We start from the raw sequence: 57,671 nt of genomic DNA on the forward strand, positions 1-57,671 counted from the left end.
TCCCCGGTCGGCGGCCGGCACCGCCCGGACGGTGACCGACCTCGGTCCGGTGCTCCCCACCCCGGCCGCCCTGCCCACGGGGCCTGCCACGCCACCTGTCGCGCCCGGCACACCCGAACCGCCCGCTGCCGCGCCTGCCACGACAGGTGCCGCGCCTGCCGTGACCGCCGCCCGTCCGGCCGGGCCGGCCGCCGCGCCGTCGGACGGCTCCGGTGTGGCAGGCGACACCCCGGGCGTGCTCCTGGTCGGCGTGTCCGCGTCGGCCGTCGACCCGGCGGTCGTGCCGGCGGACGGTGCGCACCGGTGGCAGCGGCTCGCCGTGCCCCGGCTCGACCTGCTGCGGGTGGCGTCGCCGGCGGTGACCGGGGACGGCGCTCCGCCGGCCTCGGAGCCGACGGCCGCGCCCCCGCCCGTCCCGCAGGACGCCCGGCCCGGCCCGACCGCGCCGCCCGCCGCAGCCGACGACCCGGTGACCGTGCCCCCCGGGCGGACGGACACCCCTGCCGGGTCGCCCGGGCCGCCGGCCGGCCGGCCGGAACCGGTTCCCGGCCCGGTGGCCGGCGACCCCGGCGTGCCGCCGGTCGTCGTTCCCGGGCCGCGTCCGGCCCCGCCGGGCCCGACGCGGGTTCCGGTGACGGTCCGGCTGGACGCAGGCACGCCCACCGCCGGGGACCGTACGGCCCTGCGGCGGATCCTCGCCGGGCGCTACGACTCGTACACGCAGGTGGTGACGCGGACCCTGGCGGAGGAACCCGGCCTGCGGGTGGCTGCGGTGAGCGCGCCGGACCTGCCGGCGGGCCTGGTCGCCGTTCGTGCCTACTGCACCGGCGAACGGGAGGCGGTGAACGCGGTCCTGCGTGGCGACGCCGCGTCGGCCGACGATCCGACGGCGCTGGCCCGCTGGGTGGGCTACGGACTGCGTCGCCTGCCCGTGGTCTTCGGCCCGGTCTTCCGCGCCGCGACCGGCCCGCCGCCGGGCGGCTACCCGCCCGGCACGCTGCTGGTGGAGCCGGCCTTCCTCGACGTCGACGCCACGCCCACGCCGGTGCCGGACGCCGGGGTGCAGTTCGTGATCTGGTCCGTCGGCGCCCGCCGGCTGGGCGGTCTCGGCGCGGCCGGCACCGGGGCCCGCGCCGCGCCGGCCGGCGTCCACACCGGACCCCGGGCCGACGGTACGGCGGTCTTTCCCGCCGGGACCTGTTTCCAGGTGCTCGCGGACGAGCCGGTGGGCGACGGTGGGCCGCGGCAGGTCTTCCTGCGGGAGTTGCCGGGCGGCCGGCCGGCCCCGGGCGGGGAACAGACGCTGCGGCGGTTGCGGGCGGTCGCCGGGGTGGGCGATGCGGCAGACGGCGGCACCCCGCCGTTGCCGGTGGGGATCGGCGTCGACGGGGCGGGGCGGTTGTTCGCCCTGCCGTCGGGGTGACCGCGGTGGCGGCGGGCGGCACGACGCGACCCGCCCGCCGCCGGCCGGACGGCGGCGGACGGTTCCGGTGGGCGGACGGGACGCGGGGCGCGGGATCAATCAGACGAAAGTGTGGTGAGGGGTGAGCAGCACCGTGATGGCGGTTTCCCAGACGGAGCCGGGCTGTCAACCGACGATTGCCGGCGCGTTGGCGGTCGCCCCGGTGGGCGCCACCGTCGTCGTACAGCCGGGGGTGTACCGGGAGCAGGTCCAGCTCGGTGGCGACGTCACGTTGATCGCCGAGGAGGGGCCGGGCACGGTCACCATCGACGGCGGTGAGGGGGTGGCGCTCTTCGTCGGTGCGGGCGAGGTGACGTTGCACGGGATCGAGCTGGTAGGTGGCGGTGGGCAGCTCCCGACGGTCCAGGTCGGCGGCGGTCGGCTGGAACTCACCAGGTGCGGCGTACGGGCCGCGGGCGTCGTCGCGGTGCACGTCCCCCGTGGGGAGCTGTCCATGCGGGACTGCCGGGTGGGCAACCCCGCCGGAGCGGGTCTGCTGTTCGAACGCGCCGGCACCGGCGAGGTCGTCCGCACCACGGTCGCCGGGATCGGCACCGTGGCGGTGGCCGTCGCCGGGGGCGACCCGGTGCTGCGCGGGTGCACGGTCACCGACGTACGCGGCACGGCGGTGCTGTGCACCCGGGGCGGCCGGGGGCTGGTGGAACAGTGCGTGGTCACCGCCGTCGACGGCCCCGGCCTGCTGGTCGAGGACGGCACGATCCGGCTGGTCGACACCCGGATCGTGGACACCGCCGGCCCCGCGGTGCTGGTGACCGGGGGCAGCCCCGAGCTGACCGGCTGCGAGCTGCGTACGGCGACCGGCCCGGCGGTGCTGGTCGACGGGACGGCCGACCCGACGCTGCGCGACTGCGTCGTCGGGGCCGGCAGCGGGCACGGGCTCAGCGTGCAGGCCGCCGCCACCGGCAGCTACCTGGGGTTACGGGTCGAGGTGGACACCGGTGCGGCGGTGGTGGCCAGTGGCACGGCGGCACCCCGGATCGAGGGCGGCACGCTGACCGCCACCGACGGGGTCGGCCTGCTCTTCGCCGACGCGGCGACCGGCAGCGCCCGGGAGGTGACGATCGTCCGGACCCGGTCCGGACTGCTGGCCCGGGGCACCTCCCGGCCCGAGGTCGACGACCTGACCGTCACCGCGCCGACCCAGGAGGGGCTGCGGGTCGCGGAGGCGGCCCGGCTCCGGGCGCGACGGGGAGCGGTGACCGACGCCGGCTCGGCCGGGGTGTCGGTGAGCGACGGGGAACTGACGGTGGAGGGGATGACCCTGCGCGACTGCGCCACCGGTCTCGTCGTGTCGGCCGGGCGGCTGCGGGCCACCAGCGTGGACGTGCTCGGCAGCCGGGGTGCCGGGCTGACCGCGCAGCGCGGGGCGACGGTGCAGCTGCGGCGCAGCCGGGTGCGGGGTAGCGACGGCCCGGGGGTGTGGTTGGCCGGCGAGTCGCAGGGTGAGGTGACCGGGTGCGAGGTGTTCGGCAACACCGGACCGGGGGTGCTGGTGCAGACCCGTCGGCCGGTCCGGCTGGTCGACACCGCGCTGCGGGGCAACGGGGGCGGTCGGCTGCGTACCACGGTGGACGACGCCGCGGTGGAACTCGTCGGCACCGACGCCGGTCCCGAGCCCACCGGCCGGGCCGGTGACCCGCTGCCCGCCGGCCCGGCGGACGGGCCGCACCGACCGCCGGAGCCGGCCGGGCGACCCGACCCGGCGGTCCCGGCGCGCGCCGCCGAGCCCGCCGTGCCGGCGACGCCGTCGGCCGGTGCTCCGCCCGCCGACGACCCGGCCGCGCCGCTGCTGGCCGAACTGGACACGCTGGTCGGCCTGGCCGGGGTGAAGCGGGAGGTGGCGACCCTGGTCGGGTTGCACCGGATCAGCCGGCGACGGGCCGCCGCCGGGCTGCCCGCCCCACCCATGTCCCGGCACATGATCTTCGCGGGTGCGCCGGGCACCGGGAAGACCACGGTGGCCCGGCTCTACGGCCGCATCCTGGCCGCCCTCGGCGTGCTGCCCGGCGGGCAGCTGGTCGAGGTGGCCCGCGCCGACCTGGTCGCCGAACACATCGGCGGTACGGCGGTGAAGACCACCGAACGGTTCAGGGAAGCCATCGGCGGGGTGCTGTTCATCGACGAGGCGTACACCCTGGCCCCGGTCGACGGCGGCGGCTCGGGGCACGACTTCGGTCGGGAGGCGGTCGACACGCTGGTCAAGCTGATGGAGGACCACCGCGACGAGGTGGTGGTGATCGTCGCCGGTTACTCGGCGCAGATGCGTACGTTCCTGGCGGCGAACCCGGGGTTGGCCTCCCGGTTCTCCAAGACCGTCGAGTTCGAGAGCTACACCTCCCCGGAGCTGGTGCAGATCGTCGAGCGGCTGTGCAGCAGCCACCACTACGCCCTGGAGTACGACACCCGGATCGCCCTGGAGTCGTGGTTCGAGTCGATGCCGCGTACCGGGTCGTTCGGCAACGCCCGGGTGGCCCGGCAGACCTTCGAGGAGATGGTCAGCCGGCAGGCGTTCCGGCTGTCCGGCAGCGGCGCCGCCTCCGGGGTGGAGCTGGCCCAGCTGCTGCCGCAGGACCTCGACGAGTCGGCGGCCGGCCCGCCCGACGACGAGCCGCCCGCGGGTGCGGTGGACGCGCTGCTGGCCCGGCTGCACGCCATGATCGGGTTGGACGCGGTGAAGCAGGAGGTGGCCGACCTGATCGACCTGCTGGCCGCTGCCCGGACCCGGGTACGGGCCGGCCTGCCCGCGCCGTCGGTCTCCCGGCACCTGGTCTTCTCCGGGCCACCGGGAACTGGCAAGACCACTGTCGCCCGGCTCTACGGGCAGCTGTTGACCGCGCTGGGGGTGTTGCGGGGCGGCCAACTGGTCGAGGTGGCCCGCGCCGACCTGGTGGGCGAGTACGTCGGGCACACCGCGCACCGCACCCGGGAGGCGTTCGAACGGGCCCGGGGCGGGGTGCTGTTCATCGACGAGGCGTACACGCTGGCACCGCCGGACGCCCGCAACGACTTCGGTCGGGAGGCGATCGACACGCTGGTGAAGCTGATGGAGGACCACCGCGACGAGGTGGTGGTGATCGTCGCCGGTTACGAGGCGGAGATCGCCCAGTTCCTCGCCGCGAACGCCGGGCTGGCCTCCCGGTTCTCCCGCCGGGTCCACTTCGCCCCGTACACCGCCGACGAGCTGGTCGCCATCTTCGAGGGGCTGGCCCGCGCCGGCGGGTACGACTGCCCCGGGGACACGCTGACCGCGCTGCGCCAGCACTTCGAGCAGGCCCCGCACGGTCCGGCCTTCGGCAACGGCCGGTACGCCCGCCAGGTGCTCGACGAGGCGGTGACCCGGCAGGCGGGTCGGCTGCGTGGGCTGACCGGGCCGACCGTCGCGGACCTGCGTACCCTGCGGGCCGAGGACGTCACCCCGGTGGCGGCGTCGCATGGCTGACCGGCCCGGTGGCACGGTGTGGCGGCTGCGGCCGGTGGACCGTCCGCATCGGAGCCGGCCGCGCCGCCGGGCCACGGGCGGCATCAGCGGCAGCGGGTCCGACGGTGCCCCGTATGCTCTCCTGGATCGACGTGGGACCGGAGCTGCGGGCGCGCCCGCGCGGCCGGTCACGCGGACGGTGAGCGTGCTGGGGAGGCACCGGTTGGCAGGTCTTTCTCGCGGGCCGGACGCGGACGCGCCGGGCGGGGCGGGCATCGGGGTGGCGGCAGCAGTCGACCCGGACGCGTCGGCCGTCGACGCCGGGCCCCCGCCACCCGCCCCCGACCTCGCCCCCGACGCGCGCCTGCGGGAGCTGCACGCGGTGCACGCCGAGCCCCTGTTCCGGTTCCTGCTCCGGCTGGCCTCAGGTGAACGGCAGCTCGCCGAGGATCTGCTCCAGGAGACGATGATGCGGGCCTGGCGCAGCATCGACAGCCTCGCCGCCGACCTGGAGACCCAACGGCGCTGGCTGTTCACCGTGGCCCGCCGGGTCGCCATCGACGTGGCGCGGGCCCGGCAGGCCCGCCCGACCGAGGTCGGCGCGCTGGACCTCAACCGGATTCCGGCGACCGCCGACGTGGCGGAGCGGGTGGTGACGGCGCGGACCATCCGCGACGCGCTGCCGAAGATCAGCGTCGAGCACCGTCGGGTGGTGGAGGCGGTCTACTTCCGGGGGCTCTCCACCGCTGAGATCGCCGCGGAGTTCGGCATCGCCGAGGGCACCGTCAAGTCCCGCGCCCACTACGCCCTGCGCGCGTTGCGCGCCGTCATCGGGGAGGTCGACGGTGCGTGAGGCGTCCACCACGACCGCGATGGCATACGATGACGGCGGCGGGGCCGCGAGGCGCTGCCTCCCCGAGCAGAGCTGACAGGCCATGACCGACCTCCGAAGCGACAGCGACGCCCCCGGTCCGGTGGCCCACGCCCCCCTGGAGCAGTGCGCTCCCTACCTGTGGGGTGACCTCGATCCGCAGGACGAGTGGGAGTTCGAACGCCACCTCGGCACCTGCACGATCTGCCTCGACGAGTGTGACCGGCTGGCCCCCCTGGTGGGGGCGTTCGCGGGGCTGACCCCGGGCGAGATCGCCGACCTGCGTACCGATCCGGTCGACGTCACCGCACCGGCCCTCCCGACCGCCACCCCGACCCCTGACGCCGTCCCGACCTCCACCGCCGTCCCGGCCCTCGGTGAGGCTCCGGCCCCCGCGCCCGCCCCCGACCTGCCGACCCCCGAGCCCACGTCGGTCTCCGAGACGCTGCCGGCCCCCGGACTCCCGCCGGCCGCCGCGTCGCGCCCGGGACCGGCGGACCGGCCGCCCTCCCGGGACGCGGGCGGGCGGGGTCCGGCCGGCCGCGCGTCCGACCGGTCCCGGCGGGGTCGACGGCGGTGGCTCGTCGCCGGCACGCTCGCCATGGTCGCGGCGGTGTCCCTGGGGGTGACCCTCGGGCAGCGGCAGCAGGGCGGCGCGCCCGACGCCCGGCAGTCCACCGTCAACCCGGTCGCCGCCGGGGTGACGGTGGAGGGGGTCGGTGCGGCCACCCGGTTGTCCGTCACCGTCTCGGCCCGCCCCGACGGCCCCGGGTCGGCTTCCGACGTACGGGCCACCGTGCTCGGCCTGACGGCGGGGGTGGAGTACCGGCTCTATGCGGTCGCCGCCGACACCCGCACCTACCAGGTGGCACAGTGGACGGCGACCGCCGGGCCGCAGGAGGTCACCGGGGAGATCCCCGCCGCCGTCGACACGCTGGCGTTCTTCGCCGTCGCGGAGACCGACGGGACGGCACTGGTGTCGGCCCGGATCGGCCGCCCCGCCGGCCCCCGCTAGACCTTCACCCGCGTCCACTTCTGGTTGGCCTCACCGGTGCACGTCCACAGTTGCAGGCCGGTGCCGTTGGCGGTGGACCAGTCCCGGATGTCGACGCACCTGCCGATCGCCGAGTTGACCAGGTCACCGGAGCCGTTGATCCAGAATTTCTGCGCCCAGCCGCCGTTGCAGGTCGCCAGCTGGATGCGGGTGCCGTCGGCGCTGGAGGCGTCCGCCAGGTCCATGCAGAGCGACCCCATCCGGATCGTGCCGTCGCCGCCGAACGTCCACTTCTGCCGGGCCGAGCCGTTGCAGTCCCAGATCACCAACTGCTGGCCGTCCACGGCCGACGGGGCGTACAGGCAGGTGCTGCCGTACCCGCGGATGCGGTAGCCGGTGGAGGCCGCCGGCGCCGGCGCGGGGGTGGTCGGACGGGCCGCCGCCTGCGTGGACGGGGCGCCTGCCGCCGGGGCGGGTCTGGTCGGGTTGACGCCGGCTCTGGTCGGGTTGCCGGCCGGGCCGGGGCCCGCGCCGGCGGGCGTGGGCGGCAGGGCCAGCACCGGGCCCCGGGTGCCGGCCGGCAGTGGCGGACGCGGGGACGGACGCCCACCGAGCCGGGGGTCCTGGGCGTAGAAGGCGGCGTAGGCGAGGACCCGGCCGGCGTTCTCGTCCACCGTGCCCAGGTCGGGTGCGCCGCCGGCCTGTACCCCCGGCCCCCACTGGAAGGCGGCCAGCGCGAGCGGATACGGGTCGGCGGTGAGCCCACCCAGGTCGGTGGTGAGGGCGCACATCGTCTTGCCGAGCGTGGCGATCGCCGTCGCGGCGTCCCACGGTGACTGGCCGGCGGTCGCGTAGCGGCTCCACACGGTGGGCAGGAACTGGGCGATGCCCTGCGCGCCGTTGGGGCCGAGCAGGTTCGGGTTGAACCCGGACGCCGCCATGAGCTGACCGGCGATCTTCGCCGGGGTCACCGCCGGGCAGGTCCGGCCGGCGGCGAGGATCGCCGCCAGGTGCTCGTCGGGGATGGGGCGTGGCGCGCTGCCGGCGGGCGGCGCAGGTGGGGCGGGCGTCGGTGAGGCGTCCGCCGCGTCCGGGTCGAAGTCGGGCTGCCGGGAGTACCACTCGGCGTAGCCGACGACGGTCCGCACGTACCCGGCCGCCGCGTCGGGGACGCCCCGGTCGGCCTGGACGGCGGGCATCCCGGAACGGTGCGCGGCGAGCGCGAGTTGCCAGGTGTCTCCGTCGATGTCGCCGTGCGACACCTGCCCGACGAGGTCGCACATGTGGTGGGCCAGCGCGACGATGTTCGCGGCGACGTCCAGCCGGGGCGCGTCGGGCCAGGGCAGCCACCGCTGCCAGAGTTCGTCGGTGAGCCCGGCCACCCCGGAGCCGCCGTCGTCGGTGCGGGCGTCGGCCACGAACCCGGAGGCGGCCATGAGCTGACCGGCCAGCCGGGGCGCGGTGAGGGTCGGGCAGGAGAGCGCGGCCTGGGCGATCAGGGGCACCTGCTCGGCGGGGACCGGTTTGCCCTCCACGGTCTGGGCGGTGGCCGTGCCGAACCCGGTGCTGGCGGCGAAGCCGGCGAGGACGGCGAGCGCCAGCGCCATCAGCCCGGCGACGATCCGCGCCACGATCGGCGGGCCGGGCAGGCGGGACATTGCCCGTCGGACGACGCCGGCCAGTGGTGACAGCCGTTGCCGCACCCCACCGACGAGTCGTTCTAGCCGCCGGCGGTGGGACGTGGAGGTCAGTGGCACCGGTGCGCTCCTCGACAGGCTGTGGCTTCGACCTCTCAACGCACTGAGCCAGCCGAAGGTTCAGTCGGATCAGTGTGGAGTTTGCCGGGTGCCGGTGATCGTGGCGCTGCCGGGGTGGATGGTCCGGGCCGCCGGGCTCTGCGGGCAGCGCCGACGCCGCCGGTCGCGCGGAAACGGTGGCCGCCGCTCAGGAACCGACGCCCACGCCCAAGGCGCGCTTGTCGGGTTTGCCGCTCGGCCCCACCGGCACCCCGGTGATCACCTCGACGGTCGTCGGGACGGCGGCCGCACCGAGGGCCGCCGCGACCCGGGCGCGCAACCGGCCGACGTCCAACGGGTGGCCGGCCGCCGGCACCACGTACGCGTGCACCGCCTCGCCGGTGACGTCGTCGGGACGGCTGACCACGTACGCCTCGGCGACGGCGGGGTCGGCGGCGAGCACCCGTTCGATCGGGCCGGCGTACACCAGGTTCGCGTTGACGATGATCACGTCCCGGGCCCGGCCGGACAGGTGCAGGTAGCCGTCGGCGTCCAACCGGGCCAGGTCGCGGGTGCGTACCCAGCCGTCGGTGAACACCTCGGCGCTCTCGGCCGGGTCGCCCCAGTAGGCGTCGGCCTGTGCCGGGGTCCGGACGAAGAGTTCGCCCTCGGTGGCCGGCCGGCCGTCGGCGTCGCGGATGGACAGGTCGACCACCTCGGGCGCGCGTCCGACCGAGGCGAGCCGGCCCGGGTCGGCCAGCAGCTCGGCCGGGGTGACCATCGCGATCATGCCGGTCTCGGTCTGCCCGTAGCCGTGGAAGACGACCGGGCCGAGCACGTCGAGCGCTTCGGCGAGCCGGGACGCGGTGAGCGGTGATCCGGAGACCAGGAGCGCCCGCAGGCTGCCCAGGTCGACCGGGTCGGCGCGCTGGTCGCGGACGAGCTGGTGCAGCTTGCCGACGGTGATCACGCTCGCGGTGGCCCGGTGCCTGGTGATCATGCCGGGGAAGCCGGGCGGGCGGGCGGCGACCAGGGTGCCCCCGGCGGCCAGGGTGAGGATGCCGTACTCCAGCATCACCTGGCTGCTCAGCGAGCCGAAGACCAGGTAGCGCCCCAGCCGGGGGGCGAGCTCGGCGATCGCCGGCGGCCACCGGTCGGGGTGGGCCGCCCAGGCCGCGCTCATCGCCGCGTACGTCTGGGCGCAGCCCTTGGGGTGGCCGGTGCTGCCGCTGGTCCAGGTGATCCGGGCGACGTCACCGGGCCGGCCGGCGGCGACCAGGGGGCTGCCGTCGTCGCGGGTCCGGGCCAGGATGGCGAGTCGGGCGTCGTCGACGAGCAGCGCGTCATCGCTGGCCAGCAGCCGGTCGAGTTGCGCCGGGGTCAGCTCGGGCCGGATGCCGGAGACCCGGGCGCCGACGGTGAACGCGGCGAGGACACCGGCGAGCGCCTCCGGGGTGACCCCGATCCGCAGCGCCACCGCGCGACCCGGCCCGATACCGGCGGCGCGCAGGCCACTGGCGGTCCGCCGGACCAGGTCCGCCAGTTCGGCCGCGCCGACGGTCCGGTCGCCGTCCTCGAAGACCGGCCGGTCACCGCCGGTGGTGAGCAGCCGCAGCACGGGCTGCGGCCACAGCTCACCACCGGCGGTGGCCCCGGCCCGGTCGCGGTCCGCCGACCCGCGACCGGTCCGGTCGTGCCCGCCGTGGTGGCCGGGCCCCGTCGCGCGGCGGTCGGCGTGCTGGTGCTCCGCCGCGCGACGGCCGTCGTTGTCGTGCTCAGCCGGCATCGGACAGGACGCCCTTGAGGAACAGCGCCAGGGGTTGCTGGTGCACGCCGGGCAGGTCCCAGTTGTTCTCCAGGTTCTCGGCGAGGTGGTGGGTGGCGACGAGCCGCCCGCCCCGGTGCACCCGGACGACGGGGTGCAGGTAGCTGGCGTCGTGGGCGCGTTCGGCGTCGTTCTCGGCGATCCGGGGGACGGTGATGTCGAACGGGTCGACCTGGTCGTGGTCCGGGCCGTACTCCAGGGTGGTCACCACCGCGAACGGCTCGGGTCCCAGGCCGCCGTCGTGCAGGTAGGCCACCGGCACCTCCTCGTGGTAGCGCGCGACACCGTCGGCGATCACGACGACATCGCCGAGGACGGTGAACTGCTGCCACAGCGCGGAGGTGCGGTTGATCCGGGCGATGATCGCATCCGTGATCGCCTCGGGGGTGGCGTCCAGGGTGGTCGACGGCCACGGCGTGCCGTGGTGCCTGGCGTTCAGCATCCGGTGCAGGGCGCGTACGCCGTACCGGAAGCCGTGGATGAAGCCGTTGGTGGAGCGTTTGAAGTCGCGCTGCTGGGTGAGGGTGCCGGCGAAGTACAGGCCGGGCACGTTCACCGACTCGAAGCCGGAGGTCTGCTCGGGGAAGCGGTCGTTGATGACCAGCCGGGGCCGCGCCGACGGGTCGAAGATGTCCGCGTCGAACCGGAAGCCGGTGCACAGGATGATCCGGTCGTAGTCGAGCTGCCGCAGCGACTCGCGGGTGCGGGCGTACCGGAAGTCGATCCGGTAGCCGCCGTCGTCGCGGCGGGCGATCCGCTCGACGGTGCCGTCGAGGACGGCGTTCTGCGACTTGAGCTGGTAGGTGTCGAGGAAGTTGTTGTTCACCGCGCGCAGGTGCCCGACGTAGTGCGTCTGCCACGCCAGCCGGATCGAGTGCGGGCCGGCGACGTGGATGACGGCGGCGGTCTCGACCAGGGCGTCGGCGGTCTCGAAGGCCGAGTTGCCCTTGCCGATGATCAGGACCCGCTGGTTGGTGAAGTCGTCCGGGTCGACGCTGACGGTGTCGTAGCGTTCGGCGAGGTCGACGCCCTCGATCGGCGGCACGTACAGCTGGGAGACGCCGGTGGCCACGACGACCCGGCGGGCGGTCAGCGTGTCGCCGCCGGCCTCGACGGTGAACAGGTCGCCGTCGTGGGCGATCCGGGTGACCCGGGTGTCGTAGCGGACCCGCAGCCCGTCGGCGAAGGCGGCGAGGTAGCGCACCATGTCGTCGGCGTCGGGGAAGTAGCGCCGGCTGAAGTTGCGGAACAGCAGCGCCGGATCGTCGGTGAGCAGCGAGTTCCAGTCGGAGCGCAGGTTGAACTCCGGATCGTCGGAACCGGTCCAGACCTTGTTGATGGAGATCAACTGGCGGTGCCGCGGGTAGCGGCCGAAGAACGTGCCCGGCGTCGGTCCGGCCTCCAGCACCAGATGGTCGCGGCCGTCGCGCTCCAGCAGGGCGGCGAGTTGGAGCCCGGCCGGCCCGGCTCCGATGATCAGGTAGTCGAGCGTCATGCGGCGCACCGTATCGGCCCGATTTCAGAGCGTTCTGAGAATCGCTCTCTAGGGTCCGGTCGCATGACGACAGAGGTTGATCTCGCGGCGCCGCTGCGGATCGCCGACCTGAGCGCCGCCCGCGACCCGGTCCGGGTCGTGGTCGGCGCTCAGGTCCGCGACCGGGTCACCCGCACCCGCACCTTCCTGTCCGAGGTGCTCGGCGAGGACCGCGCGGTGTACGGCAGCACCACCGGTTTCGGCGCCCTCGTCGGGTACGCCGGCCGGGCCGACCTGCGCGACCAGGCCGACAACACCCTCGCCCACCTCGGCGCGGGCCACGGCCCGGATCTCGCCCCCGAGATCGTCCGGGCCACCGTGCTGGTCCGGGCCTGGTCGCTGGCCCGGGGCGCGTCCGGGGTGTCCCCGCACGTCGTCGACGCGTTGGCGGCGATGCTCGGGACCACCTTCGTGCCCGCCGTGCCGCGGTGGGGTTCGGTCGGCGCGAGCGGTGACCTGATCCCGCTGGGCGCGGCGGCCCAGGCGCTACGCGGTCGCGGCCACGCCTACCTCGACGGGGTACGCCTGCCGGCCGCGCAGGCGCTGGAGAAGGCCGGCCTGACCCCGCTGCCGCTGGACGGCCGCGACGCCCTGGCCCTGGTCAACGGCACCTCGCTGACCACCGCGGCGACGGCGCTTGCGTTGTCCGCGGTCCGCGCCGCGCACCGGTCGGCGCAGGTGCTCACCTGCCTGCTGGCCGACCTGCTCGGCTGCGACCCGCAGTTCCTCGACGCCCGGCTGCTGCGCGCGTACGGGCACCCGGGGGCGATCGCCGTGGGCGCGCGGATGCGGCAGGTCAGCGAGGGGCTCGTCCCGTCGGGCAAGCGCGCGTTGCAGGAGCCGTACAGCATCCGGTGCGCCCCGCAGCTGCTCGGCGCGGCCGAGGACGCGCTGCGCCATGTCGATTCCGTGGTCACCACCGACCTGGGCAGCGTCAGCGACAATCCGCTGTTCTTCCCCGACGACGACCTGGTGGTGCACGGCGGCAACTTCTTCGGCCAGCCCGCCGCGTTCGCCGCCGACCTGCTGTCGATGGTGGTGGCGCAGGTCGGCAACCTCGTCGAGCGGCAACTCGACCTGCTCGTCGACCCGCACCGCAACGGTGGCCTGCCGCCGATGCTGGCCGCCGGCCCGGGGCAGCAGCACGGGCTCCAGGGGGTGCAGTTGGCCTCCACCGCGCTGATCGCCGAGATCCGCCGCGACGCCATGCCGGCGAGCATGCAGAGCCTGCCGACCAACCTGCACAACCAGGACGTCATCCCGCTCGGCACCCAGGCCGCCCTGCGGGTCTTCGACCAGGCCGGGCTGCTGCGCCTGATCGTCGGCTCGCTGGCGCTGGGGTTGCGTCAGGCCGCGTACGTGGGTGCCCGTACGCCCACCGCGCCGGGCTGCGGCGCGGCGCTGGCGGCGCTGGTCGCGGCGATCCCCCCGGTCGACCCGGACCGGCCGCTCGACGGCGACGTCCGGCGGGCCGCCGACGTGATGGACGCATTGGAACTTCCGTTGACCCCTCTCACCCTGGATGGCCGTCATGACGCTTGACTGTCTGATCATCGGAGCCGGCCCCGCCGGCCTGCAACTGGCCGCCCTGCTGGAAGCCGACGGCCGGCGCGACTACCTGGTGCTGGAGGGCGCGGACGTCCCGGGCGCGTTCTTCGCCACCTACCCCCGGCACCGGCAACTGATCTCCATCAACAAGCCGCACACCGGCTCCGACGATCCGGAGCTCAACCTGCGGCTGGACTGGAACTCGCTGCTCACCGACGATCCGGCGCTGCGGTTCACCACGTACACGCAGCGGTACTTCCCGGACGCCGACGTGATGGTCCGCTACCTGGCCGACTTTGCCGCGAAGACCGGGGTGAAGGTGCGTTACGGCGCGCGGGTGACCTCGGTGTCCAAGGTGGACGGGATCTTCGAGGTGCACGCCGGGGAGACGTTCCGGGCCCGGCGGGTGGTCGTCGCCACCGGCGTGTCCCGGCCGTACCTGCCGGACATTCCCGGGCTGGAGCTGGCCGAGCAGTACGCGGACATGCCCGTCGACCCGCGCGACTACCTCGACCAGAAGGTGCTGATCATCGGCAAGGGCAACTCCGCGTTCGAGACGGCGGACAACCTGATGGAGACCACCACCCTGATCCACCTGGCCGGGCCCAGCTCGGTGCGGATGGCCTGGCGCACCCACTACGTCGGGCACCTGCGGGCGGTGAACAACAACTTCCTCGACACCTACCAGCTCAAGTCGGCCAACGCGATCCTGGACGGCACCGTCCGGCGGATCACCCGCGACGCCGACGGCTACACGGTGACGTTCGCGTTCTCCCGCGCCGACGAGGTGACCAAGGAGCTGCGCTACGACCGGGTGCTGGTCTGCACCGGGTTCGCCTTCGACGCGTCGATCTTCGACGGGTCGTGCCGGCCGGAATTGGCGATCCGGGACCGCTTCCCGGCCCAGACCGCACAGTGGGAGTCGGTGAACGTGCCCGACCTGTTCTTCGCCGGCACCATCACCCAGCAGCGGGACTTCAAGCGCTCGACCAACGGGTTCATCCACGGTTTCCGGTACGCCGTGCGGGCCCTGCACCGCATCCTCGAACGCCGGTACGGGGACACGCCGTGGCCGACGGAGAAGCTGGACGCGAACGGGGCGTCGATCGCCGACGCGATCATCGCCCGGGTCAACCGCACCTCCGCGCTGTGGCAGCAGTTCGACGTCCTCGCCGACGTGGTGACCGTCGCCGACGCCGACGCGCGCTACCACGAGGAGGTGCCGGTGGACTACTTCACCGAGACCGGCCTGCGCACCGCCGACCACGACTACTCCGACGCGTTCGTGGTCACCCTGGAGTACGGCCCGGAGCACGACCAGGTGGACCCGTTCGACGTCACGGTGAGACGGGTCGCCCAGGACGTCGTCGGCCAGGCCCACGACGCGGCGTACCTGCATCCGGTGGTGCGTCACCACCGGGCGGGGCAGGTCGTCGCGACCCACCACCTGGCGGAGAACCTGGAGAACCGGTGGGACCGGCCGCAGGTGCACGTGACACCGTTGGCCGCCTTCGTCGACAGGTGCCTGCGCGGGGCCGGGGACTGACGTGCCGGCCCTCGACGAGGTGGCGCTGAACCTGGCCGACGTGGCCACCGTCGCCCGGCGTCGCCTCGACCCGGTGCACTGGGACTTCTTCGCCGGCGGCGCGGGCGACGAGCGGACCCTGCGGGCCAACGAGGCGGCCTTCGCCCGGCGCTTCCTGGTGCCCCGGGTGCTGCGCGGCACCGGCGACCGGGACCTGCGGATCTCGTTGCTCGGCAGCGAGGTCTCGATGCCGGTGCTGGTCGCGCCGACCGCGTTCCACCGGCTGGCCCACCCCGACGGCGAGCTGGCCACCGCCCGGGCCGCCGCCGACGCCGGCACGGTCATGGTGGTGAGCATGGCGGCCACCCGGCCGGTCGAGCAGATCGCGGCGGCCGGCGGGCCGCTGTGGTTCCAGCTCTACCCGCACACCGACCTGGAGTTCACCACCACCGTGGTCCGGCGGGCGGTGGCCGCCGGCTGCCGGGCCCTGGTCGTGACGGTCGACTCGCCCGTGTTCGGTCGGCGCGAGCGCGACCTGCGGCACGGATTCGTCGACCTGCCATCCGGCCTGGTCTGCGAGAACATGCGTGACGCGGACGGCCGGGTCCGGGATATCGAGATGACCGCCCGGGTGGGTTGGGAGCTGGTCGCCCGGCTGCGCCGGCTCACCACCGTGCCGATCCTGCTCAAGGGGGTGCTGCATCCCGAGGACGCCCGGCTGGCCGTCGAGCACGGGGTGGACGGGGTGGTGGTCTCCAACCACGGCGGCCGGCAACTCGACGGGGTGACGGCCACCCTGGACGCGTTGCCGGCCGTCGTGGCGGCCGTCGGCGGGCGGCTGCCGGTGCTGGTCGACGGTGGCCTGCGGCGCGGCGTCGACGTGCTGGTCGCGTTGGCGCTCGGGGCGACGGCCGTGCTGGTCGGCCGTCCGGTGCTGTGGGGGCTGGCGGTGGGCGGCGCGGCCGGGGTGCGGCACGTGCTCGACCTGCTGCGCGCCGACCTCGACCGGGCGTTGGCGCTGGTGGGTGCCGCACGGCCGGGGGACCTGAGCGCCGATCTGGTCACCACGGGAGCCCCGGCGTGAGCGCGCCGGTGCTGTGCGGCGCGCTGGTCGTGCTCGGGGTGGCCTGGACCCTGCCCGGGTGGCTGCCGGCGGCGGTGGTGCGGCTGCGGCAGTGGGTGTTCGCCCGGGTCAACGGCGGGGAGGGCATCCCGGTGCCCGGCCCGCTCGTCGACGTCGAGGACTTCGAGCGGCTGTACGCCGATCCGGCGGCTGACGGGCGCAGCCGGGGCGCCGGCCTGTCCGACCTGTTCTGGTACTGGCTGTCGCCCGGCCCGCACATGCACCAGGAGCACCTGGAGCCGGGGGAGCGGTACCGGACGGTGGCCGGGGTGACCCGGCAGGTGCTCGCGGTGCGACCCCAGCGCGCCGACGCGCTGGCCACCGCCGCCACCCGGCGGGTGCTCGACGAGTTGCCGGCCGGGCGGGTCCACGTCCGGCTGCGGGACCTGATGATGCCGGTGTGGGCGGAGGTCTACCACGAGCTGATCTTCGGTGAGGTGTGCCCGCCGGAGGTCCGGGCGCTGTTCGTCGCCAACGCCGCCGACGTGGCCGCCGCGCTGAAGTGCACCGGGCTGCGGCACATGGACCGGCGGGACCCGTTGACCCGCTACCTGCGTGGGCGGGTCGAGGCGGGCACCTGCCCGGTGACGTTGCCGGCCCCGTTCACCACCGAGGAGACGGCCTGGTACCTGCACGGCGCGTTCGGCACCACGGCGGTGGTGCAGATGTCCGAGGCGATGGCGCACGTGCTGCTGGCCCTGGCCAACCGGCCGGACCTGCAACGGGGTCTGGACGACGACGACGCGTTGGACCGGGTGATCGACGAGACGCTGCGGCTGCACCCGCTGTTCGGCGTCGCGCACCGGATCACCTCCGCGCCGATCGGGTTGCCCTCCGGGGTGACCCTGCCCGCCGGGTCGGTGCTGCTCTTCAACTACCTGGCCTTCCAGCGCAGCGGACCGGCCGGCGACGAACGGTTCGACCCGGACCGGTGGCGCACGCTGCGCCGCCGCGACGCCCGGTTCATCCCGTACGGCGTCACCGCGAACCGGGCCTGCCCGGCGCGCGGGGTCGCGCCGGTGATGCTGCGCGCCGCGACCCGCGAGGTGTTGCGCCGGTACGCCCTGGCGTCCTCGGCCGCGCACAGCCGGTCGCTGCCCAGCCGGGGTCCGGCGTACCTGACCCCGGCCGGGGTGGCCGGTCCGGGGTGGCTGCGGTTGGCCGCGATGCGGGGCCGGGACCGGTGGGCCGACGTGGGGCGCGGTGTCCGGCAACTGGTGTTCGGCGCCTGGATGGTCGTCGACGCCCGGCGACAACGGTTGTGCACCAACTACTTCGAGGAGGCGGTCCGGTGACCCCCACCCAGTTGGCTCCACGGTTCTTCATCGCGGTCGCGGTGATCCTGATCTTCTGCAAGGCGGTGGCCTGGCTGCTCGGCCGGGTGGGGCAGCCCGCCGTGGTCAGCGAGATGCTCGCCGGTGTGCTGTTGGGCCCGTCGCTGCTCGGGTTCGTGCTGCCGGAGGTGAAGGACGCCCTGTTCCCGGCCGCGCTGCTGCCGGTCCTGTACGTGGTGGGCCAGGTCGGCCTGGTGCTGTTCATGTTCCAGGCCGGGTACGCCTTCAGCGCCCACCGGGTCACCGGCCTGGTCGGCACCGCCGGCCTGGTGTCGCTGGCCGGGGTGACCGCGCCGCTGGTCCTCGGGGTGGGGCTGGTCGTGGTCACCGCGGACGCCGTGCCGATGCGGGCCGACGGGACGTCGATCGGGGTGTCGGCCGCGTTCGTGGGGGTGGCGTTGGCCATCACCGCCTTCCCGATGCTGGCCCGGATCATCACCGAACGCGGACAGGCCGGCACCCGGCACGGCACGTTGTCGTTGGCCAGTGGCGCGCTCGACGACATGGTCGCCTGGATCATGCTGGCCGTGGTGCTGGCGTTCGCCTCCGGCCGGGCCGGGCCGGCGGTGGTCACCGCCGGTGGGGCGGTGCTGTTCGCGCTGGTGCTGTGGCTGTGCGGGCCGCGGGTGACCACGGCGTTGATGACCAGTTCCCGCCTCAACGACTCCGCCCGGGTGCTCGGCACGGTGGCCCTGCTCTTCCTGGTCGCCTGGTACACCGACGAGATCGGCCTGTACGCGGTGTTCGGCGCGTTCGCGGTCGGCGTGGTGATGCCGCACACCGCCAACACCGACCGGGTGGTGGACACCCTCACCCCGGTCGCCGCGACGGTCTTCCTGCCGCTGTTCTTCACCTATTCGGGGCTGCGTACGGAGTTCGGGTTGCTGGGCAGCGCGCCGGTGCTGCTGTTCGCGGTGGCCTGCGTGACGGCGGCGATCGTCGGCAAGTTCGGTGCCTGCTGGGCGGCGGCCCGGCTCCGGGGCGAGTCGCAGGGCGTCGCGTTGCGGGTGGGCGCGTTGATGAACGCCAGGGGTCTGATGCAGCTCATCGCGCTCAACGTCGGTCTGGAGGCGGGCATCGTGAACGCCTCGCTGTTCACCGTGCTGGTGCTGGTGGCGCTGATCACCACGATGATGACGACTCCGCTGCTGAGTTGGATCGAGGGCCGGGAGGCCCGTCGGGGCGACGCCGTCCGGACACCGGCACTCGCCACGGTGAAATGACAAAAAGATAGTTATCACTTTTTGGGCCTGCCCTGTGGGATTGTGGAGGCATGCACGGGGGAGGACCTAACCGGTTGCTGTTGGTCGAGGACGACGAGGAACTGGCCGACCTGCTCACCGAGACACTGAGCTGTGAGGGGTTCCTCGTCGACCGGGCCGCCGACGGCCAGCGTGGCCTGCACCTGGGGCTCACCCGCAGCTACGACGTGCTGGTCGTGGACCGGATGCTGCCGGTGCTGGACGGTCTCGACCTGGTCGCCCGGCTGCGGTCCCGGGCCGTCCCGACCCGGGCGCTGATGCTCACCGCGCTCGGTGGGGTAGGTGACCGGATCGCCGGGCTGGACGCCGGCGCCGACGACTACCTGGGCAAGCCGTTCGACCTGGACGAGCTGAGCGCCCGGGTCCGGGCGTTGTGCCGGCGCGGCGCGGAGTCCACCACCGTGCTGCGCATCGGCACCGGGCGGCTCGACCTGACCTCGCACGACGTGGTGCTGGCCGACGGCACCCGGGTGGCGCTGTCCGCCCGGGAGTTCGAGCTGCTGCGGGTGCTGGCGGCCCGGCCGAGCACCGTGCACTCCCGGGGTGAGTTGCGCCGCCGGGTCTTCGACGAGGCCGCCGCGACGTCGCTGGTCGACACCTACGTCTACTACCTGCGCCGCAAACTCGGCCGGTCGGTGATCCGTACCGTGCACGGGCTCGGCTACCGACTCGGAGCGCTGTGATGGAGCTGGTGGAGCAGTCGATGGTACGCCGGGCCCGACTGCGGATCGGGCTGCTGGTGGGGCTGGCCATCAGCGCCCTGCTGCTGCTGGCCGGCGGCATCTCGTACGCCGTCCTGGTCCGCAGCCAGGAGGCGCAGATCCACCGGGAGCTGGCCTGGGGCACCCGGCACGCGACCATCCCCGGTCCGCCGGCGTGCAGCTGGGTGTTCCGGTACAACGGGCTGACCACCGACACCGGTCTCAACCCGCCGCCTGCGGGTTTCCCGTTGACCGGGGCGCTGCGGTCGGTGGCCGCCACCGGGATCACCGAGGTCACCGCCGTCACCCGCAACGGCACCACCTACCACGTGCGCACCGAGTCAGGCAGCGACGGGGTGGTCGTGCAGGCGGTGTTCGACGCGCGGTTCCAACTGTCCGACCGCCGGCACCTGCTGCTGGCGTTCAGCCTCGCCGCCACGGTCGGGCTGTTCGTCGCGGTGCTGACCGGCACGTTGGTCGGGCGGCGGGCCGTCGCACCGCTGGCCGAGGCGCTGACCCGGCAGCGGCGGTTCATCGCCGACGCCAGCCACGAGCTGCGGACCCCGATCGCCCAGGTGCACATCCGCGCCCAGTTGATGGCGCGGCGGGCGCGGACCGGGGGCGGCGTCACCAGCCTGGAGGATCTCGACCGGCTGATCGGCGGCACCCGCCGGCTGGGCGAGATCGTCGACGACCTGTTGCTCTCCGCCCAGCTCGCCGCCGCTCCCGCCGACCGCCGCCCGTACCCTCCGGTCGACCTGACCGCGCTCGTCGGGGCGGCCGTCGCCGCCGAGACGGAACGGGCCGCCGAACGGCAGGTCACCCTCGCCGCCGACCTGCCCGACGGGTCGTTGCCGGTGCCGGGGGTCGCGTCGGCGCTGCGCCGGGTGGCCGGTGAGCTGCTGGCGAACGCGCTCGCCCACACCCCGCCCGGCGGCCGGATCGACGTGTCGTTGCGGGCCGGCGGCGACTACGTCGAGTTCGTGGTCGCCGACACCGGGGTCGGGTTCGACCAGGCCGACGCGCGGCGCATCTTCGACCGCTTCCACCGGGGCGGGGGTTCCGGTGAGCACCGGTTCGGGCTGGGGCTGGCCCTGCTCCAGGAGGTCGTGACGAGCCACCGGGGCACGATCGAAGCCGAGGGCCGGCCGCACCGGGGGGCGGTCTTCACCGTCCGGCTGCCCGCCACCCGGTCGCCCGAGGTGCCGGAGCGGGCCTCGGGTATCCGCCGCCTGCGGGTCCGGCAACTTGTCGACAGGTGAGCCGTGCCGGGTCCCGACACTCCGGCCGGAGAAAAAGTTCCGCCACCGATGTCGAGAACGACGGACCGGCGTCGTCCCCGGGGTGAACGCGGCCAGAATGGGGGTCGCGCCGGCACCGAGGAGAGACCTGATGGCAAAGTACCTGCTGCTCAAGCACTACCGGGGTGCCCCACCCGCGGTCAACGACGTCCCGATGGACAAGTGGACGCCCGAGGAGGTCACCGCCCATGTGCAATACATGAACGACTTCGCGGCCCGGCTGGAGGGCACCGGCGAGTTCGTCGACGGTCAGGCCCTCGCCCCCGAGGGGACGTTCGTCAGGTACGACGGGCCGGGCCGTCCGCCGGTCACCGACGGGCCGTTCGCCGAGACCAAGGATCTCGTCGCCGGGTGGATGGTGATCGACGTGGACAGCTACGACCGGGCCATCGAGCTGGCCGGGGAGCTGTCCGCCGCGCCGGGGGCGGGTGGGAGGCCGATCCACGAGTGGCTGGAGCTGCGCCCGTTCCTGACCGCGCCGCCGACCGTCACCGAGTGACAGGTGGACGGTGACCTGCTGCGCCGGCTCATCCCGGAGGTGATCGGGGTGCTCGTGCGGCGCGGGGCGGACTTCGCGGCGGCCGAGGACGCCGTGCAGGACGCGCTGGTCCGGGCGCTGGACGTCTGGCCGGCCGACCCGCCCCGGGACCCGAAGGGCTGGCTGGTCACCGTGGCCTGGCACCGGTTCCTCGACGCGGGCCGGGCGGACGCCGCCCGCCGTCGGCGCGAGGACCTCGTCGTCGAGGAACCGGTGCCGGGGCCGACGTCGGAGGTGGACGACACGCTCCGGCTCTATTTCCTGTGCGCCCATCCGTCGCTGAGCCCGTCGTCGGCTGTCGCGTTGACCCTGCGTGCCGTCGGCGGGCTGACCACCCGCCAGATCGCCCGGGCCTACCTGGTGCCGGAGGCGACCATGGCGCAGCGGATCAGCCGGGCCAAGCGCACGGTGGCCGGGGTGCGCCTCGACCGGCCCGGCGACGTCACCACCGTGTTGCGGGTGCTCTACCTGGTCTTCAACGAGGGCTACTCCGGTGACGTCGACCTGGTGGCCGAGGCGGTCCGGCTCACCCGGCAGCTCGCCGTGCTGGTCGACCATCCGGAGGTGGCCGGGCTGCTCGCCCTGATGCTGCTGCACCACGCCCGGCGGGCGGCCCGGACCACGCCCGACGGCGGCCTGGTCCCGCTCGCGGAGCAGGACCGCAGCCGGTGGGACACCGGTGCGATCGCCGAGGGGGTCCGCATCCTGCAGGCGGCGCTGGCCCGGGACCGGTTGGGCGAGTTCCAGGCCCAGGCGGCCATCGCCGCGTTGCACGCCGACGCGCCCGTCGCCGCCGAGACCGACTGGGTGCAGATCGTCGAGTGGTACGACGAACTCGTGCGGTTGGCCGACAGCCCGGTGGTGCGGCTCAACCGGGCGGTGGCCGTCGGGGAGGCCGACGGGGCGCGGGCGGGGCTGGCGGCCCTCGCGGCGGTGGACCCGGCGGTGCCCCGGCACGCGGCGGTGACGGCGTACCTGCACGAGCGGGCCGGTGATCCGGTGACGGCGGCCCGGTGGTACGCCGAGGCTGCCCACCGGGCCGCCCACCTCGCCGAACGCGACCATCTGATCCGCCAGGCCGCCCGGCTCAACGCCCGCCTGCCCGGCTGAGTTCCGGTGCGCCCGCCCGGGACCCGGGGCTGACGGCGGCGTCGTCGGTGGTCACCGGGCTGCTGCTGGCCGAGCCGCTGGCCGCCCGGGGCGGTACGGCGCGACGGGCCGTCCGGGGACGAGAATAGATCGTATTGCGAGATGGTGTCTCTGTTGACGTTGCGGCGGGGGTTGGTTAGCCTGGACCGATCATCGCCAGCCGCAGGAGAACGCCATGATCCGAGTTCCGCAAGGCTCTGGGTTGCTGGTGCGCGGTTACGAGGAGCCGCTGCGGGTCCACCCGCCGCGGGAGGGCATGCGCCCCGGGACCGCCGCCGGGGACCCGCAGACCCCGTTCTGACGGATCGGCCCGCCGCCTCCCGCCCGGGACGCGGCGAGCGCCCACGTCGTTGATCAGCCCGGTGGCGGCACCGCCCGCCCGGGACACCGACCCGTTTCCGCAGAACCGAACCTCGGAGCGCATCATCATGACCACCGCAATCGATCTCGCCCCCATCTCCGGCCCGTCCGCCTGGCGCGGCGACGAGCTGCGCACCTCGACCGAGTGGGTCTACCAGCTCAGTGACGCCGAGCGCGCCGAACTGGAGACCGTCGGCCGCCAGTTCGTCGCCGACAACCCCGACCTGCGTACGGTGACCGCCGCCGACTACCCGCTGCCGGCCTGCGCCGGCCTCAACGAGGAATGCGCCCGCCAGCTCGACTCCGGACGCGGCTTCATCCTGGTCCGGGGCCTGCGTACGGAGGAGTACGGCGACACCCTCGCCGGGGCGATCTTCTTCCTGATGGGGCTGCACCTCGGTGTGCCGATGGGGCAGAACCAGATGGGTGACGTGCTCGACCACGTCATCGCCACCTCCAACAAGACCCTCGACGACCCGTCGGCGCTGCCGTCGCGGGTCCGCGACCGGCTGCCGTTCCATTCCGACAGCTCCGACGTGGTCGCGCTGATGTGCCTGCGGGCGGCCAAGGCCGGCGGGGCGAGCAGCCTGGTCAGCGGCACCACGATCTACAACGAGATCCTGCGCCGGCGGCCCGACCTCGCGCCGCTGCTGTTCGAGTCGTGGCACTGGGACTGGCACCGGCAGGACCCGGACGCCCCGGCCCGCACCTACACCTCGCCGATCTGCAGCTACGTCGACGGCGTGTTCAGCACCTACGCCGGCAGCTCGATGATCTTCTCGGCGCAGGACTACCCGGAGGTGCCCCGGCTCACCGAGGCGCAGATCGAGCTGCTGCACCTCTACGACGAGGTGTCCCAGGCCCCCGGCCTGGCCCTGGACATGGACTTCCAGCCCGGCGACGTGCAGTGGCTGCTGAACTACGCCGCCCTGCACTCGCGTACCGGTTACGTCGACTTCCCGGAGCCGGAGCGTCGCCGGCACCTGCTGCGGCTGTGGCTCAAGCGCGACGTCGGTCGGCCGCTGGTCGACGGGTTCGGCAAGCACGTGGTGACCGAGCGCGGCAGCGAGATCGCGCCGGGCGGCCGGTTCCGCATCGCCGAGGCGGTCGAGCCCAACTTCGAGTGGGGCAACTGACCCACCGGCCCCTCGTCAGGACGGCCCGCAGCGCCCCAGTGTCGTGGCGCGGCGGGCCGTCCGTGTGCGGTCACCCGTACGGCCGGGCGGTCACGCTCCACGCGCTGGCGAACGCGGCCTGACGACCACCGGGGACGGACGTCCGGACGGGCCGGCCCTGGGACCTGGGCCGACCCGTCCGGACAGGACCTACAGGTCCAGCACCAGCCGCTCCGAGCGGCACCGCCCGACGCAGATCATCATGCTGCGCCCGGCCGTACGCTCCTGCTCGGTCAGCAGCGAGTCGCGGTGCTCCGGCGTGCCGGCCAGCACCCGGGTCTCGCACGCGCCGCAGTAGCCCTTCTCGCAGTCGTAGGTCAGGCCCGGCACGACCTCGCGCAGCACGTCGATCATGCGACGGTCGCGGGGCACCCGCAGGGTCGCCCCGGTCCGCGCCAGGTGCACCTCGAACTCGGTGTTCGCCGCGGGGTCGAACGCGACCTCCAGGTCGTCCCCGGCGGTGAACCGCTCGACGTGCAGCCGCTCCGACCGGCCGGTCGCGGCGCAGACCCGCTCCAACGCGTCGATCATGCCGGTCGGCCCGCAGCAGTAGACGGCCGTGTCCGGCCCGGTGGAGTCGAGCAGCGCGCCGAGGTCGGGCAGGCCGGTCTCGTCCTGCGGCAGCAGGGTCACCCGGTCACCGGCGAGCGCCGTCACCTCGTCGACGAAGGCCATCGAGGCCCGGCTGCGACCGCCGTACACCAGCCGGAACGGCACGCCCCGGCGGTCGGCCTCGCGGGCCATCGCCAGGATCGGGGTGATCCCGATGCCCCCGGCGAGGAAGAGGTAGTCGGGGGCGTCGACGAGCGGGAAGTGGTTGCGCGGGCCGCGTACCGACAGGGTGACGCCGGCGCGGGCGAGCGCGTGCAGCTCCACCGAACCGCCCCGGCCGGCGGGCTCGCGCAGGGCCGCGATCCGGTAGTGCCGGGTGTCGTCCGGGTCGCCGCACAGCGAGTACTGCCGGACCCGCCCGGACGGCAGCCGCACCTCCAGGTGCGCGCCGGGCGTCCAGGGCGGCAGTTCCGCGCCGGTCGGGTCGGCCAGGCGGACCTCCAGCACGTCGTCGGTGGCGGTGGCGGTGCCCGCCATGACCAGTTCCCGGTCGCCGGTCAGGCTGGCGGTGGGCCGGGTCCCCGCCGCGTCGGCGTCGCGGCGGGGACCCGGGGTGAAGACGGCCGGGATCGCGTCCCAACCGCTCTGGTTGCCCCGGGTGGGGTAGGCGACGAGCCCCTCCTCCACCACCCGGAAGTCGGGCAGCCGGGTCAGCACCTGCGTGATCATCTCGCGGAACATCAGCCGGGCCAGGTGGGCACCGGCGCAGCGGTGGCTGCCGATGCCGAAGCTCAGGTGCCGGGCGGCGTCGCGGTCCAGCCGCAGCTGCTCCGGGTCGGGGAAGACCGCCGGGTCGTGGTTGGCCGCGACCCAGGGGATCAGCACCCGCTCACCGGCGCTGACCGGGCAGCCGCCGACCTCGGTGTCGGTGCGGACGGTACGGGCCATCGACTGGGACGGGGCGAACACCCGCAGGAACTCGTCGGTGGCGGTGAGCAGCAGGTCGGGGGAGTCGATCAGGCGCTGCCGGTCCTCGGGGTGCCGGCTCAGGTGCACCAGGGTGGAGCCGGTCAGCGAGGTGGTGGTGTCCACCCCGCCGGCGATCAGCAGCCCGATGACCGAGACCAGCTCGTCGGCGTCGAACAGTTCCCCGTCGGGGCGGCGCTGGGCGGCCAGGTAGCTCACCGCGTCGCTGGTCGGCACGGCCCGCCGCTCGACGATCAGCTCGCGGATGCGCTGGTCGAGGTAGGCCAGGCCGGCGGCCCCGCGTACGGCGCGTTCGCTGCCGGGCAGCGCGGCGAAGATGTCGTGGATCGGGCCGGCGAGCTTGGCCCAGTCGGATTCGGGGAAGCCCAGCCAGTCGAGGGTGACGGCGGCCGGCAGCGGGTTGGTCAGGTCGCGGACGAAGTCCACCGACCCCTCGGCGATGAAGGCGTCCACCACGCGGGTGGTGTGCCGGGCGACCATCGGGGCCAGCTCGGCCACCGCGTCCTGGGTGAGCAGCGGGTTGATCAGGTCGCGGTAGCCGGTCGCGGCGGGCGGGTCCAGCTCGATCGGGTACTGCTCCAGGCCGGGGCCCCGGGGGATGACGATGGCGGTGCCGTCACCTCCGGCGGTGGCGCGGGCGGAGGAGAAGGTGTCGTCGTCGCGGGCGATCCGGACCACGTCGGCGTACCTGGTGGTGTAGACGAAGCCGCCGTGCGCGTCGGTCCGGCCGACCGGGCAGGTCTGGCGGAACTCCCGGTAGTAGCCCACCGGGTCGGTGTTGCACTCGGCCGAGTGGTGGTCGAAGGGCGCGACGGGCCGGTCTTCGGTCGCGGTCTGCGTGCCGGCCGGGGCGGTGCGCTGCTGTTCGGTCATCGGGACGTGCTCCACAGGTGCGGGACGCTGCGCGGTGTTGCCCAGCCGCGCCACTGGGTGTGGGTCTGACACCAAGGGTAATGTCGCTCACATTGCGAGACAATGTTTCACGATGAGATGCAGAAGCGTCGATGGGGTGGGTGGTGTCCCCGCTCAGAGGGTCAGGACGGCCTTGCCGACCTCGCCGGAGCGCAGCGCCGCCACCGCCTCGTTGATCTGCGTGAAGGGGAACCGGGTGATCAGGCGGTCCACCGGGAAGTTGCCGGCGGCGTGCAGGTCCAGCAGCTTGGGCAGGAACACCTGCGGCAGGCTGCTGCCGCCGATGATGCCGGTGATGCTGCGGCCGTTGAGCACGCTGCGCCACTCGAAGCTCATCTGCTCGCTCGGGCCGATCCCCACCACGCCGCACCGGCCGAGCGGGCCGAGCGACTCGACGGCGAGCCGCAGCACGTCCTCCCGGCCCGTGGTGTCGATCGCGACGTCGAAGCCGTGCGGAGCGATGGCGGTCAGCAGCTCGCGCGGGTCGCCCTCGGTGGAGTTCACCCCGTGGGTGGCGCCGAGCAGCCGGGCCGTGTCCAGCTTGCCGGTGTTGACGTCGACGGCGGCAACGACGGCGCAGCCGGCCGCCCGCGCGGCCAGGATCGCCGCCACGCCCACCGCGCCCGCGCCGAAGACCACCAGCGAGGAGCCGACCTCCGGGCGCAGCACGTTGAGCACCGCGCCGGCGCCGGTGCCGAAACCGCAGCCGAACGGTCCGACCACGCCCAGGTCGATCTCCTTGCTGATCGGCACCACCGCGCGGGCCGGGGCGACCACGTGACTGGCGAACGACGACTGGCCCAGGAAGTGGCCGTTGACCTGCTGCCCGTCGCGCGACAGCGCCGAGCTGCCGTCCGGCCGTCGGCCGCTGAAGTTGACCGCGTCGAACTGGCGGCAGTAGGCGGGGTTTCCGCCCCGGCACAGCGGGCAGTCGCCGCAGGAGGTGAAGCTCATCGCGACGTGGTCGCCCGGGGAGACGCCGGTGACCCGCTCGCCGACCTGCTCGACGACCCCGCTGCCCTCGTGGCCGAGCACCGCCGGGGTGGGGAAGAAGTTGGCGAACTCCAGGTCGGTGGCGCAGATCCCGACGCTGTGCACCCGGACCAGCACCTCGTCCGGCCCCGGGTCGGCGAGGTCGATCTGCTGGAGGGTGAACGGCCCTCCCGCGCTCTCCAGCACCGCCGCTGTGATCCGCACGCGCCCTCCTAGTGACTCATAAAGCGAGATTGCATCTTGACATGCGAAACGTGAAGGGTCAAGGATTCGCACATGGCTGACCTGGACATTCCCACCGCCCGCCAGCTCGTCGACGGCGACTGGACCCCCGCCGCCGACGGCGGTGAGCTGCCGGTGCTCGATCCCGCCACCCGGGAGCCCATCCAGTCGGTGGCCCGCGCCCGCGAGGTGGACGTCGACCACGCCGTCGCCGCCGCCCGCCGGGCCGCCCCCGGCTGGGCGGCCACCTCGCCCAGCGAGCGGGGCGCGATCCTTTCGCGCTGGGCCGCGCTGATCGGCGAGCACGTCGAGGAACTCGCCGCGTACGAGGCGCGTGACGTGGGCAAACCCCGCTCCGGCGGGCGGCTCAACATGTACATCACCCAGGGCATCGTCGACTACTTCGCCGGGGCCGCCGACAAGCTCACCGGGGTCACCCTGCCCACCCGTACGCCCGACTACTTCGGCTACACCCGGCCCGAGCCGTACGGCGTCTGCGCGGTGATCATCCCGTGGAACGTGCCGGCCGTGCTCACCGCCGCCAACGTCGCCCCGGCCCTGGCCGCCGGCAACACGGTGGTGCTGAAGCCGTCCGAGGTCGCGCCGTTGTCGCCGTTCGCGCTGGCCGAGCTGGGCCGCCGGGCCGGCCTGCCGCCGGGCGTGCTCAACGTGGTCACCGGCCTCGGTCCCGAGGCCGGGGTGGCGCTCACCGGGCACGCCGACATCGACCACATCAGCTTCGTCGGCTCGACGGTGACCGGCCGGTCCGTCATGCGCGCCGCCGCGCAGCACCTCGTCCCGGTCAAGCTGGAACTGGGCGGCAAGTCCCCGAACGTGGTCTTCGCCGATGCCGACCTGGACGCGGCGATCCCGGCGATCATCGCCTCGATCACCGAGAACGCCGGGCAGAACTGCTACGCCGGCTCCCGGCTGCTGGTCGAGGAGTCGATCCGGGCCGAGGTGGTCGAGCGGGTCGCCGCCGGCATGGCGGCCGTCCGGACCGGCCCATGGGACCAGGACCTGGACATGGGCCCCCTGGTCAGCCAGGCCCAGTACGAGCGGGTCCGGGGGTTCCTGGCCGAGGCCCCGGCCGCCGGGGCCCGGCTGGTCGTCGGCGGCGAGCCGGCCACCGCCGCGTTCGACGACGGCTGGTACGTCGCCCCCACCGTCTTCGACCAGGTCGACTCGGACATGCGGCTGGCCCGCGAGGAGATCTTCGGCCCGGTGCTGGCGGTGCAGGGGTTCCGGGGCGTCGACGAGGCGGTGGCGATGATGAACGACACCGACTTCGGTCTGCTGGCCTGCATCTGGACCACCGACGTGTCGCGCGCGCTGCGGGTGGCCGGGCAGGCCCGCGCCGGGCAGGTGGCGGTCAACCAGTTCCACGACGCCGGGGTGATCGGCTTCCCGTTCAACATGCAGAAGGAGAGCGGCTTCAGCCGGGGCGGCGGCTACGCGGCGCTGCGCGAGTACACCCAGGAGAAGGCCGTCGCGGTCCGGCTGCTCGACCGACCGTCGGCGTGAGCCGATCGGGTGAGCTGGCGGCGGCCCGCCCGCGGCTGGCCGTCGCCGCCGCGCCCCCACCTGCCGCGTTCGCCCAGTGGCTCGCCGAACTCGCGTTCGGCGGCGCCGGCTGGCCGGAACTGCTGGCTGCGGTGGCGCAGCGGACCGGCGCGGCCTGCCGGCTGGTCGCCGAGACGGGGGAACTGCTCGCCGACAGCGACGGCACGGGTGGTCCGGGGCGCGACGCCGCACCGGACGACGTCCGCCGCGCCCTGGCCGCCGGTCGGACCGGCGGGGCGGGGCCGCCGGGGGGCGTGCCGGCCACGGTCCGCTGCGCCGACGGGTGGACCGGCCGGGCGGTGGCGGTCGGCGCGGGACCCCGGCGGATCGGCGCGCTGCTGCTGGCCGAGCCGGTCTCGACCGGGCAGTGGGAGCTGGCGGCGGCGGCGACCACCGCGCTGCTGATCGAGGCGGTCCGGCACGAGTCGCCGCCGGCTGCCGTACGGGACGCTGCGACGGTGCTGCGGGCCCTGCGCGACGGCCCCGGCGGGCCGGCCGGAGCGGCGACGACGCCCTGGATGGGCGAGGCGGATCTGTTGCGGGCCGGTGCGGTGCACGGCTGGCGGCTGGACCAGCCGCACGCCGTCGCCGGGATCGCGTACACCGGGGAACAGCAGCGCCGTTGGGCGTCCGCGCTGAGCTGGCTGGACCGGCCGGTGCTGGCCGAGGGGCGGCTGGCCTGGACCCTGCTGCACGGTGACGTGGAGCGCGAGGTGACCCGGCTGCGGGCCCGGCTGGACCAGATCGTCGGCCCCGGGCAGGTCCGGGTGGTCGCCGGGGCGTTGGTGACCGGGCCGGCCCGGACGGCGGCCTCGTTCCGCGACGCGGACCGGCTGCTGCGGCTGCTGCTGCGTTCGTCGGACGAGCGGCCCGAGCTGCCGTTCGGGCAGGCCGGGCTGGCGCAGGTCCTGCTGGCGGTGCCGGACGAGCGGCTGCGCTGGTTCGTGCACCGGCACCTGGGGCCGATCGCCCACCGCGACGACCTGCTGCGCACCCTGGACTGCTGGTTGGCCACCGGGGGCAGCCGGCAGGCGGTCAGTGAACGGCTGCACCTGCACCGCAACTCGGTGGGCTACCGGGTCGGCCTGATCAAGCGGCTGCTGGGTGTGGATCCGCTCGACCCGCAGACGGTGGCGGTGCTGCGTACGGCGCTTGTCGCCAGGGAGTTGCTGGCCGCGTCCGAGGCCGGTTGATCCCCTGGTGGGTGGCCTGTGAACAGCCTGGACGCCCGCCTTCGTTAACCGTTCCGCCTCTTTTGCGGCAAGCCGTTGACACGCCGCCGCCCCGCAGGCAGAGTACGACCCCAAGCAGCGAGAATCACAATGCAAGACGCCATATTGACTGGTAGACCGTGGGGGAGGTTGCGATGCGGGCGATGGTCCAGACCGGTTTCGGCGGCGCCGAGGTGCTGAGCCTGCGGCACCTGCCCGATCCCGAGCCGGGCCCGGCCGACGTGGTCGTCCGGGTGCACGTCGCCGCCGTCAACCGCCTCGACCTGCTCCAGCGGCGCACCGCCCTGCTGCCCGGCTTCCAGCTGCCCCACATCGGCGGCATGGACGTCGCCGGCCAGGTCGACGCCGTCGGACCGCAGGTCACCACGGTACGCCCCGGCGACCGGGTGCTGATCGACCCGACGATCGGCTGCGGAGGCTGCGCCACCTGCAAGGACGGCCAACCGGGCTACTGCGCGACGCTGGCCGTGGTCGGCGGGAACCGCCCCGGCGGCTTCGCCGAGTACGTCACCGTCCCGGCCACCGTGGTGCACCGGGTGCCCGCCCACGTCGACCTCGCCGAGGCCGCCGCGCTGCCCACCGCGTGGAGCCTCGGCTGGCACGCCGTGCACCGCGTCGGCGCGGTCCGCCCCGGGGAGTGGGTGCTGGTGCAGGCCGCCACGAGCGCGGTCAGCATCGCCGCCGTCCAACTCGCCCGCCGGGCCGGCGCCCGGGTGCTCGCGGTGGCGCGTACCGAAGCCAAGCGGGCCGTCGCCGCCGATCTCGGCGCGGACGTGCTCGACCTCGACGAGCACACCGTCGAGCGGGTACGCGAGCACACCGACGGCCACGGCGTCGACCTGGTCGTCGACCACGTCGGCACCGCCACCTGGGCCACCTCGCTGGCCAGCCTGCGCACCGGCGGCCGGATCGTGCTGCTCGGCAACACCACGGGCGACCAGGTCAGTTTCTCCCTCTCCGACGTCTACCGGCGCGGTCTGCGGCTGCTCGGGGCGGGGGCGTACCGCCCGGCCGACTTCGCCGACATGCTCGACGCCTACTTCGCCGGCGGCCTGCGGGTGCTCCGGGGCGCGGAGTACCCGCTGACCGACCTGGCGCAGGCGTACGCCCGGCAGGAGTCCGGCGACCTCGTCGGCAAGATCCTCGTCCGGCCATGACCACCACCCCGACGGCGACCCCCGCCGACCCCCGCCCGGCGGACCTGCTGATCGTCGACGCCGAGATCGTCACCATGGCCCCCGACCGGGCGGTCGTCCCCGGCGGCACGATCGCCGTGGTCGACGGCCGGATCGCCGCGATCGGCCCGGCGGCGACCCTGCGCGCGGCGTACCCGGGCAGCCCCGAACTCGACGCCACCGGCTGCGTGGTCGTCCCCGGCCTGGTCAACGCCCACCAGCACACCACCGCCGACCCGCTGGTGCGCAGCAGCATCCCCGACGACGTCCCGGCCCAGCAGGCGATCTTCGACTGGATCGTGCCGCTGCACGGCGCGGTCACCGGCGACGACGACGAACTGTCGGCCACCCTCACCGCCGTCGAGTCGCTCAGCTACGGGGTCACCACCCTGCTGGAACCCGGCACGGTGGCGCACCCGCTGCGGGTCGCCGCCGGGCTGCGTACCGCCGGCATCCGGGCCCGGGTCGGCGGCTGGGGTTGGGACGCCGACGACGCGCCGTACGCCATGCCGGCCGCCGACACCCTCGCCGTGCAGGCCGACACCGTCGCCGCCCTGGCCGGCGACCCGCTGGTCACCGGCTGGATCACCCTGGTCGGGCACGACCTGGTCAGCGACGCGCTGTTCACCGGCGCGGCGGAGCTGGCCGACCGGCTCGACGTGGGCATGACCTGGCACCTGTCGCCCGGCCCCGAGGACGCCGCCGCCTACGCCGCCGCCGGCCGGGCCCGGCCGGTACGCCACCTGGCCGACCTCGGCGTGCTCGGCCCCCGGCTGCTGCTCGGCCACGCGGTGTGGCTCGACGACGCCGAGGTCGACGCGCTCGTCGGGACCGGCACCGCCGTCGCCTCCTGCCCGGGGGCCTACCTGCGGCTCGGCCAGGGCTTCACCCGGGCCGGCCGGCACACCGCCCTGCACCGGGCCGGCGGCCGGCTCGCGCTGGGCTGCGACTCGCACAACGCCGGGGACACCCCCGACCTGTGGCGGGCCGCCCGACTCTTCGCCGGCCTGGAGCGGGACCGGGGCGTCCCCGACCCGCTGCGCGCCGACGAGGTCTTCGCCCTGGCCACCGTCGACGGCGCCGCCGCCGTCGGGCTCGGGGCACTGACCGGCTCGATCGAGGTCGGCAAGGCCGCCGACCTGGTGCTGCTCGACACCCGGACCATCCCCTGGATTCCGCGCGGTGACCTGCCCACCCAGCTCGTCTGGGGCGCGGCCGGGCACACCGTCCGGGACGTCCTGGTCGACGGCCGGCTGGTGGTCCGCGACCGGCGGATCACCACCGTCGACGTCGACGCCCTGCGCGAGGAGGCCGCCCAGCGTCGGGCCGCCCTGCTGCGCCGGGTCGGCATCGACATCCCCCCTCGCTGGCCCAGCGTGCCAGCGACCGAGTTCTCCGCGCGCCGGTCCGTGCCGGGCGGCGCGCCGACCCCACGTGAAGGGAAAGCACCATGACAATGAGGATTGCTCGGGGTCCGGCGGCGCTGCTCGCCGGAGCGCTGGGATTCGCCCTGGTCGGTTGCGCGAGCAACGACGCGACCGCGCCGTCGGCGGGAGGGTCGGCCAGCAGCGGTACGGCCCCCGCCGGGCAGCCCGACGCCAACGGTGACGGCAAGGTCGTCATCGGCGTGCTCAGCCCCGGCGACATCAACGACAACGGCTACTACGAGAGCTTCGTCGTCGGTGCCGAGAAGTTCGCCACCGAGAAGGGCTGGCAGGTCATCAAGCGCGGCAACGTGCCGCCGACCGAGGCGCTCAGCGCCGCCCGCGCGCTGTGTCAGCAGGGCGTGGACATGGTGGCGCTCGGGGCCTCCGAGCTCAAGGACGCCATCCCGGCCTCCGAGGAGCCGGTCTGCGCCAAGACCTCCTGGTACGTGCCGTCGTCGGAGAACATCCCGCAGACGCCCCGGGTGACGCTGTCCAGCGACGACCCCAACCAGAGCATGCTCGCCGCCGGGTACGCCACCGGCCTGGTCATGCAGGAGAAGAACGCCACCAAGGCCGGCTTCGTCACCGGCATGGAGGCCGACTTCTCGGTCAACGCCGCCAAGGCGTACAAGGCCGGCATCCGGATGGTGGTGCCGAACGCGACCCTGGTGACCACCTACACCGGTGACTTCAACGACTCGGCGAAGGCCCGGGAGGCCGTCCAGGCGCAGATCAGCCAGGGCGTCAAGGTCGTCTACCCGTACCTGGGCGGGGCCACCGACGCCGCCGCCAAGCTGGCCAACACCGGCGGCGCGCTCACCCTGACCCCGGGCACCGACCGGTGCGACTCGACCGACCCGCGCTTCGACATCTCGGTCATCTTCGACCCGGGCGCGTACTTCGCCGCCGCGCTGGAGCTGTTCGCCAAGGGTGAGATGACCCTCGGCACCACCAAGAAGTGGGAGCTGGGCAAGGACCCGTACCCGGCCGTCAAGATCTGCAAGGCGACCCCGGAGCAGACCCAGAAGATGGACGCCTTCGTCGCCGACGTGGCCAGCGGCAAGACCGACACCGCCGCGACGGTCGCCAAGCTCGGCTCCTGACCCCCGCTGCCCGACGACCAACGAGGTGAAACGGACTGTGGACGTTGACGACCAGCTGACGCCGGCTCTCACCCTGCGCGGGGTCAGCAAGCGTTACGGTCCGGTCGTCGCCTGCGACGCCGTGGATCTCGCCGTACGACCCGGCGAGATCCACGGCCTGCTCGGCGAGAACGGGGCCGGAAAGTCGACCCTGATGAAGATCCTGCTCGGGTTGGTACACCGCGACGCCGGCACCATCACGCGCGGCACCGAACCGGTCGAGATCGACAGTCCGCAGGTCGCCGCCGACCTCGGCCTGGGCATGGTGCACCAGCACTTCAGCCTGATCGAACCGCTCACCGTCTGGGAGAACGTCATCCTCGGCGACACCGGGCGGATCGACCGGGCGGCGGCCTGCGCCCAGGTCGAGGAGGTGTCGCGCCGCTACGGGCTGCCCATCGACCCGAACGTGCGGGTCGACCGGCTCTCCGCCGGGGAACGGCAGCGGGTCGAACTGATCAAGTGCCTGCGCCGTGACCCGTCCATCCTGATCCTGGACGAGCCGACCTCGGTGCTCACCCAGGCCGAGTCGGCGGAGCTGTTCACCGTGCTGCGCCGGGTGGTGCAGGCGGAACGGCGGGCGGTCATCCTGATCAGCCACAAGCTCGCCGAGATCATGGCGGCCACCGACCGGGTGACCGTGCTGCGGCGCGGCGCGGTGGCGTTCCACGGCGCGACGAAGGACACCACCGCCCAGCAACTCGCCCGGCAGATGGTCGGCCGGGAGGTGTCGTTGCAGTCCGAGAGCGCGGCGCTGGGCCTGCTGCCCGTCGAACGTCCCGAACCGGTCGACGGCGTCACCACCGGTGCCGCCCCGGCGGCCGGCGACCCGGCAGCGCCGGAGCAGCCGGCGGCACTGCGGCTGCGCGAGGTGACCCTGCTCGTCGGCGGCCTGCCGGTGCTGGACAAGCTCAGCCTCGACGTCGCCCCCGGCGAGATCGTCGGCCTGTACGGCGTCGAGGGCAACGGCCAGGCCACCGTCGGTGAGCTGCTGTCCGGGCTGCTCGTCCCCGACTCCGGCACCGTCGAGCTCGACGGCCGGCCGGTCGACCTGGTGCGGCCCGGCGCGCTGCACACCGCCGGGCTCGGCATCGTGCCCGAGGACCGGCACCACTCCGGCGTGGTGCTCGACATGAGCGTCGCCGAGAACCTGGTGATGAAGTCCCTCGCCGGGGTCAGCTCACGCGGGGTGCTCAGCCGGCGGCGGATGCACCGGATCGCCCAGCGGCAGATGGTCGAGTTCAACATCGTGGCCCCCTCGCCGGACACCCCGCTGCGCAGCCTCTCCGGCGGCAACCAGCAGCGGGTGGTGCTGGCCCGGGAACTGTCCGCCGGGCCGAAGGCGCTGGTCGCCGCCCAACCGACCCACGGGCTGGACGTCGGCGCGATCGAAGACATGTACGTGCGGCTGCGGCAGGCCGCCGCGGAAGGGGTGGCGGTGTTGCTGATCTCCACGGAACTGGAGGAGGTGATGGCCCTGGCCAACCGGATCGCGGTGATCTCCTCCGGCCGGATCGTCGGGGTGCTCCCCACCGCCGAGGCCACCGCCGAGCGGCTCGGCATGCTGGTCGGCGGGGTGAGTCACTGATGGCCACCCTCGGTATCGACGGCACCGGCCAGCGGCTGCTGCGTCGGCTCAACCCCGGCCCCGGTGGCTGGCAGGTCGGCCTCGCCACCGTCGCCACGATCGGCGTCGCGCTCGGCCTGTCCGCCCTGCTGATCGCGGTCACCGGCGGCTCACCGACCGCCTCCACCAAGGCCCTCTACCAGGGCAGCATGGCGTCCCCGGCGGCCTGGTCCACCTCCCTGCTGTACGTCGCGCCGCTGCTGCTGGTCGCCGTCGGGGCGTGCGTCAGCGCCCGCTCCGGCTTCTTCAACATCGGCCAGGAGGGGCAGGTGCTGATCGGCGCGCTCGCCGGCGCGTGGGTCGGCCTGCGGCTGGCCGTACCCGGACCGCTGCTGCTGGTCCTGGTGCTGCTCGCCTCGGTGGTCGGTGCCGGCGTCTGGGCCGGGCTCAGTGCCCTGATGTACCGGTTCCGGGGCGTCAACGTCGTGGTCAGCACGATGCTGATGACGTTCCTCGCCCAGCAGCTCATCTCGTTCGCGGTGAACACCCCGTGGCTGCTCCAGGAGTCCCGGCTGGGCCGGGGCACACTGTCCCCGCAGTCCAACCCGGTGCCGGAGAACGCCCGGCTCACCTCCCTCGGCGAATACCCGAACCTCCAGCTCAACGGCGGTCTGGTGCTGGCCGTCGTGGTGGCGGTGGTGCTGGCGCTGGTGATGGCGCGTACCCGCTGGGGTTTCCGGTTGAAGATGGTCGGTCTCAACCCGGCGGCGGCCCGGCACGCCGGGGTGCGGGTCGGCGCCCTGGGCGGCATCGCCCTGGCGATCTCCGGGGCGCTGGCCGGCCTGGCCGGGGCGCTGCTGCTGACCAGCCCGGTCGGCACCAACCGGTTGCAGCCGGGGATGTCGCTCAACATCGGCTGGGACGGCCTGCTGGTCGCCCTGGTCGCCCGGAACAATCCGCTGCTGGCCATCCCGGTGGCGGTGCTGTTCGGCGTGCTGCGGGCCGGCGGCAGCTTCCTGGCCGCCACCGGCGTGCCGTCGTTCCTGGTCGACGTGGTCAAGGCGCTGCTGGTGCTGGCGTTCGTCGCACCGCCGGTGGTGATCGGCATGCTGCGCCGACGCCGCCTGGCCGACCAGCCGTCGACCCCTACCTCCACCCCCACGGCACCGACCGCCGCCGCTGCCACCCCGGCGACTCCGGTCGCCACCACCCCGACGGCTCCGGTGGCCGCTGCCGCGTCGACCGACCCGGCCTCCGGGTCGTCCCCGGTAGACCCGGTTGCCGGGTCGGACCCGGCCGGATCGGCGGCGTCGGTGCCCGGACCCCGGGCCGCCGCGTCGCCACCGGCGGACCCCGGCGACGCCGGGACCGCCGGCACCAAGGACGCCATGGAAGGCAGGTTGGCATGAGCGCCGCCGACAACATCGCCACCATCCTCTCCAGCGGGGCCCGGCTCACCGTGCCCCTGGCCTTCGCCGCCTGCGGGGAGTACGTCGCCCAGCGCGCCGGCACCCTCAACATCTCCGTCGAGGCGATGATGCTCGGCGCGGCGTTCGGCTCGATCGCGGTCGCCAGCGCCACCGGCAGCGCCACCGTCGGCCTGGTGGCCGGCGCGCTGGTCGGCGTGGCGGTGGCGTTCGTGCACGGCGTCCTGTCACACCGGGTGCAGATCAACACGTTCGTCGTCGGCCTGGTGCTCAACGCGCTGGTGCTCGGCCTGACCAGCTACCTGATCACGGTGAGCACCTTCACCGGCCACCAGGTCTGGCAGGTGGACGTCCCGGTGCTGCGGGACATCCCGATCATCGGCCCGATGCTGTTCGTGCAACGCTGGCCGGTGTATCTGCTGCTGGCGGTGGTCCCGCTGACCTGGTGGCTGGTGGAACGCAGCCGGTGGGGGCTGGAACTGCGGGCGGTGGGGGAGAACCCGCAGGCCGCCGACGTCAGCGGGATCGAGGTCAACAAGCGACGGCGGCAGGCGCTGCTGTGGTGCGGGCTGCTCGCCGGGCTCGGCGGGGCGTACCTGGCCGTCGGCGAGGTGGGGTCGTTCAACCAGAACATGACCGCCGGCCGGGGCTACCTGGTCATCGCGGCGGTCATCTTCGGGGCCTGGCGGCTCGGCCGGACCCTGGTCGGCTGTGTCGTCTTCGGCCTGGCCGACGCGATGCGGCTGGCGCTGCCGGCGCTCGGGGTCACCATGAACTCGCAGCTGCTGATCGCCGCGCCCTACCTGCTGGCCCTGCTGGCGATGCTGGTGTTCGCCACCACGCACCGTGAACCCCGGGCCCTGGCCCAACCGTTCCAACGCGGCACCACCTGACGGGGCGTTCCACTCAGGTCCGTCCAGACGGCGCAGCCGCCACCTCCCGGTCCCCGGAGGTGGCGGCTGCGCCGTCGTAGGTCCGCGAGACGGTAGCCTGCACCTGGCAGAGCCATCAGGTCCGGAGGCAAGGTACGCGCGGTGGGTACCGGTTACGAACCGATGACTCTGGCGCTGTTGGCCACTCACCTCGTCTCCGCGGACACCGACCGGACCCGCTGGAAACTGGTGTGGGAGTTCCTGGAGGAATACCGGTGGGAGCCGCCGACCACCAGGGTGGGGCTGTTGCAGGATGAGCCCGGGCCGACCGGGGATGCCCGGTGGGACGCGCTGCTCGCGGCGCTCGCGGAGCACCTGCTCGCCCAGGTGGACCTCGCCCCGCCGGACTGGGCCGAGACGCGGGTGCTGCGCCGGGCCTGGTTTCCGGCCGAGTTGGCCATCCACCGCGCCGACGCCCTGGCCTGGGCACCTGCCGCGTTCCGGAAGCACGGGGTATACCTGTCGGTCCACGATCTGGCCGCCGCATGACCGGGTCCGACGGCGTCCTGATGGGGCGCGCGAAGTTGGAGCGTGCGTAGCTGATCGAATGGCCTCCACCGGAGTAGCCGTTGGTGCCGTGGTCGCTCATCGCCTTCGCCGATATAGCGGTATCGAAGCGCCGTCGACACCGCAACATCGGCGACACTGAGTCGATCACGTCCACGAGGGTTATGTGGTGGCGGGGCGGTCGGTAGCGTTGGTGTGACGGCGGCCGGTGGGCCGGTGGCGCATCCCGCACTGACGAGGAGGTCGGGGTGGATTCCTTGCCGGAGTTGACGTTCGGGCAGCGGTTGAAGGTCTACCGGGAACGCTCCGGAAAAACCCGCGCGGTACTCGGTGGGCTGGTCGGCCGGAGTGCCGAGTGGGTCAAGGCGGTGGAGACCGACCGCATCCTGCCGCCGCGCATTCACATGCTGGACCGGATCGCTCGTGCCCTCAAGATCGACGTCTCCGTCCTCGCTGGCGAATTGGGCAACCGGTCAGCGGTTGTCAACGGCCCGGAGCATCCGGCACTGGCATCGGTGCGGGACGCGGTGAACCGCTTCGCGATCCTCCGGGACGCTCCGGCCGAGTCGTTGCCCAGCCTGCGGGAGCGGCTCGCGGTGGCGTGGCGGGCCCGTCATCAGGCATCGGATCACCGAACGGTGCTTGGCGCGTTGCTGCCCGGGCTGTTGCGGGACGTGCAGCATGCCGCCCTGGCGTACGAGGGCGCGGAGCGGCGACAGGCACAGGCGTTGTTGGCCGAGACGCTCGGGCTGGTACAGATGTTCCTTGCCTACCAGCCCGCAGCCGAGTTGATCTGGCGGGTGGCGGATCGGGCGATGGTGGCGGCGCAGGAGTCGGGCGAGCCCGAGGCCCTCGCCCGCGCCGGATGGTTCCTGGGGCAGGTGCACCGGGACACCGGCGACTGGGACACCGCGATGGCGGTGACGCTGGACGTGCTGTCGGCTCTGGAATCCCGGGCGGCCGAAGGGGAGGCAGGGCTCCTCGCCCTGTGGGGAGCGCTGAACTTCGAGGCCGCCTACACCGCTGCTCGGGCGGGGGAGGAGGGCCGGGCGTGGCGGTACTGGGATCGCGCGGACCGGGTCGCGCAGCGCCTGCCACAGGGCTTCTACCAGCCGCAGACGTCGTTCTCCCGGGTCATCATGGGTGCTCATGCGGTGACCGTGGCGGTGGAGTTGCAGAAGTCCGGCGAGGCGGTACGACAGGCACGCCGGCACGAGGCGGCGGCGATTCCGTCGAGGCCGCGTCGGGCGCGGCACCTCATCGAGGCCGCGCGGGCGCACCACGGGAAGGGCGACAAGGACGCGGCCGTGGCGATGCTCCGGCAGGCTTACGAGTCAGCGCCGGAGACGATCCGCTTCAACGGGTACGCCCGTCAGATCACCCTGGACCTGCTCGATGGTCCACGGTCCACCCTAGACGAGGCCCGTGACCTCGCGGTGAAGGTCGGGCTCATCCCGTAAACCGGGGGTAGGAACCCTACCCGCTCCCCGCCGTGACCTTGCGTAGCTTCTCCGGCACGGGATGTGGCGGGTGGTGCGGCTTCGCCTGCTCGCCACGTCTCCCGCACGGGGGCGGACCGTCCCTGTGACCCGGGCGCGGCAGTGGTGAACTCTCGGTACACCGTCGCGCCCTTGCGGAAGGGGACGCAGGTGGGCGACGAAGAACGTGATCCGGGTGCGAGCCGGGGTGAGCGGATTCAGGCGGTCGAGCGGGAGGCGGCGCGGCGGCGGCTGCTCGCGCAGGCCGAGGCGGACCGGATTCCGGTGGAGGAGACGACGCGGGCGGTGCCGGATCGGCGGTGGCGTCGTGGAGGGCGGTGAGCTGTTGCCGGTCGGTCGGCGGGTGGCGCACTGGCGGGGGCGGCGTGGGTTGTCGCAGCAGGTGTTCGCCGACCGGTTGGGTAAGTCGAAGAGCTGGGTGGACAAGGTCGAGCGGGGTGTCCGGACCCTGGACAAGGTGTCCACGCTCCAGGACATTGCCGCTGTCCTGCGCATCGACCCGGGTGTGCTGCTCGGCCGGGACCTCCAGGCAGCGGACGTGTCCGGTCCGGTCGAGGGGGTCGCGCAGATCCGGGAAGCCCTGTCGACGTACGACGTCGCGGTGGGAAGGCCGTCAGCGCCGGGCCGGGTCGTGCCGGCGGATCGTCTGGGGCGGGACGCCGCCCACGCCTGGGTCGCCTTCCAGCATGCCCGCCATCCGCAGGTGGCCGGGATGCTCCCGGGGTTGGTGGGTGGAGCGCAGCGGGCCCGTGCCGGTGATCCGGTCGGGGGCGGGCCGGTGCTGGTGGAGGTGTACCGGCTAGCCGCAGCGCTGCTGGTCAAGCTCGGCGAGGCGGATCTGGCGTGGTTGGCCGCCGATCGGGCGATGACCGCCGCGGCCGGTGAGGCAGTGTCGGTGGCCGCGGTGACCGTGCAGCTCAGTCAGGTGTTGCGGGCATCGGGGCGGGCACGGGTGGCCCGGTCGACGGCGCTGGCCGCCGCCTACCGGATCGCCCCGCCCGACCCCGGCGCTGCGTCCGCCCCGGAGTTGTCGCTGTGCGGGACGCTCGTCGTGCAGGCGGCGTTGGCCGCGGCCCGCGACGGCGACGACCGCGCCACGGCCACGTTCCTCGACGAGGCCGCCGACATGGCCGCCCAGGTCGGCGACGGCCACGACCACCACCGGACCGGATTCGGACCGGCAGCGGTGGATCTGGCCCGGGTCACCGCCGCCCTCGACCTGGGCGACGCCGGGGAGGCGGTGGCCTGGCACGAGAAGACCGGCACCCGCGATGCCTTTCGGTGGCTACCCGCCGAACACCGGGCCGCGCACCTGCTCGACGCCGCCTGCGCCTACCTGCACACCGGCGACCCGGCCAACGCCGGCCGCGCCCTGCTCGCCGCCGAGCGCACCGCCCCCTGCGAGGTACGCCACCGGCCCGCCGCCCGCGTGATTCTCGCCCACCTGGCCCACGCCCCCCCACGCCCCCACCACGATCATCCAGCTCGCCGCAGCCCTCGGGGTGACCTGAGCATGACCGCGCCATTCCTGTCCCTGGCCCAGATCCGCAACCGACTGACCCTCCAGACCCGTCGGGCCCAGCGATCCGGCGCCGACGGCCGCTGCCCCCTCTGCGGTGCCGACGGCGACGTCAGGGGCGACGGCGCAGGGTCGGGTCGGTCAGGGCCGGTACCCGGTAGCCGGCGTCGGCCGGGTTGACGTCGTGGCCCGGCTGGACCAGCGCGTCGATCCGGTCCAGCACGTCGGCCGGCAACCCGGCCGGCTCCCCGGCGGGCAGTTGGCTGCGCAGCTGGGCGAGGGTACGCGGGCCGATGATGGCGCTGGTGACCGCCGGGTGGCTCAGCACGAACCCGAGCGCCAGGTCGATCAGCGTCAGGCCGCTCTCGTCGGCGAGCGTGGCCAGCTCGTCGACCAGTGCGAGCTTGCGGTCCCGGGCGGCGGCGTCGCGGAAGTCGAAGTGGTCGCCGTTGCGCCCGGCGCGGGAGTCCGCCGGTACGGCAGTCGACCGGTACTTGCCGGTCAGCCAGCCGCCGTTGAGCGGGCTGAACACCAGCACGCCGAGCCGGTACCGGGCGCTGGTGGGCAGGGCGGCGGCCTCGACGCCCCGGGTGAGGACCGAGTAGCCGAGCTGTTCGACGGTGAAGCGTTCCCGCTGCCGGCGTTCGGCCACCCACTGCGCCTCGACGAGCTGCTCGGCGGGGAACGCCGAGGTGCCGATCATCCGGACCTTGCCCTCCCGGACCAGGTCGGTCAGCGCGCCGAGGGTCTCGTCGACGTCGGTGAGCGGGTCGGGGCGGTGCACCTGGTAGAGGTCGATCCAGTCGGTGCCGAGCCGGCGTAGGCTGCCGTCGACCGCCTGCCGGATCCAGCGGCGGGAGTTGCCCCGGCGGTTGCGGTCGTCGCCCATCGGCTCGTGGAACTTGGTGGCCAGCACCACGTCGTCGCGCCGGCCGCGCAGCGCCCGGCCGAGGATCTCCTCGGACTCGCCGTGGGCGTACACGTCGGCGGTGTCGACCAGGTTGATCCCGGCGTCGAGCGCCTCGGCGACGATCCGGTGGCACTCCTGCTCGTCGGTGTTGCCCCAGGCGCCGAACATCATGGTGCCCAGGCAGAGGGTGCTCACCTCGACCCCCGTCCCACCCAGTCTGCGGTACTGCATGATCCGATCGTCCTCCCGTACGGCGGTGTGCCCCCACGCTGGCACGGCGGCGGGCCGGCGGCACCGTCCCGGCGCGTCGAAGCGGACCCGTCGGCTTTGTGTCCCCGGCACATCGTCCCCGCCGGCACCGAGTGAATAGGCTGGTGGACGCGATAGTGATGGACATTTCGGTACGGTGGAGGTAACAGTGGCGACCGGCCTGACCCAAGCCCGATGGACGCATGTGGCGTTGCCTACCGGCGACCTCGACAAGGCGATCTCGTTCTACACCACGCTCACCCCGCTGGTGGTCGTGGAGCGGTTCGCCGACGCCGACGGCGAGAGCGTCTGGCTCTCCAACGACAAGCAGGTCGAGACCCCGTTCGTGCTGGTGCTCGTCTCCTTCAACAAGGACAAGGGCGGCCAGCTCGGCCTGCTGCACCCGTTCGCGCACATCGGCATCGAGGTGCCGCAGCGGTCGGACGTCGACGAGATCGCCGGGCGGGCCCGCGAGCTGGGTTGCCTGCACTGGGAGCCGCGGCAGATGCCGCCGCCGGTCGGCTACATCTGCGCGCTGAAGGACCCCGACGGCAACGTCATCGAGATCTCCCACGACCAGCAGGTCTTCGACACCGTGCGGCGTCGGTGGGGGAGCTGACCGCAGCGTCCACCCGCGCCGCCGTGCAGCGGTACCTGGCGGCGTTGAACGCCCACGACGCCGACGCCGTCGCCGGCTGCGTCAGCGTCGACTTCGTCAACGAGCACACCGCCGCCCTCGGCCGCACGGTGGTCGGCCGGGCCCGCTACCGGGCCCGGCTCGACGGCTTCCTGGCCGAGTTCGTCGACCTGCGTTACGAGGTCGAGGAACTGCTCGTCGACGCCGACCGGGCGGCGGTGGCGTACCGGATGTCGTTCCGGCTGGCCTCGGCCGGCCGGGCCCCGGTGCGCATCCGTGGCGTGTTCCGGTTCCGGGTCGACGCCGACGGCCTGATCGCCCACCGGGTCGACTACTGGGACAGCGGCGAGGTGCACCGCCAGCTCGCGGGGGCACCCGAACCGCCGCCCGTCCCCGGTTCGGGGGCGGGCGGCCCGGCGTAGCCGGTTTCCGGATCCGGCGTGCGGTGGTGTCCGTGTCGCCGGATCCGGCCCGTGCTCGGTAGAGTTCGCCTTTCGGTGGACGGCGAGTGCGAGGTGGCGCGGTGACGGGCGGAGTCGACGAGTCGGCAGGTGACGCGCCGGCGATCCAGACCGTGCAGCGGGCCGCCACCATCCTCCAGGCGTTCTCCGTGGAGCGGCCCCGGCTCACCCTGGCCGAGCTGACCGCCGACCTGGCCGTCAGCCGGGCCACCGCCCACCGGTACGCCCGCGCGCTGCGGGCGGCCAACCTGCTGCGCTTCGACACGGCCACCGCCACCTACACGCTGGGTCCGCAGGTGCTGGCGATGGAGGCCGCCGCCCGCGCGGCGCTGCCCATCGTCACCGCCGCCGAACCGCACCTGGACCGGCTCACCCGGCTGACCAACCAGACCTCGGTGCTCAGCGTGTGGAACGGTGAGGCGCCCACGGTGGTCCGCTGCATGGACAACACCAGCGGCGACGTGCGGCTCAGTGTGCGCACCGGCTCGCCGTTGGATCTGTTGCGCTCGGCGCAGGGTCGGGTCTTCTGCGCCTACCTGTCGGCCGCCGAGGCGCCCGCGGTGGCCCGCCAGCTGCGGCTGTCGGCGGGCCTGCGGGCCGTCGTCGAGCAGGTCCGCCGGGACGGCTACGCGGCCAACTCGCCCGAGGATTTCGGGGTACGCGTGCTGGCCGCGCCGGTGTTCGAGCGGACCCAGGTGGTGGCCGCGCTGGCCGTGCTGGGCACCAGCACGGCGCTGTCCGGCGCGGTGGAGGCCGCGGCGGCGGACAGCCTGCGGCTGGTGGCCCGGGAGTTGTCCGAGGCGCTCGGCGCGGGCTGACCCCGACCGCCGGCCCGGTGACCCGACCGGCGTGCCGCAGTCGGGCTGCGGTGGCAGATCAGCGGCTGCCGTTGCCGGCCGGGGGGTGCTGGCCGTTGCCGTTACCGGGCAGGTGGTGGCCGTTGCCGCCGCTGCCCAGTTCGGCGGTGACCAGGGCGGCGACGCGTTGCAGGGCGATGGCGAGCGGGCTGTCGGTGCCCTCGGGGACCGAGGTGGTGGTGCCGACGATGGCCATCGCGGCGATCAGGGTGCTGCCCCGGAAGATCGGCGCGGCGATGCTGCGGACCCCGTTGGCCGAGGGCGTGTTGGCCGAGATGCCGGTCCGTCGGATCTTCTCGACCTCCCGGCGCAGCTCGGCGGAGGCGGCGATCTCGTCGGCCAGCCCCGGCACGTCGGCCTCGGGGAGGAAGGCGCAGAACACCCGGCCCTGGGCGGATTCGGTGCGGGACAGCCGGGAGCCGGTCCGGACGCTGACCCGGATCACCCGGTCGGTGTTGTCGTCGGCGCGGACCACCACGGCGGTGTCGCCGTCCCAGACGCTGAGCACGACCGTCTCGTCGATCTCGCGGACCAGTTGCTGCATGCGCGGGCCGGCGATGCTGATCACCGGCATCGCCGCGCGGGCGGCGGCGGAGAGGGTCAGGATCTGCGGGCCGAGGGAGTAAAGTCCCTCCCGCTCGTCGTAGCGCAGCAGGTTGCTCTCCCGCAGCGCCTTGGTGTAGCGGTGCGCGGTGGCCTTGCTGGTGCCGAGGCTGGCGGTGAGTTCGTTGAGGCTCAGGCGCGGGCGGGCCGCGGTGAACGCATTGAGGATGACCGCCGCGCGCTGCACGGTCTGGATCGCCGGTGAGCTGGGGTCAGCGCTCTTGACCGGCGAAGGGGCATCGTCCGCCATCTGGATTCCTTTGTGCGCAGAGTGAGACAGTATCATGGCATATGACACGTCAGCCTGTCGATGCCTGCTGGTGGCGCACCGCGATGTCGGCGTACAACCGGGCGAAACGCACCAGTTCCGACAGGGCGTACCGGTCCCGTCGCGGGTCGGCCGGATCGGGCGGTAACGCCGGCGGACCCAGCCGTACGGTGGGCACCCCCCGGGCGCGCAGCACCACCCCGTCGGTCGACCCGGTCCACCCGCGCAGCGGCGCCGGTGGCCGGCCGTACGCGGCGAGCCAGGCGTCGCCGGCGTGCCGGCAGATCGGCGCGGTGGGCGGGGTGGCCGCGGACGGGTGGGCCGGATGTCCGGCCACGGCCAGCCCGCAGTCGGCCAGCGGGGTGTTGCGCAGCCGCCGGGTCAGGGTGGCCCGCAGCGCGTCGGTGATCTGCCGCGGATCGTCGCCGGGCACCGTGGTCAGGTAGAGGTGCAGGTCCAGCACCCCGGGCAGCAGGTCGGGCTTGCCCGCCTGGCCGGCGCGGACCGCCCCCAGGCCCAGTTCCGCCCCGACCTGGGCGTCCGGGTCGGCCCGCTGGGCCAGGTGGGCCCGGCGGAACTCCTCCAGCGCCTCGACCACCACGCCGAGGTGGGCGAGCAGCCCGCCGGGGGGCGTGGCGGTGTCCCGAAACAGCGCCGGGTGGAACCCGCTGAACAGGCGTACCCGCAGGAACATCGCCCCCGGTTCGGCGGTGAGGATGCCCGGTGGGCTGGTCTTGGCCACGATCGCGGCGGCCGGCCGTGGCCGCCCGCGCAGGTGGTGCAGGACCCCGCCGGTGGTGGGGGCCGGCGCGACGCCGTCCTCCGGGCCGGCGGTGGGGTCGTCGCGGTGGGTGCCGGTGGCGGCGAGCAGCAGGGTCAGCCGGTGTGGCCGGCCGGCGGCCCGCAGGGTCTCGGCAGCGGCGGCGTAGCCGACCAGGGCGGCGGCGGCCGCGGCCCGCGCCACCCCGAGGCCGAAGCCGCTGACCACCTCGTTGGCCGGGCCGGACAGTTCCAGCGCGGGGGCGGGGGTGCGCCGGCCGGTGATCGGGGCGTCGAAGTCGTTCCCGCCGGTCAGCGAGGTGTCCAGGTGCGAGTAGATCAACAGCTCGGGGTGGTCGCCCAGGTCGGTGCCGCCGACCAGGTTGGCGCTGTCGGGCGTGGTCGGGGTGCGCTCCAGCGGGTCGACCTGCCAGGACAGCTCCGGCCAGCGGGTGGCGGCCCAGTCGGCGACCCGCAGCGCGGTGGCCCGCTCCCGGCCGTACGGGCTGGGCTGGGCGGTGAGCGCGGCCAGGGCGTCGACCAGGGTGGCCTCGTCGACCGCCCGCGCGGCGGCGTGGCGCAGGGGCGCCGGTACCTCGTCGTCCATCCGCTCCCTCTCGCCAGCGTGACTTCATTCAAGATGACGTCTCGTATGTTGACATACTCTGGGCCGGGTCTCTAGCGTGGCCTGACACCAAACGACATCGCCCCGCATCCGGCGACGTCGCGGAACGGGCCCGGCACCCGGATCGGCTGCCCGTCCGGACCTGCCGCTGCGGCGCGGATGCGGCCGGCCGACCGAACCGCAGGAGGACCGATGACCTACGTGGTCACCGACGAATGTGTGGACGTACAGGATCGGTCCTGCGTCGAGGAATGCCCGGTGGACTGCATCTACGAGGGCGACCGGATGATGTACATCAACCCGGACGAGTGCGTCGACTGCGGGCGCTGCGAGCCGGTCTGCCCGGTCACCTCGATCTTCCACCTCGACGACCTGCCCGCCGACCGCGCCCGGTTCGGGCCGATCAACGCCGAGTTCTTCACCGAGATCGGCACCCCGGGCGGCGCCCGCAAGATCGGCCGGGTCGGCCACGACCACCCGGCCATCGTGGAAAGCGCCGGCTGATGACCGAGCGGCACGAGGTCGACCTCGCGATCATCGGCGCCGGCCCGGCCGGCCTCTACGCCACCTACTACGCCGGCTTCCGCGGGATGAGCGTGGCGGTGATCGACTCGCTGCCCGAGGCCGGCGGGCAGATCGCCGCCCTCTACCCCGAGAAGGCGATCTACGACATCGCCGGGCTGCCCGCCGTCCGGGGCCAGGAACTCGTCGACGCCCTGCTCACCCAGGCCGCCACCGCCAAGCCGACGTTCCTGCTCGGGCAGAGCGCCATCGAGCTGACCTGCGCCGAGGACCACGTGCTCATCGGCACCGACAGCGGCACCCAGGTCCGGGCGGCGGCCGTGCTGCTGACCGCCGGCATCGGCACCTTCACCCCCCGGGAGCTGCCCGTCGGCAGCGACCACCTCGGCCGGGGCCTGCGCTACTTCGTCCCCCGGCTGGAGGAACTCGCCGGGCAGGACGTCGTCGTGGTCGGCGGTGGCGACTCTGCCGTCGACTGGGCGCTGGCCCTGGAGCCGTACGCCAGCAGCGTCACCCTGGTGCACCGGCGACCGCAGTTCCGCGCCCACGAACGCAGCGTCACCCAGCTGCACGAGTCGACCGTGCGGGTGCTCACCCCGTACGAGGTCAGCGGGATCGACGGGGAACAGCACGTCGAGGCGGTGCGGATCGCCGAGGTACGCGGCGAGGGCCGGCAGACCCTGCCCGCCCAGGCGGTGGTCGCCGCGCTCGGCTTCATCGCCGACCTGAGCGCGATGGAACGCTGGGGGCTGGAGATGCGTCGCCGCTACGTCGCCGTGGACCGGTCGATGCGGACCAACCTGCCCCGGGTCTTCGCCGCCGGCGACATCACCGACTACGACGGCAAGGTCCGGCTGATCTCGGTCGGCTTCGGTGAGGCCGCCGCCGCCGTCAACAACCTGGCCCCACTGGTCAACCCGGCGCTCGGCACCGTACCCGGCCACTCCTCGGACGCGGTATGACGGCCCCCGCGCCCACCGACGCGCACCTCGTCGTCACCCGGTACGGGCTGGGCCGGATCACCGGCGACGACGTCGAACTGCTCGACCTGCCCACCCCGGACGTGGCCGCCCTGCTGCGCGCCGGCCGGGGGTTCGCCCCCGCCGCCGAGGCCCGGGTCCGCCGCCGGCTACCGCTGGAGACCCTCGTCGGCGACCTGCGCCCGCCGCTGGCCGGGACCCGCGCGGTGTGGGGCGTCGGGCTGAACTACCACTGCAAGGCCCGCACCACCGGCCGGGCCCTGCCCACCCAGCCGGTGCTCTACCTGAAATCGCCGAGCGCCGGCTCCGGCCCCGGGGACACCGTGCCGCTGCCCGGCTCGGTGAGCAGCCAGCCCGACTACGAGGGCGAGGTCGCCCTGGTCGTCGGCGCCCGGATGCACCACACCCCGGCCGGGCAGGTCTGGGCGCACCTCGCCGCGATCACCGCCGCCAACGACCTGACCGCCCGGGACGTGATGGCCGCCACGGGCAACCCCACCCTGGCCAAGAGCTTCCCCGGGTTCGGCGCCCTGGGCGCCTCGGTGCTCGGCCTGGGCGCGGTCGCCGACCGCGACGCCATCGGCGTCCGCACCACGGTCAACGGCGAGCTGCGCCAGCAGGCCAGCACCGCCGACCTGATCTTCCCGGTGCCCGACCTGCTCGCCTGGATCACCAGGTACGTGGTGCTGGAGCCCGGTGACGTGGTGCTCACCGGCACCCCGACCGGCACCGGCCAGGACCGGGGTTGCTTCCTGCGCCCCGGTGACCAGGTGGAGGTGACCGTCGCCGGGGTGCTGCCCCTGCGTACCCGGTTCGGTGCCGAGAGCCCGGACCACCCCGCGCCGGCCGCCGTCGACGCGTCGACCCACTCGCTTCGCACAGAGAGCCCGATGTCATGAGTGAGAATTCCGAGCGGTACGACCTGGTGCTGGCCGGTGGCCAGGTGTTCGACGGTCAGACCGGAGCCAGCCAGGTCGCCGACGTCGCGGTGACCGGCGACCGGGTGGCCCGGATCGCGCCCGGCCTCGCCGCCGCCGCCGACCGGGTGGTCGACTGCGCCGGGCAGTACGTGCTGCCCGGCCTGGTCGAGGCGCACACCCACATCTTCGCCGAGGTCTCCAAGGTCGGGGCCCCGCCGGACGAGGCGCACCTGCACCGGGGCGTCGTCGCCGCCTGCGACGCCGGCACCGTCGGCGCGTCCACCTTCGCCGCGTTCGAGAAGTACGTCGCCGAGCCGGCCCGGATGCGGCTGGTGAACTTCCTCAACGTCTCGGTCCTCGGCCTGATCGACTTCCGGTTCGGTGAGCTGATCAACCCGGGCACGCTGGTCCCCGAGGACGCCCTGGCGGTGGCCGAGGCGAACCCGCACCGGGTGCGTGGGTTCAAGATCCGGCTCTCCGAGGACGTCGTCGGGCTGGACTGGCGTCCGCTGCTCAAGCGTTCCCTGGCGCTCGCCGCCGAGGCCGGCCTGCCGCTGATGATCCACATCGGGGAGACGCCGGAGCCGCTGCCGGTGATCCTGCCCCTGCTGCGCCCCGGCGACGTGGTGGCGCACTGCTACACCGGCAAGCCGTACGGCATCCTCAACGACGGCACCGTGCTGCCCGAGGTGTACGCCGCCCGCGAGCGCGGGGTGCTGTTCGAATCCGCCCACGGCAAGAGCAACCTCAGCTTCGCCGTCGCCCGTCCGGCGATCGAGCAGGGTTTCCTGCCCGACGTGGTCACCTCCGACACCAGCGCCCGCAACTGGCGCGGCCCGGTGTTCGACCTGGTCACCAGCATGGCCAAGCTGCGCGCGATGGGGATGACGCTGGAGCAGCTGGTGCCCCGGGTGACGACCGCGCCGGCCCGGCTGACCGGCCTGGACGCCGAGGGCTACGGCACCCTGGTCGAGGGCGGCCCGGCCCACGTCACCGTGCTGGCCGAGGCCGAGGAGGCGGTGCTCCCCGACGCCGCCGGCAACACGATCACCGCACCCCGGCTGGAGCCGAGCGTGGTGCTGCTCGGCGGCGAGCAGGTGCCGACCGTGCCGTGGCGCGGGCTGCCCGCCACCGGGGCGTGAGGCCCTGATGTCCGCCGTCGGGCCGGTGTCCGGCGAGCCGGGGCCGGCCCAGCCGACCCCGTCCACGTCCGTCGGGCAGACGCCGCCGACCTCCGTCGAGCCGACCCCGCCGGCCGGGGTGCACGGCCACCGCTCCCGGCTGCGGGCGACCCTGCGCGCCGGGGGTCAGCTCGCCGGCACGTTCGTCAAGCTGCCCGGCGGTGACGTGATCGCCCTGGCCGCCCGCTCCGGACTCGACTTCGTCGTGATCGACCTGGAGCACTCCGGCCTGGACGAGCGGACCGCCACCGACCAGCTCCGGCTCGCCGCCCTGGCCGGCCTGCCGGCGCTGGTCCGGGTGCCGGCCGTCGACCCCGGCCAGGTCAACCGGCTGCTGGAGGCCGGGGCCGTCGGGATCCAGCTGTCGACGGTGCGCCGACGGGCCGACGTCGAGGCGCTGCGCTCGGCCAGCCGGTACGCCCCGCACGGCCGGCGCAGCATCAGCCTGGCGCACCCGTCGGCCGGGTACGGCGGCGACGGCCTGGACCGGTATCTCGCGGTGGAGGCCGAGCACCCGCCCGTACTGGTGGCCCAGATCGAGACGGCGACCACCGACGACCCGCTGCCCGCCCTGCTGGCCGGGGTGGACGTGGGTTTCGTCGGGACCACCGACCTGGCGGTGAGCCTGGGCCTGTCGACCACCGACGACCCGGGGCCGCTGCTGCGGCGTACCGGGGACATCGCCGCCGCGGCCCGCACGACCGGGACCCACCTCGGCGGCTGGGTGCCCGAGCGGTCCGCCGCGGCGCTGGACCGCTGTGGCCTGACCGACGCGCGCTACCTGGTCGTCGGTTCGGACCTGCACCTGCTCGGCACCGGCCTGCGTCGGCTCGCCGCACCCCTCTGACCCGCCCGAGAAGGGACGCGTTCACATGCTCAACCCGCAGCTCTACCGCACCTCGGTCAACTGGGACGACATCCCGGCCACCGACGTCCGGCCCGGGGTGCGCCGCAAGGTGTACGCCACCGACGAGGTCCTCTTCGCCTGGCACGAACTGGCCGTCGGGATGGACCTCAACCCGCACCACCACGACGACTTCGACCAGCTGGTGCTGATCCTCGGCGGCCGGTGCAACTACTACGTCGACGGCGTGCCGCACCCGATGGGGCCGGGTTCGATGCTGCTGGTGCCGCGCGGCGCGGAGCACTACATCGAACCGACCGAGGGCCCGTGCATCAACGTGGACGTCTTCGCCCCGCCCCGGGCGGACTTCCTGCCGCACGCCTGGCGTCCCGGGCAGGGCTGACCGGCGATGACCGACATCGTGGTGGTGGGCAGCCTCAACGTGGACGTGGTGGTGCCGCTGCACGAGCTGCCCGCCCCCGGGCAGACGGTGCTCGGCGCGGCCGACCACCGGCGGGCCGGCGGCGGCAAGGGCGCCAACCAGGCCGTCGCCGCCGCCCGGCTGGGTCGCCGGGTGGCGATGGTCGGCGCGGTCGGCATCGACGCCGACGGCGACTGGCTGCTCGGGCTGATCGCCGCCGAGGGGGTGGCCACCGAGGCGGTGCTGCGCGCCCCCCGCCCGACCGGGCAGGCGATCGTGCTGGTCACCGCCGACGGCGACAGCACCATCGCGGTCAGTTCGGGGGCGAACATGTGGCTCGCCGCCGAGCATCTCGGCCCGCTGCGTGACCTGCTCGGGTCGGCGCGGGCGGTGCTGCTGCAACAGGAGGTCGACGCGGCGGTGGTGGCCGAGGCGGTCCGGCTGGCCGAGGGGCTGGTGGTGCTCAACCCGGCACCGGCCCGCCCGGTCGACCCGGCCACCCTGGCCCGGGTCGACGTGCTGGTGCCCAACCGGGGGGAGCTGGCCGCCCTGGCCGGCGCGCCGCCGACGGACGCCGGGGCCGACGCGCTGGCCGCGATGGCCCGGTCGCTGGGCACCCGGGGGCCGGTGGTGGTGACCCTCGGCGGTGACGGTGCGCTGGTGGTGACCACCGACCGGCAGTGGCTGATCCCGGCGGAGCGGGTCGACGCGGTCGACGCCACCGGTGCCGGGGACACCTTCTGCGCCGCCCTGGCCGACGCGCTGCTCGACGGCGCGGCGATCGACGAGGCGGCCCGGTGGGCGAGCCGGGCGGCAGCGGTGACGGTCACCCGGCCCGGGGCGATGGAGGCCGCACCCCGTCGCGTCGAGGTGCCCACCAGCGCCTGAACCCCACCCCGTCGGCCCGGCCGGGCAGCGCCACCCGGCCCGGCCGTCGCCGCCGCGGTCCCCGGTCCTGCCGCCCGTCGCATGCCGCCTGTCGGTGACGGTGCGGCCCGGCTCCGGCCGGCTGCGTCCGCTGCCCCCGGCCCGTCCCGGTCGGGGGCAGCGGCGTGGCGGCGACCCCTGCGCGCGTCGGTGTGCCGCCCGCCCCGGCCCGCGGCACACCGCCACGGGCCGGGACGCGTCGTCGGTCAGAAGTGGGCCGGGAAGTCGGCCTTGCGGATCAGGCAGTGGATGCCCTTCACCCCGTCGACGACCTGGCTCACCTCGAAGTCGGCGGCGGCGCTCAGGTAGGCCAGCGCGGTCTGCGGAGGCATGCCCTGGGTGCGGACGAGGAAGTCGACGGCGGCCCGGACGGCCCGCCGCATCGCCTCGTCGAGGTCGCCGTGCAGGCCGACCGGCAGCCAGTGGGTGGCGGTCTCGGCGAACGGCCCGTCGACGGCCCCGACCAGGCCACCGGCCTGCGCCCCGGGGATCACCGACAGCCGCAGGGTGGCCCGCAGTGGCGCCTCCAGGGCGGTCAGCGCCACCTCACCGTCGCCCTGGGCGTAGTGCGGGTCACCGGCGTAGAAGCCCGCCCCGGGCAGCTGCACCGGCAGGTAGAGGGTGGAGCCGACCTGGAGTTCGTTGATGTCGAGGTTGCCGCCGAACGCGCCGGGCGGCACCGAGTGCACCGGCTCGTCGGTGTCCACGGCGACGCCCATCAGGCCGAGGAAGGGGGCGAGCGGGAAGCGGGCCGCCCGGCCGTCGCCGTACGGCAGGGTGCCGAACAGCCGGCCGCCGTGGTGGATCACCTCGGTGAAGTGGCTGACGGTGCCGTACTCCCGGGGGCCGTCGCTGTCCGGGCCGGTGTCGGTGGGGGTGAGCGGGTACTCGCCGGGCAGCGCGCCGTAGCCGTGCCGGCTGCTGATGAAGCCGTACGGGGCGCGGACGAGCAGGTCGAGCACCTCGATCCGGAGCAGGTCGCCGGGTTCGGCTCCGGCCACCGTGATCGGGCCGGTGACCACGTGCGGGCCGTCGGCGTCGTAGTCGTGGGCGACGTCGGAGGCGGCCAGGTCGCGGGCGTCGGTGAGGACCCGGTCGGTGGGCACGTCGAACTGCTTGAGGAAGCCGACCGGGTCGCGGCCCTGGTCCTCCAGGATGCCCTCGTGGCTGAGCGTGTCGATGGTCACGGTCTCGCCGGAGTCGACCCGGAGCACGGGTTCGTGCCGCCGGTCGGGCAGCCGGCCCCACAGGCAGGTGTCCGGGGTGCTGGGCAGGTAGTGGGTTCCACCGATCGGGCCATCGTGCGGCTGGAGCATGACATCCTCCGGAAGGGGTGACACCGGCTGGCGGTGCGACGGGACGGCGCTGCCCGGTGCGGGTGGCCGGCGGCCGGCGACGGGATGCGCGGGCCGCGTCCAAGGGCCGGCGATCGGGGCGGGCGGATCGGCCGGGCCATGTCGGATGTAGGGGATCGTGACCGGCGAAGCAACAGTTGCGTGTTGCGTTCGTATTAACAGCGAGTAACCCGGTGTCGGAGTCTGCCCTGCTCTTGACAGTTGCCATGGCCGAGTAGCAGCATCGTGTAGCGAGATGCTGTCTCGCATGACGTAGAAGGCGGTGAGGTGATGGCGCAGCAGACGCCGGTACGTCCGCTCGGTGCAGCCGGCGCGATGATCGACGAGGACTGGGAGGCGCTGCGGTTCCGCGTGCACCGCTCGGCGTACCGCGACCCCGAGGTGTTCCGGACCGAGATCGACCGGATCTGGAATCACACCTGGCTCTATCTCGGCCACGAGACCGAGATCCCGAAGGCGGGTGACTTCAAGACCCGCACCCTCGGCGGTCGACCGCTGATCTTCTGCCGGGACGCCGGGGGCGAGGTGCGGGCCTTCTTCAACGCCTGCACCCACCGGGGCACCGTGCTGTGCCGGCACAGCGAGGGCAACACGAAGTTCTTCCAGTGCTTCTACCACGCCTGGGCGTTCAGCAACTCCGGCGAACTGGCCGCGCTGCCCGGCGACGACGCGTACCCCGACGACCCCGCCTTCCGGGCGTCGATGGCGCTGCGCCAGGTGCCCCGGCTCCAGATCCACGAGGGTTTCGTCTTCGTCGCCTTCGACGCGGACGTGCCCGACCTGCTGACCCACCTCGGGCCGGCCGCGCACTACATGTCACTGACCGCGAAGATCGGCGAGCACGGCATGACCACCCTGCCGGGCGTGCAGCTCTACAGCGTGAAGGGCAACTGGAAGCTCGCCGTCGAGAACGCGATGGACGGCTACCACTTCGCCCCCACCCACAACACCTTCGTCGGCTACCTGCGCGAGACCGGGTTCGCCGTCACCGACGACGACCAGTACGCCTACGACCTCGGCGGCGGCCACGGGCTGCTCGTGCTCACCGGGCACAACGGCCGGATCGGGATGGTCTGGGAGCCCCGCTTCGGCGACGAGGAGAAGACCCGCACCGTCGCCAAGCGCCGCGAGCTGGAGGCCCGTCTCGGCCCCGAGCTCGCCGCCGAGGTGGCCGACGCCAGCCGCATCCTGTTCGTCTTCCCCAACCTGCTGCTGTTCGACCTGGAGGCGCTGACCATCAGGCAGCTCGAACCGGTCGCCGCCGACCGCACCGACGTGCGGGCGTGGCAGTTCGTCGAGGTCGGCGAGCCGGAGTCGGTCCGCGCGCTGCGGATCAAGACGATGGTCAGCTTCGTCGGGCCGGGCGGCCTGGCCACCCCCGACGACATCGAGGCGTACGAGGCGGTGCAGCGCGGCATCACCGCGACCGCCGACGCGGTCGACCCCGCCCACGACTGGAGCGACATGTCCCGGGGCATGGCCAACGAGAAGCAGGGCAACCAGGGCCGCTCGATCGACGAGGGCGCGATGCGCAGCTTCTGGCGACGCTGGGCCGAGAAGGTCGGGGCGAGCACCAGCGTGGCCGGCGACCCGCCGGCCGGTACGCCCGCCGCCCGACCCGCCGCGGGGGGTGCGGGCAAGTGAGCGTGTCGTCGATGACGGCCGGGAGCCGTGGGGGAGTGGTCAGTGTGGCATCGCGCGAGGTGACCCGGGCCGAGGTGGAGGAGTTCCTCTACCGGGAGGCCCAACTGCTCGACGAGTGGCGGCTCGACGAGTGGCTCACCCTGATCGAGCCGGGTGGCCGGTTGGAGGTCCCGACCACCGACTGGGCCGGCTGGGACGCCACCACCGCCGGGTACTTCGTGGCCGACGACTACGAGCTGATCCAGGCCCGGGTCAAGCGGCTCAAGAGCCGCAAGGCACACGCCGAGAACCCGCACTCGCGCACCCACCGGATGATCTCCAACGTGCTGCTGCTGGAGGCCGGCGCGGAGACCGTCTGGATCAGCGCCAACTTCATCATCCACCGCTACCGCGACAACGGCGCCTACACCTACGTCGGCCGCTACGAGCACGTGCTCAAGGTCGACCCGGACGGGCTGCGGTTCCGGCTGCGCCGGGCCGTGCCCGTGATGGAGTCGATGGACCCCGGCGCCCGACTCAGCTTCATCCTCTGAGCCGGCCGCCATGATCACCCACATGTTGGTCTTCCGGTTCCGCGACGACCTGCCGCCCGGCGCGGCCGAGTCCGTCCTGGCCGAGCTGGAGACCTTCCCGAGCCGGTATCCCGCGATGCGCAACTGGCGCAGCGGGGTCAACGTCAGCACCCGCGACACCAGCATGACCCACGGCTTCGTCGTGGAGTTCCCCACCGAGCAGGACCTGCTCGACTACCTGCACAGCGACTCGCACGAGCGGTTCGTCCGGGAACGCTGGCGGCCGGTCATCGAGCGTCAGGCCATCGTCAGTATCCCCACCGCCGGGGACGCCCAGCCCATCGAGAGGGGTCACAGATGACCACCGAGGCCACCGCCCGCCGCCGTGGGCCCTACGGCATGGAGTACGCCCGGATCGAGGTGCCCGACCTGGCCGCCTCCATCGAGTTCCTCCAGTACCACGTCGGGCTGCAACTGGAACAGCACGACGACGAGTACGCGTTCCTGCGCGCCGACCTGGAACACCACAGCATCGAGCTGGTCGCCGCGCCGCAGCGTACCGAGTCGTGGACCACGGCGGTCGGGTTCAGCGTCGAGAACGACGCCGTCCTGGACGACCTGCGGGAGCGGGTCACCGCCGCCGGGCACGAGGTGTTCGAGCTGGCCGACCGGGTCAAGGGCCTGGTCCAGCGGGGCTTCGCCGTGCGCGACCCCAACGGGCTGATCGTCGAGCTGTTCACCGAGTTCCAGGAGTACGCCGAGCCGCCGCTGATCGAGCTGCGCCCGCTGGACCTGGTGCACCCGTTCCTCGCCACCGACAAGTACGACGAGACGCTGGCGTTCTACACCAAGGTGCTCGGCTTCCTGGAGTCCGACCACGTCGGCGACGTCACGGTCTTCCTGCGCAGCGAGGACCGCTACCACCACAGCCTGGCGATCCAGCGCAACAACGAGTTCTACGTCGCGCACCTGTGCTTCATGATGAAGAGCTTCGACCACGTGATGCGCGGCCGGGCACGGGCCCAGTACAAGCAGGTCCCGATCGCCTCCGACCTGGTCAACCACTCGGCGTCCACGTCGATCGCCTTCTACATGCACGACACCCGGCACGGGCCGCGCTACGAGCTGTGCGACAGGCACCGGGTGTTCACGCCGGAGGAGCACGAGACCCACCGGGCCCGCCGGATGGCGGTCGACCCGCGCAACATCGACGTGTGGCGGCCGGCCGCCGACGACTGGGCGCGTTTCTGACCCGCGCCCCCGTCAGGACCGGCCGGCGGACTGTCGTACCCGCCCGTCGGTGAGGGGCGCGAACGCGGGGTGGCCCGGTCAGGGGGCCACCCCGCCACCCCGTCCGGGCCCGGCACGTCCGGTGTCAGGTGTCCGGGCGTGTCCAGCCGCGTCCAGCATCCCCTTCCCGTCCCACTCCCCGTTGCGAGGATTGCCGTCCGGTCGGCCCATGG

At 73.9% G+C, this 57,671-nt stretch carries 50 protein-coding genes (1 of these 50 running past the window's edge); 41 read left to right on the forward strand and 9 right to left on the reverse strand.

Going from position 1 to position 57,671, the window contains the following annotated elements; translation table 11 throughout:
• The 4 genes from JQN84_RS28060 to JQN84_RS28075 form a co-directional block, all read left to right on the forward strand.
• Positions 1–1,423: the 3' portion of a hypothetical protein gene (locus tag JQN84_RS28060; protein ID WP_204961573.1), read on the forward strand. Its footprint begins 1,121 nt before the window's first position; only the last 1,423 of its 2,544 coding nucleotides appear in the window; its start codon lies off the left edge, out of view; it ends in the stop codon at positions 1,421–1,423.
• Positions 1,424–1,544: 121 nt separating this feature from the next.
• Positions 1,545–4,922: an AAA family ATPase gene (locus JQN84_RS32435; protein WP_204961574.1), complete on the forward strand. Its 3,378-nt coding sequence runs from the start codon at positions 1,545–1,547 to the stop codon at positions 4,920–4,922.
• A 202-nt stretch (positions 4,923–5,124) separates the two neighbouring features.
• Positions 5,125–5,754: a sigma-70 family RNA polymerase sigma factor gene (locus tag JQN84_RS28070; RefSeq protein ID WP_239486327.1), complete on the forward strand. Its 630-nt coding sequence runs from the start codon at positions 5,125–5,127 to the stop codon at positions 5,752–5,754.
• Positions 5,755–5,836: 82 nt separating this feature from the next.
• Positions 5,837–6,787, forward strand: a complete 951-nt coding sequence (locus JQN84_RS28075) for a hypothetical protein (protein ID WP_204961576.1) — start codon at positions 5,837–5,839, stop codon at positions 6,785–6,787.
• Here the strand turns inward: JQN84_RS28075 and JQN84_RS28080 are convergent.
• The 3 genes from JQN84_RS28080 to JQN84_RS28090 all read right to left on the reverse strand — a co-directional run bounded on the left by JQN84_RS28080 (position 6,784) and on the right by JQN84_RS28090 (position 11,822).
• Positions 6,784–8,523, reverse strand: a complete 1,740-nt coding sequence (locus JQN84_RS28080) for a ricin-type beta-trefoil lectin domain protein (protein ID WP_204961577.1) — start codon at positions 8,521–8,523, stop codon at positions 6,784–6,786. The genes JQN84_RS28075 and JQN84_RS28080 overlap by 4 nt on opposite strands.
• Positions 8,524–8,710: 187 nt before the next feature.
• On the reverse strand, positions 8,711–10,288 hold the full coding sequence (locus JQN84_RS28085) for a class I adenylate-forming enzyme family protein (RefSeq protein WP_204961578.1): 1,578 nt from the start codon (positions 10,286–10,288) through the stop codon (positions 8,711–8,713).
• Positions 10,278–11,822, reverse strand: a complete 1,545-nt coding sequence (locus tag JQN84_RS28090) for an NAD(P)-binding domain-containing protein (protein WP_204961579.1) — start codon at positions 11,820–11,822, stop codon at positions 10,278–10,280. Before JQN84_RS28090 ends, JQN84_RS28085 begins: the two co-directional genes overlap by 11 nt.
• Before the next feature lie 63 nt (positions 11,823–11,885).
• Here JQN84_RS28090 and JQN84_RS28095 point away from each other — a divergent pair, with 63 nt between their 5' ends.
• The 11 genes from JQN84_RS28095 to JQN84_RS28140 all read left to right on the forward strand — a co-directional run bounded on the left by JQN84_RS28095 (position 11,886) and on the right by JQN84_RS28140 (position 23,838).
• Positions 11,886–13,403, forward strand: coding sequence for an aromatic amino acid ammonia-lyase (locus JQN84_RS28095; protein ID WP_204961580.1), 1,518 nt, complete (start codon positions 11,886–11,888; stop codon positions 13,401–13,403).
• Positions 13,393–14,955, forward strand: a complete 1,563-nt coding sequence (locus tag JQN84_RS28100; RefSeq protein WP_204961581.1) for an NAD(P)-binding domain-containing protein — start codon at positions 13,393–13,395, stop codon at positions 14,953–14,955. The genes JQN84_RS28095 and JQN84_RS28100 overlap by 11 nt, the downstream gene beginning before the upstream one ends.
• A gap of 1 nt (position 14,956) precedes the next feature.
• Positions 14,957–16,018 (forward strand): alpha-hydroxy acid oxidase, encoded by a 1,062-nt coding sequence (locus JQN84_RS28105; protein ID WP_204961582.1) that lies wholly within the window; start codon positions 14,957–14,959, stop codon positions 16,016–16,018.
• Positions 16,015–17,352: a cytochrome P450 gene (locus JQN84_RS28110; protein WP_307821460.1), complete on the forward strand. Its 1,338-nt coding sequence runs from the start codon at positions 16,015–16,017 to the stop codon at positions 17,350–17,352. Before JQN84_RS28105 ends, JQN84_RS28110 begins: the two co-directional genes overlap by 4 nt.
• Entirely contained in the window at positions 17,349–18,614 is a 1,266-nt protein-coding gene (locus tag JQN84_RS28115) for a cation:proton antiporter (protein WP_204961583.1), read from the forward strand. The genes JQN84_RS28110 and JQN84_RS28115 overlap by 4 nt, the downstream gene beginning before the upstream one ends.
• 74 nt (positions 18,615–18,688) lie before the next feature.
• The gene (locus JQN84_RS28120) at positions 18,689–19,336 is read left to right on the forward strand and encodes a response regulator transcription factor (protein ID WP_239486328.1); all 648 of its coding nucleotides are present in this window, start codon (positions 18,689–18,691) and stop codon (positions 19,334–19,336) included.
• An 8-nt stretch (positions 19,337–19,344) separates the two neighbouring features.
• Positions 19,345–20,616 (forward strand): sensor histidine kinase, encoded by a 1,272-nt coding sequence (locus JQN84_RS28125; RefSeq protein WP_372446021.1) that lies wholly within the window; start codon positions 19,345–19,347, stop codon positions 20,614–20,616.
• A gap of 130 nt (positions 20,617–20,746) precedes the next feature.
• Entirely contained in the window at positions 20,747–21,154 is a 408-nt protein-coding gene (locus JQN84_RS28130) for a YciI family protein (protein WP_204961586.1), read from the forward strand.
• A 3-nt stretch (positions 21,155–21,157) separates the two neighbouring features.
• Positions 21,158–22,303, forward strand: coding sequence for an RNA polymerase sigma factor (locus JQN84_RS28135; protein WP_204961587.1), 1,146 nt, complete (start codon positions 21,158–21,160; stop codon positions 22,301–22,303).
• Positions 22,304–22,517: 214 nt separating this feature from the next.
• On the forward strand, positions 22,518–22,643 hold the full coding sequence (locus JQN84_RS32005) for a hypothetical protein (protein WP_255554102.1): 126 nt from the start codon (positions 22,518–22,520) through the stop codon (positions 22,641–22,643).
• 127 nt (positions 22,644–22,770) lie between these two features.
• Entirely contained in the window at positions 22,771–23,838 is a 1,068-nt protein-coding gene (locus JQN84_RS28140; protein WP_204961588.1) for a TauD/TfdA family dioxygenase, read from the forward strand.
• Positions 23,839–24,027: 189 nt separating this feature from the next.
• On the opposite strand, the gene JQN84_RS28145 is transcribed toward JQN84_RS28140, so the two are convergent.
• Both JQN84_RS28145 and JQN84_RS28150 read right to left on the reverse strand, forming a co-directional pair.
• Entirely contained in the window at positions 24,028–26,289 is a 2,262-nt protein-coding gene (locus tag JQN84_RS28145) for a cytochrome P450/oxidoreductase (protein ID WP_204961589.1), read from the reverse strand.
• 153 nt (positions 26,290–26,442) lie between these two features.
• Complete coding sequence (locus JQN84_RS28150; protein WP_204961590.1) at positions 26,443–27,525, reverse strand: NAD(P)-dependent alcohol dehydrogenase; 1,083 nt, start codon at positions 27,523–27,525, stop codon at positions 26,443–26,445.
• A 72-nt stretch (positions 27,526–27,597) separates the two neighbouring features.
• Between JQN84_RS28150 and JQN84_RS28155 the strand changes: the two genes are divergently transcribed.
• The 12 genes from JQN84_RS28155 (at position 27,598) to JQN84_RS28205 (ending at position 41,713) form a co-directional block, all read left to right on the forward strand.
• On the forward strand, positions 27,598–29,067 hold the full coding sequence (locus tag JQN84_RS28155) for an aldehyde dehydrogenase family protein (protein ID WP_204961591.1): 1,470 nt from the start codon (positions 27,598–27,600) through the stop codon (positions 29,065–29,067).
• Positions 29,064–30,299, forward strand: coding sequence for a PucR family transcriptional regulator (locus tag JQN84_RS32440; protein ID WP_204961592.1), 1,236 nt, complete (start codon positions 29,064–29,066; stop codon positions 30,297–30,299). Before JQN84_RS28155 ends, JQN84_RS32440 begins: the two co-directional genes overlap by 4 nt.
• Before the next feature lie 173 nt (positions 30,300–30,472).
• A complete protein-coding gene (locus tag JQN84_RS28165; protein ID WP_204961593.1) occupies positions 30,473–31,495 on the forward strand; it encodes a zinc-binding dehydrogenase in 1,023 nt (340 codons plus the stop codon).
• Positions 31,492–32,967: an amidohydrolase family protein gene (locus tag JQN84_RS28170; RefSeq protein ID WP_204961594.1), complete on the forward strand. Its 1,476-nt coding sequence runs from the start codon at positions 31,492–31,494 to the stop codon at positions 32,965–32,967. Before JQN84_RS28165 ends, JQN84_RS28170 begins: the two co-directional genes overlap by 4 nt.
• Positions 32,968–32,969: 2 nt before the next feature.
• Positions 32,970–34,043 carry a BMP family ABC transporter substrate-binding protein gene (locus tag JQN84_RS28175; RefSeq protein ID WP_204961595.1) on the forward strand — a complete coding sequence of 358 codons (1,074 nt, stop codon included), beginning with the start codon at positions 32,970–32,972 and terminating at the stop codon, positions 34,041–34,043.
• Between the two features lie 37 nt (positions 34,044–34,080).
• Entirely contained in the window at positions 34,081–35,670 is a 1,590-nt protein-coding gene (locus JQN84_RS28180) for an ABC transporter ATP-binding protein (protein ID WP_281896505.1), read from the forward strand.
• Positions 35,670–37,058 (forward strand): ABC transporter permease, encoded by a 1,389-nt coding sequence (locus tag JQN84_RS28185; RefSeq protein ID WP_204961596.1) that lies wholly within the window; start codon positions 35,670–35,672, stop codon positions 37,056–37,058. Before JQN84_RS28180 ends, JQN84_RS28185 begins: the two co-directional genes overlap by 1 nt.
• Complete coding sequence (locus tag JQN84_RS28190) at positions 37,055–37,969, forward strand: ABC transporter permease (protein WP_204961597.1); 915 nt, start codon at positions 37,055–37,057, stop codon at positions 37,967–37,969. Before JQN84_RS28185 ends, JQN84_RS28190 begins: the two co-directional genes overlap by 4 nt.
• A gap of 141 nt (positions 37,970–38,110) precedes the next feature.
• On the forward strand, positions 38,111–38,497 hold the full coding sequence (locus JQN84_RS28195; RefSeq protein ID WP_204961598.1) for a hypothetical protein: 387 nt from the start codon (positions 38,111–38,113) through the stop codon (positions 38,495–38,497).
• A 266-nt stretch (positions 38,498–38,763) separates the two neighbouring features.
• Positions 38,764–39,975 carry a helix-turn-helix domain-containing protein gene (locus JQN84_RS28200; RefSeq protein WP_204961599.1) on the forward strand — a complete coding sequence of 404 codons (1,212 nt, stop codon included), beginning with the start codon at positions 38,764–38,766 and terminating at the stop codon, positions 39,973–39,975.
• A gap of 189 nt (positions 39,976–40,164) precedes the next feature.
• On the forward strand, positions 40,165–40,335 hold the full coding sequence (locus tag JQN84_RS31750) for a hypothetical protein (RefSeq protein WP_239486329.1): 171 nt from the start codon (positions 40,165–40,167) through the stop codon (positions 40,333–40,335).
• Positions 40,322–41,713, forward strand: coding sequence for a helix-turn-helix domain-containing protein (locus JQN84_RS28205; protein WP_307821462.1), 1,392 nt, complete (start codon positions 40,322–40,324; stop codon positions 41,711–41,713). The genes JQN84_RS31750 and JQN84_RS28205 overlap by 14 nt, the downstream gene beginning before the upstream one ends.
• Here JQN84_RS28205 and JQN84_RS28210 read toward each other — a convergent pair.
• Positions 41,646–42,674 (reverse strand): aldo/keto reductase, encoded by a 1,029-nt coding sequence (locus JQN84_RS28210; RefSeq protein WP_204961600.1) that lies wholly within the window; start codon positions 42,672–42,674, stop codon positions 41,646–41,648. The genes JQN84_RS28205 and JQN84_RS28210 overlap by 68 nt on opposite strands.
• A 223-nt stretch (positions 42,675–42,897) precedes the next feature.
• On the opposite strand from JQN84_RS28210, the gene JQN84_RS28215 reads away from it, so the two are divergent.
• From JQN84_RS28215 to JQN84_RS32445, 3 genes are all read left to right on the forward strand, one after another.
• Positions 42,898–43,311 (forward strand): VOC family protein, encoded by a 414-nt coding sequence (locus JQN84_RS28215; protein ID WP_240762839.1) that lies wholly within the window; start codon positions 42,898–42,900, stop codon positions 43,309–43,311.
• On the forward strand, positions 43,299–43,751 hold the full coding sequence (locus JQN84_RS28220) for a nuclear transport factor 2 family protein (protein ID WP_281896519.1): 453 nt from the start codon (positions 43,299–43,301) through the stop codon (positions 43,749–43,751). Before JQN84_RS28215 ends, JQN84_RS28220 begins: the two co-directional genes overlap by 13 nt.
• A gap of 101 nt (positions 43,752–43,852) precedes the next feature.
• Positions 43,853–44,608, forward strand: a complete 756-nt coding sequence (locus JQN84_RS32445; RefSeq protein ID WP_204961601.1) for an IclR family transcriptional regulator — start codon at positions 43,853–43,855, stop codon at positions 44,606–44,608.
• 58 nt (positions 44,609–44,666) lie between these two features.
• Here the strand turns inward: JQN84_RS32445 and JQN84_RS28230 are convergent, their stop codons facing one another.
• Positions 44,667–45,500: an IclR family transcriptional regulator gene (locus JQN84_RS28230; protein ID WP_204961602.1), complete on the reverse strand. Its 834-nt coding sequence runs from the start codon at positions 45,498–45,500 to the stop codon at positions 44,667–44,669.
• Positions 45,501–45,549: 49 nt separating this feature from the next.
• Positions 45,550–46,884, reverse strand: coding sequence for a hypothetical protein (locus JQN84_RS28235; RefSeq protein ID WP_204961603.1), 1,335 nt, complete (start codon positions 46,882–46,884; stop codon positions 45,550–45,552).
• 210 nt (positions 46,885–47,094) lie between these two features.
• Between JQN84_RS28235 and fdxA the strand changes: the two genes are divergently transcribed.
• Genes fdxA through JQN84_RS28270 form a run of 7 tightly spaced genes read left to right on the forward strand, consistent with a single transcriptional unit; the run spans position 47,095 to position 52,658 of the window.
• Positions 47,095–47,406: a ferredoxin gene (gene fdxA, locus JQN84_RS28240; protein WP_204961604.1), complete on the forward strand. Its 312-nt coding sequence runs from the start codon at positions 47,095–47,097 to the stop codon at positions 47,404–47,406.
• Positions 47,406–48,386 (forward strand): NAD(P)/FAD-dependent oxidoreductase, encoded by a 981-nt coding sequence (locus JQN84_RS28245; RefSeq protein ID WP_204961605.1) that lies wholly within the window; start codon positions 47,406–47,408, stop codon positions 48,384–48,386. Before fdxA ends, JQN84_RS28245 begins: the two co-directional genes overlap by 1 nt.
• The gene (locus JQN84_RS28250) at positions 48,383–49,303 is read left to right on the forward strand and encodes a fumarylacetoacetate hydrolase family protein (protein WP_204961606.1); all 921 of its coding nucleotides are present in this window, start codon (positions 48,383–48,385) and stop codon (positions 49,301–49,303) included. The genes JQN84_RS28245 and JQN84_RS28250 overlap by 4 nt, the downstream gene beginning before the upstream one ends.
• Positions 49,300–50,466 carry a hypothetical protein gene (locus JQN84_RS28255; RefSeq protein WP_204961607.1) on the forward strand — a complete coding sequence of 389 codons (1,167 nt, stop codon included), beginning with the start codon at positions 49,300–49,302 and terminating at the stop codon, positions 50,464–50,466. Before JQN84_RS28250 ends, JQN84_RS28255 begins: the two co-directional genes overlap by 4 nt.
• A 7-nt stretch (positions 50,467–50,473) precedes the next feature.
• Positions 50,474–51,352: an HpcH/HpaI aldolase family protein gene (locus JQN84_RS28260; protein WP_204961608.1), complete on the forward strand. Its 879-nt coding sequence runs from the start codon at positions 50,474–50,476 to the stop codon at positions 51,350–51,352.
• Positions 51,353–51,377: 25 nt separating this feature from the next.
• Positions 51,378–51,752: a cupin domain-containing protein gene (locus tag JQN84_RS28265; RefSeq protein WP_088647236.1), complete on the forward strand. Its 375-nt coding sequence runs from the start codon at positions 51,378–51,380 to the stop codon at positions 51,750–51,752.
• 6 nt (positions 51,753–51,758) lie between these two features.
• Positions 51,759–52,658 (forward strand): ribokinase, encoded by a 900-nt coding sequence (locus tag JQN84_RS28270; RefSeq protein ID WP_204961609.1) that lies wholly within the window; start codon positions 51,759–51,761, stop codon positions 52,656–52,658.
• 245 nt (positions 52,659–52,903) lie between these two features.
• Here the strand turns inward: JQN84_RS28270 and JQN84_RS28275 are convergent, their stop codons facing one another.
• A complete protein-coding gene (locus tag JQN84_RS28275; RefSeq protein WP_204961610.1) occupies positions 52,904–54,013 on the reverse strand; it encodes an acetamidase/formamidase family protein in 1,110 nt (369 codons plus the stop codon).
• 309 nt (positions 54,014–54,322) lie between these two features.
• On the opposite strand from JQN84_RS28275, the gene JQN84_RS28280 reads away from it, so the two are divergent.
• From JQN84_RS28280 to JQN84_RS28295, 4 genes are read left to right on the forward strand one after another with little or no spacing between them, the layout of a single operon-like run.
• Positions 54,323–55,696: an aromatic ring-hydroxylating oxygenase subunit alpha gene (locus JQN84_RS28280; protein ID WP_204961611.1), complete on the forward strand. Its 1,374-nt coding sequence runs from the start codon at positions 54,323–54,325 to the stop codon at positions 55,694–55,696.
• Between the two features lie 44 nt (positions 55,697–55,740).
• Complete coding sequence (locus JQN84_RS28285) at positions 55,741–56,229, forward strand: aromatic-ring-hydroxylating dioxygenase subunit beta (RefSeq protein ID WP_204961612.1); 489 nt, start codon at positions 55,741–55,743, stop codon at positions 56,227–56,229.
• 22 nt (positions 56,230–56,251) lie between these two features.
• Positions 56,252–56,569 carry a Dabb family protein gene (locus tag JQN84_RS28290; protein WP_168222470.1) on the forward strand — a complete coding sequence of 106 codons (318 nt, stop codon included), beginning with the start codon at positions 56,252–56,254 and terminating at the stop codon, positions 56,567–56,569.
• Positions 56,566–57,459 (forward strand): VOC family protein, encoded by an 894-nt coding sequence (locus tag JQN84_RS28295; RefSeq protein ID WP_088647651.1) that lies wholly within the window; start codon positions 56,566–56,568, stop codon positions 57,457–57,459. Before JQN84_RS28290 ends, JQN84_RS28295 begins: the two co-directional genes overlap by 4 nt.
• Positions 57,460–57,671: the final 212 nt, after the last annotated feature.

The organism is Micromonospora humidisoli (assembly GCF_016900955.1).
Taxonomy (GTDB): Bacteria; Actinomycetota; Actinomycetes; order Mycobacteriales; family Micromonosporaceae; genus Micromonospora; species Micromonospora wenchangensis.

Coding starts and splice junctions, on each gene's coding strand:
- JQN84_RS28075 (WP_204961576.1), top strand. CDS start 5,837: ATGACCGACCTCCGAAGCGACAGCGACGCCCCCGGTCCGGTGGCCCAC.
- JQN84_RS28085 (WP_204961578.1), bottom strand. CDS start 10,288: ATGCCGGCTGAGCACGACAACGACGGCCGTCGCGCGGCGGAGCACCAG.
- JQN84_RS28090 (WP_204961579.1), bottom strand. CDS start 11,822: ATGACGCTCGACTACCTGATCATCGGAGCCGGGCCGGCCGGGCTCCAA.
- JQN84_RS28095 (WP_204961580.1), top strand. CDS start 11,886: ATGACGACAGAGGTTGATCTCGCGGCGCCGCTGCGGATCGCCGACCTG.
- JQN84_RS28100 (WP_204961581.1), top strand. CDS start 13,393: ATGACGCTTGACTGTCTGATCATCGGAGCCGGCCCCGCCGGCCTGCAA.
- JQN84_RS28130 (WP_204961586.1), top strand. CDS start 20,747: ATGGCAAAGTACCTGCTGCTCAAGCACTACCGGGGTGCCCCACCCGCG.
- JQN84_RS32005 (WP_255554102.1), top strand. CDS start 22,518: ATGATCCGAGTTCCGCAAGGCTCTGGGTTGCTGGTGCGCGGTTACGAG.
- JQN84_RS28140 (WP_204961588.1), top strand. CDS start 22,771: ATGACCACCGCAATCGATCTCGCCCCCATCTCCGGCCCGTCCGCCTGG.
- JQN84_RS28145 (WP_204961589.1), bottom strand. CDS start 26,289: ATGACCGAACAGCAGCGCACCGCCCCGGCCGGCACGCAGACCGCGACC.
- JQN84_RS28155 (WP_204961591.1), top strand. CDS start 27,598: ATGGCTGACCTGGACATTCCCACCGCCCGCCAGCTCGTCGACGGCGAC.
- JQN84_RS28165 (WP_204961593.1), top strand. CDS start 30,473: ATGCGGGCGATGGTCCAGACCGGTTTCGGCGGCGCCGAGGTGCTGAGC.
- JQN84_RS28170 (WP_204961594.1), top strand. CDS start 31,492: ATGACCACCACCCCGACGGCGACCCCCGCCGACCCCCGCCCGGCGGAC.
- JQN84_RS28175 (WP_204961595.1), top strand. CDS start 32,970: ATGAGGATTGCTCGGGGTCCGGCGGCGCTGCTCGCCGGAGCGCTGGGA.
- JQN84_RS28185 (WP_204961596.1), top strand. CDS start 35,670: ATGGCCACCCTCGGTATCGACGGCACCGGCCAGCGGCTGCTGCGTCGG.
- JQN84_RS28190 (WP_204961597.1), top strand. CDS start 37,055: ATGAGCGCCGCCGACAACATCGCCACCATCCTCTCCAGCGGGGCCCGG.
- JQN84_RS28210 (WP_204961600.1), bottom strand. CDS start 42,674: ATGCAGTACCGCAGACTGGGTGGGACGGGGGTCGAGGTGAGCACCCTC.
- JQN84_RS28230 (WP_204961602.1), bottom strand. CDS start 45,500: ATGGCGGACGATGCCCCTTCGCCGGTCAAGAGCGCTGACCCCAGCTCA.
- JQN84_RS28235 (WP_204961603.1), bottom strand. CDS start 46,884: ATGGACGACGAGGTACCGGCGCCCCTGCGCCACGCCGCCGCGCGGGCG.
- fdxA (WP_204961604.1), top strand. CDS start 47,095: ATGACCTACGTGGTCACCGACGAATGTGTGGACGTACAGGATCGGTCC.
- JQN84_RS28245 (WP_204961605.1), top strand. CDS start 47,406: ATGACCGAGCGGCACGAGGTCGACCTCGCGATCATCGGCGCCGGCCCG.
- JQN84_RS28250 (WP_204961606.1), top strand. CDS start 48,383: ATGACGGCCCCCGCGCCCACCGACGCGCACCTCGTCGTCACCCGGTAC.
- JQN84_RS28255 (WP_204961607.1), top strand. CDS start 49,300: ATGAGTGAGAATTCCGAGCGGTACGACCTGGTGCTGGCCGGTGGCCAG.
- JQN84_RS28260 (WP_204961608.1), top strand. CDS start 50,474: ATGTCCGCCGTCGGGCCGGTGTCCGGCGAGCCGGGGCCGGCCCAGCCG.
- JQN84_RS28265 (WP_088647236.1), top strand. CDS start 51,378: ATGCTCAACCCGCAGCTCTACCGCACCTCGGTCAACTGGGACGACATC.
- JQN84_RS28270 (WP_204961609.1), top strand. CDS start 51,759: ATGACCGACATCGTGGTGGTGGGCAGCCTCAACGTGGACGTGGTGGTG.
- JQN84_RS28275 (WP_204961610.1), bottom strand. CDS start 54,013: ATGCTCCAGCCGCACGATGGCCCGATCGGTGGAACCCACTACCTGCCC.
- JQN84_RS28280 (WP_204961611.1), top strand. CDS start 54,323: ATGGCGCAGCAGACGCCGGTACGTCCGCTCGGTGCAGCCGGCGCGATG.
- JQN84_RS28290 (WP_168222470.1), top strand. CDS start 56,252: ATGTTGGTCTTCCGGTTCCGCGACGACCTGCCGCCCGGCGCGGCCGAG.
- JQN84_RS28295 (WP_088647651.1), top strand. CDS start 56,566: ATGACCACCGAGGCCACCGCCCGCCGCCGTGGGCCCTACGGCATGGAG.